Consider the following 55,914-nt stretch of genomic DNA (forward strand, 5'->3'; position numbering starts at 1 on the left):
ACGCTGGCGGCCCTGCTCGTCGCCGTCCCGCTCGGCGCGGCCCTGCTGGCCGCCCTGGTGACCCGTTCGAAGGGGGCGGTGGCCCGGCGGGCGGCGATCTGACGTCGTTCGCGGGGCGGCCCGACGCCTCCGCGGGGCGACCTGACGCCTTTCCGTGGCCTGACCGTGCCCGGGGAAGAGGGTGGATCACCCTCCTCCCCGGGCACACCTGGTGGTGAAGCATGTGTGCGAGAGAATGGCGGCATGGAGATGCCGAGGAATGACAGGTCGCCGGAGAGCCCGCAGGTCCTCATCATGGGACAGGACGGGATGACTTTCGGCGGCGCCCAGGGCGACGACGAACCCCGCGAGGTCCCGGTGACGGAAATGGTCGAGCAGCCTGCGAAGGTCATGCGGATCGGCAGCATGATCAAGCAGCTTCTGGAGGAAGTTCGGGCGGCACCTCTCGACGAGGCCAGCCGGGTCCGGCTCAAGGAGATCCACGCCAGCTCGGTGAAGGAGCTGGAGGACGGTCTCGCGCCGGAGCTGGTCGAGGAGCTGGAGCGGCTCTCGCTCCCGTTCACCGACGAGGCCATCCCCTCCGAGGCGGAACTGCGCATCGCGCAGGCCCAGTTGGTGGGGTGGCTGGAGGGCCTCTTCCACGGCATCCAGACGGCGCTCTTCGCCCAGCAGATGGCGGCCCGCGCCCAACTGGAGCAGATGCGGCGGGCCTTGCCGCCCGGCGCCTCGCACGACGATGACGACGAGGACGGCGGCCGGGGCCACGGGCGGGCGGTCGGCTCGGGGCCGTATCTGTAGCGCTTGCGGTAGTTGTACTCGTAGTCGTACGGGGAAGGGCCCGGCGCGCATCGTGCGTGCCGGGCCCTTCCGCGTACCTGCCGGGTTCCTTACGGGCGTCTTTACGGGGCCAGCAGGAGGATCTTGCCGACGTGGGCGCCGGACTCCAGGACGCGGTGGGCCTCGGCCGCCTCCGGCATCGGGAGCGTCCGGTCGACGACCGGGCGGACGGTCCCGCCCTCGACCAGCGGCCAGACGTGCTCACGCACGGCCGCGACGATCGACGCCTTCTCCTGGAGCGGGCGGGCCCGCAGCGTCGTCGCCATCACGGCCGCCCGCTTGGCGAGCAGCGCCCCGAGGTTCAGCTCGGCCTTGACGCCGCCCTGGAGCCCGATGACGACCAGGCGGCCGCTCACGGCGAGGGCCTGGATGTTCCGGTCCAGGTACTTGGCGCCCATGATGTCGAGGATGACGTCCGCGCCCGCCCCGTCGGTCGCCTGGTGGAGCTCCTCGACGAAGTCCTGGGTGCGGTAGTCGATCAGGATGTCCGCGCCGAGCTCGGCGCAGCGGGCCAGCTTCTCCGGGCTTCCGGCGGTGACGGCGACCTTCGCGCCGACCGCCTTGGCCAGCTGGATCGCCATCGTGCCGATGCCGCTGGCCCCGCCGTGCACGAGCAGCGTCTCGCCGGGGCGCAGGTGGGCGATCATGAAGACGTTGGACCAGACCGTGCAGGCGACCTCGGGGAGCGCGGCGGCCGTCGCCAGGTCGACGCCTTTCGGGACCGGCAGCAGCTGCCCGGCCGGGACGACGACCCGCTGGGCGTAGCCGCCGCCGACGAGCAGCGCGCAGACCTCGTCGCCGACGGACCAGCCGGAGACCCCGGGGCCGAGGGCGGTGATCCGGCCCGCGCACTCCAGGCCGGGGTAGGGCGAGGTGCCGGGCGGCGGGTTGTAGAAGCCCTGCCGCTGGAGGACGTCGGCGCGGTTGACCGCGCTCGCCACCACCTCGACGAGGACCTCGCCCTCGCCGGGCACGGGATCGGGTACGTCGGCCCAGACGAGGGCTTCGGGGCCACCGGGTTCCGGAATCGTGATCGCATGCATGGCGGCGAGGCTACTCCCGCTCCTCGGGCGCGCCCCGGGTCCGTCGCCCGGCGCGCTCCCGGTGGGTCCTCCGGCGTGCCGCCGGTCAGTCCTCCGGCGGTGTGGTGAGGGGGGTGACGGGGGCGGCCCGGACGATGGTGATGACGCGGTCCGTGAGCTGGAGCGGGCTGGCCGCCGGGTCGTCGTAGCCGAGCAGCCGGTGGCCGCGCAGCACGCTCACCACCAGGTCGTCGGTCTCCCGGACGCTCCGGCCCGCCTCCGCCTTGGTCACCGGGCGCTCGACCAGGTCGAGGCCGGAGCCCTGCTGGATCAGGTCCTCCATGACCGTGCCCGCGCTGGGGCTGAGCACGGAGAGGCCGAGCAGCCGGCCGGCGGCGGAGGCGCTGGTGATGACCGCGTCGGCGCCGGACTGGCGGAGCAGCGGCGCGTTCTCCTCCTCCCGGACGGCGGCGACGATCTTCGCGCCCTTGTTGAGCTGGCGGGCGGTCAGGGTGACCAGGACGGCCGTGTCGTCGCGCTGGGTGGCGATGACGATCTGGCGGGCCCGCTGGACCTCGGCGCGGAGCAGGACGTCGCTGCGCGTGCCGTCGCCGACGACTCCGACGAAGCCATCGAGGTTCGCCGCCTCGATGACCTTGCCGGAGGGATCGACGATGACGATCTGCTCCTTGCGGAGGCCGGTGGCGCAGAGGGTCTGGATCGCGGACCGCCCCTTGGTGCCGAAGCCGACGATCACGGTGTGGTCGCGCAAGTTGGACCTCCAGTGCTTCAGCCGGAACTCCTCCCGGGTCCGCTCCGTGAGGACCTCAAGGGTGGTGCCGACCAGGATGATCAGGAACAGCACGCGCAGGGGCGTGATCACCAGGATGTTGACGAGTCGCGCGGAGTCGCTGTACGGGACGATGTCGCCGTATCCGGTGGTGGAGAGGGTGACGGTCGCGTAGTAGGCGCAGTCGAGGAAGTCGACGGTCTCGTTGGCGTTGTCGTGGTAGCCCTCGCGGTCGACGTAGACGATCAGGATCGTCAGGAACAGGACCCCGAGGGCCATGAGGATGCGACGGCCGACCTGGCGGAGCGGGTCCACGGTCCGCCGGGGGAGCGCGATCCGCGAACCGGTGACCTTCTCGTCGGCATGGCGGGCCATGACATCACGGCTGGGAAGTTTCACGTGAAACATGCTCCTTGAGCGGACGCCGAGGGCGACACGGGGGTCGTCGGCCGGGCCTGCGTCGGCTGGGCCTGCGTCGGCCAGGGGAGGGCCAGGAGCTCCAGCCGGCGGCCGGGCTCGGCTCCCCCGGGCGGGACGACGGCCATCCCGTCGGCGGCGGCGATGCCCCGCAGCATGGCCGGCCCGTTGTAGTGCAGCGGCACGACGAGGCCGTCCCGGTGGACGACGGGGACGAGCCGGGTGTCGTGCGGATGGCCCTGGACACCGTCACGGAGGGGGGCCTCTGTGGCTTCGGTGGCCTCTGTGGCTTCGGTGGCTGGGGTGGTGGCCTCGGTGCTGAGCGCGGCCAGGAGGGGCGCGGCGAGGGTGAGGAGGCCGGAGACGGCGGCGAGGGGGTTGCCCGGCAGTCCCACGAGGTGGCGTCCGGCGTCCAGGCGGGCGAGCAGCATGGGGTGGCCGGGGCGGACCTTCACCCCGTCGACCAGGAGCGTGGCGCCGGCCTTGTCGAGGACCCGGTGGACGTGGTCCACGGGCCCGGCGGCGGTGCCTCCGGTGGTGACGACGAGTTCGGCGGCGGATGTGGTGACGGCGTCGTACAGGGCCTCGGCGTCGTCGCCGATCCGGCGGATCGCCAGGACCTCGGCGCCGAGCGCCGCCAGCCAGGGCCCGAGCATCGGGCCGAGCGCGTCCCGGATCAGCCCCTCACGGGGGAGCCCGGCCGTCAGGAGCTCGTCGCCGAGGACGAGGACCTCCACCCGGGGGCGGGGCAGCACGGCGGGCTCGTCGTATCCGGCGGCGGCGGCGAGACCGAGCACGGCCGGACTGACGAAGGACCCGGCGGGCAGCAGCTCGTCGCCGGTACGGCACTCCTGGCCCCGGGGCCGGATGTCCTGCCCCGGCACGACCTCACGGAGCGGATGCAGCAGAACCGTTCCGGCCAGGGCCTCGCCGGTGGAGGGCGTGGGCGCGGTGCCGGAGGGCTCCGTGCGGGAGTGCTCGGTGCGGATCACGGCGGTGGCGCCGGCGGGGACGCGGGCGCCGGTGGCGATCCGTACCGCCTCGCCGTTCGCGAGGGCGGCGGCCCCGGCGTGACCGGCGAGGACGGCCTCCTCGCGCACCGTCCAGGGGCCCGGCCCCGCGACCGCCCAGCCGTCCATGGCCGAGCTGTCGAAGGAGGGCAGGTCGGTGAGGGCCCGCAGCGGTTCGGCGAGGGTGCGGCCGAGGGCCTGCCCGAGCGGTACGCGGACGGGCGGGCGGTCGGTGGCCGCGCGGGCCTCGGCTCCGGCGCGCGCCGCACGCGCGCGTGCCTCGGGCCAGGGAGTGGCGCGGTGATGCCCGTGCCCCCGCCCGGACCCGACATCGGGGACAGGGGCGGGGGCGGGTTGTCCGGGGGTCATCCGGCCTCGTCCTGTTCGGCCGCCCAGCGCAGGGCGAGGTCGGCGGCCTTGCGGGCGGCCTCGGCGACCGCCTCGGCCGGGGCCGTGCCGTCCTCGGCGGCCTTCGCGGCCGCGTAGCCGACGAGGAAGGTCGTCAGGGGCGCGGCGGGGCGGGCGACGCCGTGGGCGGCGTCCCGGGCCAGGTCGAGCAGGACGCCGGTGTCGACGTCCAGGTCGAGGCCCAGTTCGGTCTTGACTGCGGTGATCCATTCGTCCAGCACGGCTCCATGGTCCCTGATCCGGGCCCGGGCCGTGGCGATGTCCTCCCAGGTGTCGCAGTCGAAGGAGGCCGAAGGCTCGTCCGGCCCGATCGGGACCCGGACGATCCGGAGCCCGCCGGTGAGACGCCGCAGGGGGAGGTGGTCGAGGCCGTGGTGCGCGTCCCGCAGCGCGTCGAGCTCGCGGCGCAGGGGCGCCGTGCGGTAGACGGCGACGAGCGGCTGGTCGCGCCCGCCCTCGTCGGTGAGCAGCGCCGCCCCGGCCTCCGGATCCGCGTCGAGCGCGGCGAGGAGCCGCAGGACGGTCGGCTCGCCGAGAAACGGCAGATCGGCGGAGAGGACGAGCAGGACCTCGGGGTCGGGGAGGTCGGCCGTCTCGGCGTCGGAGGACCGGAGCGCGGCGGTTTCGGCGTCGGAGACCCGGAGCGCGGCGGCTCCGGCGTCGAGCGCGGCCACCGGGCCCGTGCCGATCCGCTCCTCGCGGGTCCAGCGGACGGGCCGGACGGTCGGGCGCGGGTCGCCGACGACCACGGTCCGGTGCGCCCCGGCACAGGCGGCAAGCACCCGGTCGAGCAGCGCCCGGCCCCCGACCCGTACCCCTGGCTTGTCCACACCCCCGAGGCGCCGCGCGGCACCCCCGGCGAGCACGACGACGTCATATGCGGTGGTCACCCCAGCAGTATGGTCCGCCCACCGCCACCCACGAACCGCCCGCCGGGACCGAGGTAGGTCCCTCGGGCGGACACGACCGCCCGAGGGTACGGCTCCGAGCGCGCCGGGCCCGGAGCCGTACGGGCGAACCGCGCCGGTCAGACCGTGCGGAGTAGGACCGCGGGCTGATTCGACGGGGCCGAGGTCGGTCCCTCGGGCGGACACGGCCGTCCGCGGGTACGGCTCCGAGCGCGCCGGGCCCGGAGCCGTACGGGCGAACCCGGCGCGTGCGTCGAATGCGGCGCGCGCCGGTCAGACCGTGCGGAGCAGGACCGCGAGCTGATTCGACGGGGCCGAGGCCGGTCCCTCGGGCGGGCACGGCCGTCCGAGGGTACGGCTCCGAGCGCGCCGGGCCCGGAGCTGTACGGGCGAACCCGGCGCGTGCGTCGGATGCGGCGCGTGCCGGTCAGACCGTGCGGAGCAGGACCGCGGGCTGTTCGACGCAGTCCGCGACGTACCGCAGGAAGCCGCCCGCCGTGCCGCCGTCGCAGACGCGGTGGTCGAAGGTGAGCGAGAGCTGCACCACCTGACGGACGGCCAGTTCGCCCTGGTGGACCCAGGGCTTGGGGATGATCCGGCCGACGCCGAGCATCGCCGCCTCGGGGTGGTTGACGATCGGCGTGGAGCCGTCCACCCCGAACACCCCGTAGTTGTTGAGGGTGAAGGTGCCGCCGGTCAGGTCGGCCGGGGTGAGGGTGCCCTGCCGGGCCGACTCGGTGAGCCGGGCGAACTCCTCGGTCAGCGACTCCGCGGTGCGGGTCCCGGCGTCCCGGACCACGGGGACGACGAGCCCGCGCGGGGTCTGGGCGGCGAAGCCGAGGTGCACCGAGGGCAGCCGGACGATCTCGCGGGCGGCCGTGTCCACGGTGGAGTTCAGCTCGGGGAAGCGGGCCAGGGCGTGGGCGCAGATCCGGGCGAGGAGCGCGAGGAGCGAGATCTTCGGCCCACCCGCCGCGTTCATCGCCGCCCGCGCGGCCATGAGTTCGGTGGCGTCGGCGTCCACCCAGCAGGTCGCGTCGGGGATCTCGGTACGACTCCGGGAGAGCTTGTCGGCGACGGCGCCGCGCAGCCCACGCAGCGGAATCCGCTCGCCGGCGGTCGCGGCGGACGCGGCCGGGACGGCCGGGGCGACGGGCGCCGCAGGCGCGGGCGCCTCGCGGGCCGTGAGGGCCCGCTCGACGTCGGCGCGCAGGATCAGGCCCTCGGGTCCCGAGCCGCGCACCTCCCGCAGGTCGAGGCCCCGGTCGCGGGCCAGCTTCCGCACGAGCGGGGAGATGACCGGGACCGGCCCTTCGGGCCCGGCTGCGGGGGCCGCAGGGGCGGTCACCCGGGCCGTCGGGGCGGGACCGGCCGTCGCGTTCGGCGTGGGGTTCGCGACGGCCGGGGTCTGGGGGCGGATCCGGCGCCGCCGGGCGGCGGGGCCCGCCGTGCCGTAGCCGACGAGCACGTTCCCCGAGTACTCCGACGAGACGGCGGACTCGGCGGAGGCGGAGGAGGCGGAAGCCTGTGGCTCCGCCACGGGGGCGGGCGCGGCGGGCGTCCCGGCCCCGGCCCCGGCCCCGGCCTCGGCGGAGGCGCCGACGGCGACCGTCAGGAGCGGCGCGCCGACCGGCAGTTCGGTGCCCTCCTCGCCGAAGCGGGCGGTGACCACGCCCCCGTACGGGCAGGGCACCTCGACCATCGCCTTGGCGGTCTCGACCTCGACGACCGGCTGGTCGATCGCGACGACGTCGCCGACGGCCACCAGCCAGCGGACGATCTCGGCCTCGGTGAGTCCCTCACCGAGGTCGGGGAGCTTGAACTCCAGGACCTGTGCCATCAGTTCCCCGCCTCCCACTGGAGCCGCGCGACCGCGTCCAGGACCCGGTCGACACCGGGCAGGTGGTGCCGCTCCAGCATCGGCGGCGGGTAGGGGAGGTCGAAGCCCGCGACCCGCAGCACCGGGGCCTCCAGGTGGTGGAAGCAGCGCTCGGTGACCCGGGCGGCGATCTCCGCGCCGGGACCGGCGAAGCCGCCGGACTCGTGGACCACGACCGCGCGGCCGGTGCGCCGCACCGACGCGGCGACGGTCTCGTCGTCGAAGGGCACGAGCGAGCGGAGGTCGACGACCTCCAGGTCCCAGCCCTCGGCGGTGGCGGCCTCGGCCGCCTCCAGGCAGACCGGCAGCGAGGGGCCGTAGGTGATCAGGGTGGCGCTGGTGCCGGGGCGGCGGACCACGGCCTTGCCGAGGGGCTCCACGCGCGCGGGTGCCTCGGGCGACCAGTCGGACTTCGACCAGTAGAGCCGCTTGGGCTCCAGGAAGACGACCGGGTCGTCGGAGGCGATGGCCGCCCGCAGCAGCCCGTAGGCGTCCTCGACGGTCGCCGGGGTGACCACGTGCAGGCCGGGGGTGGCCATGTAGTAGATCTCGGAGGAGTCGCTGTGGTGCTCGACGCCGCCGATCCCGCCGCCGTACGGCACCCGGATGACCATCGGCATCGGCATCGCGCCGCGCGTCCGGTTCCGCATCTTCGCCACGTGCGAGACGAGCTGCTCGAACGCCGGGTAGGCGAACGCGTCGAACTGCATCTCCACCACCGGCCGAAGGCCGTACATGGCCATGCCGACGGCGGCGCCGAGGATGCCCGCCTCGGCCAGCGGCGTGTCCGTGCAGCGGTCCTCGCCGAACTCCTTGGCGAGCCCGTCGGTGACCCGGAAGACCCCGCCGAGGGTGCCGACGTCCTCGCCCATCACGTGGACGGTCGGGTCCTCGGCCATCGCGTCGCGCATGGCGCGCTGGAGCGCCTGCGCCATGGTGGCCGGCTTGGCCCGGCCCGCCGCCCTGGCGGCCGTCGCGCCGGTCGTCGCCGTCGTCATCGGTTCTCGCCCTCCGCTTCGAGTTCGGCCCGCAGCTGCGCCGCCTGCTCGCGCAGCTGCGCGGTCTGCTCGGCGTAGACGTGGGTGAAGAGGTCCATCGGGTCGAGAACCGGGTCCGCGTTCATCCGCTCGCGCAGCTCCGCCGCCATCGTCTCGGCGGCCTCGGCCGCCGCGCGGCGGTCCTCCTCGTCGAGCAGTCCGCGCGCGGTCAGCTCGCGCTCCAGGAGGAGCACCGGGTCGTGCGCCCGCCAGGTCTCGACCTCGCCGGCCGCGCGGTAGCGGGTGGCGTCGTCGGCGTTGGTGTGGGCGTCGATCCGGTAGGTGATCGCCTCCACGAGGGTCGGGCCGCCGCCGCGACGCGCGCGTGCCACGGCCTCGCCGAGCACCTGGTGCACCGCGACGGCGTCGTTGCCGTCGACCAGGCGGCCCGGCATGCCGTACCCGACGGCCTTGTGGGCGAGCGAGGGGGCGGCGGTCTGCTTGGCGAGCGGCACGGAGATCGCGAAGCCGTTGTTCTGCACGAAGAAGACCACCGGCGCCTGCCAGACGGCGGCGAAGTTCAGCGCCTCGTGGAAGTCGCCCTCGCTGGTGCCGCCGTCGCCGACCATGGCGAGCGCGACGACGTCGTCGCCCTTCAGGCGGGCCGCGTGGGCGAGGCCCACGGCGTGCGGCAGCTGGGTGGCGAGCGGGGTGCACAGGGGCGCGATGCGGTGCTCGCGCGGGTCGTAACCGGTGTGCCAGTCGCCCCGCAGCAGGGTCAGCGCCTGCACGGGGTCGAGGCCGCGGGCGACGGCCGCGAGGGTGTCCCGGTACGACGGGAAGAGCCAGTCCCGCTCCTCCAGGACCAGGGCGGCGGCGATCTCGCACGCCTCCTGCCCGGTGGTGGACGGGTAGACCGCGAGCCGGCCCTGCTTGGTCAGGGCGGTCGCCTGGGCGTTGTACCGGCGGCCGCGGACCAGCTCCGCGTAGAGCCGGCGCAGCAGCGCGGGGTCGGCGTCGGCCACGGCGTCCGTGCCGAGCACGCGCAGCGGCTCGGCGTCGGGCAGCAGCGGGGCGGGATCGGTCCGCGGCCGCCAGGCGGGCGGCGGGGTGGGCCGGTAGGCCGTCTCGGCGAGCGGCTCCTGGACTGTCGAACTGCGCTGTTGCAACGAGTCCACCTCCTCGTGGGAGCGGGCATAAGACCCGAAGGCGGGTGGCGCGAGTGTGGCGCGCCTCACCTACCGATTGTTCGGTCGTGGAGGCATTTTGGCTACAGGCACCTCCAGCCTGTGGACAAACGGTTCTCCACAGCCTGGGATAGAGGCAGGTCGTCCACCGGAGAGAGGCGGGGGGACATGGCGGATGAACAAATGGCCGTCGCCCGGGGCGGAGCCCCGGACGAAGCGGCGGCGGACGGGGTGGGCGAGGTGCTGAGCGCTCCCTCGGACACGCCGGCGCACGCCGTCCCGGCACGGCCGCTGGACGCGATAGACCGGGACATCCTGCGACTGCTCCAGACGGACGGCCGCGCCTCGGTGCGGTCGGTCGCCGAGCGGGTGCACGTCTCCCGGGCCAACGCGTACGCCCGGATCAACCGGCTCATCGACGACGGCGTGATCCGCGGCTTCAGCGCCCGGGTCAACCACGAGCGGGCGGGGCACGGCGCCTCCGCCTACATCACGCTCAAGATCGTGCAGAACTCCTGGCGCACGGTCCGCGAACAGCTCAAGGCGCTCCCGGGCGCCGCGCACATCGCGCTGGTCAGCGGGGACTTCGACGTGCTGCTGCTCGTCCACACCCCGGACAACAGGACCCTGCGCGAGCTGGTCCTCACCCGCCTCCAGGCGATCCCCGAGGTGCTCTCCACCCGCACCCTCCTCGTCTTCGATGAGATGGACCTGAACGCCGACCCGAGGCCCTGACGGCCCCGGAGACACGAAAGAGGGCCCGGAGGCGCGGAAGAGGGCCCGGACACGGAAGAGGGCCCCGGGAAGCCCCCGGGGCCCTCTCGCACGCCTCACAGGGCCCCAGCGGGCCCTCACGGGGCCCTCAGTGGGCCTTCCGCAGCCCGTCGAAGGCCAGATGGACGACGGTCTCGGCGATCTGGTCGCGCTCCGCCTGGTCCGGATGCGGCCGGTACCACTCCACCAGCGAGTTGATCATGCCGAAGAGCAGCCTGGTCGCGAGCCGGACGTCCACGTCGGACCGCAGATCGCCGTCGGCCGCCGCCGCCCCGAGCAGCTCGGCCACCCGGTGGTCGAACTCCCGGCGCCGCTCCATCGCCCACCGCTCGGTCGCGGTGTTGCCCCGCACCCGCAGCAGCAGCGTCACGTACGGCAGCTCCGCTATCAGCACCTCGACGGTCCGCCGGGTCACGTACTCGATCCGCTCCACCGCCCGGCCGCGTACCGCTCCCGGCTCCTCCAGGATCACGAAGAGCCCGTCCAGCGCCCGGCTGACCGCCCGCCGCAGCAGCTCCTCCTTGCCCGCCACGTGGTGGTAGATCGAGGACTTGGAGATCCCGGCCGCCTTGGACAGGTGCTCCATGGAGGTGCCGTCGTATCCCCGCTCGTTGAACACCTTCACCGCTACCGAGAGCAGCGTCTCGGGGGTGTACGTGTCGCGTCGGGCCGTCGTCATCGGGCCTCCTCGGCTTCCTCGGTGTATCCGCGGCGCACCAGGCCGACGGCCGGCGCGTACCGGCCCGTCGGATAGCGGTCGTGCAACTGCCCCAGCAGGGCGCACACGCGCCGGTGGCCCAGTTTCCGCGCCCACTCCATCGGTCCGACGGGGTAGTTCACACCCAGGCGCATGGCCGTGTCGATGTCCTCGGCGGTGGCGACGCCCCGGTCGACCGCGTCGGCCGCGAGATCCACCAGCATCGCGACCGTCCGGCCCACGATCATGCCGGGCACGTCGCCGATCACGGAGACCTGCTTGCCGATCGCCTGGAAGAGGCCCACGGCCTCGGCGAGGGAGTCCGGGGCGGTCCCCTCCCGGGCCGACAGGACGATCCGGCCCGCCGTCGCGTAGTCCAGGGCGTAGTCGAAGTAGACGATCTCCTCCTGGTGGTACTCGAAGGAGCTCTCGCCGTCCACCATGCTGAGCTTCACGCCGCCGGGCAGCTCGACGAAGCCGTCGCCGCGCTTGCGCCGGACGGCGATCCCCGCCGCCTCGAAGAGCTCCACCAGCGGCTGGGCGGGCCCCAGGTCGCCGCGGACGGTGATCCGCTCCGGCGCCTTCTCCGGCGGCGCGGTGTGCGGCTCGGGCCGCTCGGCGCCCTCCGCGTACGAGAACCAGCCGTGGCCCGTCTTGCGGCCCAGCCGCCGCGACTCCACGAGCCGGCGCTGCGCCAGCGACGGCGTGAACTTCGGGTCCTGGAAGAAGGACTCCCACACGGAGCGGGTCACGGCCTCGTTGACGTCCTGCCCGATCAGGTCGGTCAGCTCGAAGGGGCCCATCCGGAAGCCGCCGCACTCGCGCAGCACCGCGTCGATGGTCGCCGGGTCGGCGCCGCCCTCCTCGAAGACGCGGAACGCCTCGGCGTAGAAGGGCCGGGCGATCCGGTTCACGATGAAGCCGGGGGTGTCGGCGCAGCGCACCGGCGTCTTGCCCCACGCCTTCACCGTCTCGTACGCGCGCGTGGCGGCGGTCTCGTCGCTGGCGAAGCCGCGGACGACCTCGACGAGGGGGAGCAGCGGCGCCGGGTTGAAGAAGTGCAGGCCGACGAAGCGGCCGGGCAGCCGCAGCCCTCCGGCGATGGCGGTGACGGAGAGGGAGGAGGTGTTGGTGGCGAGGAGGCAGTCGTCCCCGACGACCTCCTCCAGGTCGGCGAAGAGGCGCTGCTTGACCGCCAGGTCCTCGACGATCGCCTCGACGACGAGGGCCGCGTCGGCGAGCTCGGCGAGGTCCTCGGCCGCGCGCAACCGCCCGGCGGCGGCCTCGCGGTCGGCGGCGTCCATCCGGCCCTTCTCGACGAGCCGGTCCAGGCGGGCGCCGATCGCGGCGACGGCCTCGGCGGCCCGGCCGGGGGCGCTGTCGTGGAGCCGTACGGGATGGCCGGCGACCAGCGCCACCTGCGCGATCCCCTGGCCCATGGTGCCGGTGCCGACGACGGCGACCGTCCGGCCCCGCTCGATCGCCTCGCCCGCGGCGCTTGTGTCGTCCATGGTGGCGCTCCCCCTGACGGTCCCGTTGGCCTGCGCGGCGGCGCTCGTGTCGGCGCCTGCGTCAGCGCTCGTGTCAGCGCTCGTGTCGGCGCTCATAGGAGTGATCCTCCCCGATGGGTTTTCCACAGGATCGACGGACCCCCCTTGTCCCGACCGATCGTTCGGTTACTCTAACTCCGTACGCGTCTCCCTGCCCAGCTCGACGAGGAGTTGGTCCATCCATGGCCACCGCCCAGCCGACCACCGACGTTCTGGCCGAGAAGCACCGGTCCACGCTCGATCAGGCCCTCGCCACCATCCGCACCCGCGCCTACTGGTCGCCGTATCCGGAGCATCCGAAGGCATACGGGGCGGAGGGCTCGCTGGACGCCGAGGCCGGTCTCGCCGCCCACGCGGCGGTGCTGAACGGCCGCTTCGACCTCGACCAGCCGGGCACCGACGGCTGGACCGGCGGCGAGGTCTCGCCGTACGGCCCCGCGCTGGGGATCGAGTACCCGCACGCGGACGTCGACGTCCTGCTGCCCGCCATGCGCGCCGGCCTGCCCGCCTGGCGCGACGCGGGCCCGGAGGCGCGCGCCCTGGTCTGTCTGGAGATCCTGGCCCGGATCTCGGCCCGCACCCACGAGTTCGCCCACGCGGTCATGCACACCAGCGGCCAGGCGTTCATGATGGCGTTCCAGGCCGGCGGCCCGCACGCGCAGGACCGCGGCCTGGAGGCCGTGGCGTACGCGTACGAGGAGCAGACCCGTACGCCCTCCGGCCGGGCCGCGTGGTCCAAGCCGCAGGGCAAGCGGGACCCGCTGGAGCTGAGCAAGGAGTTCACGCCCGTCGGCCGCGGCGTCGCCCTGGTCATCGGCTGCAACACCTTCCCGACGTGGAACGGCTACCCGGGCCTGTTCGCCTCCCTCGCGACGGGCAACGCGGTCCTGGTGAAGCCCCACCCGCGCGCGGTCCTCCCGCTGGCGCTGACCGTGCGGGTCGCCCGCGAGGTCCTCGCCGAGTCCGGCTTCGACCCGAACCTGGTGGCGCTGGCCACCGAGCGTCCGGGCGAGGGCATCGCCAAGACCCTGGCGGTCCGCCCGGAGATCCGGATCATCGACTACACCGGCTCGACCGAGTTCGGCGACTGGCTGGAGGCCAACGCCCGCCAGGCGCAGGTCTACACGGAGAAGGCCGGCGTCAACACGGTGCTGATCGACTCCACCGGCGACTACAAGGGGATGCTGTCCAACCTGGCGTTCTCGCTGTCGCTCTACAGCGGCCAGATGTGCACCACCCCGCAGAACCTGCTGATCCCCCGCGACGGCATCAGCACCGACCAGGGTCCGAAGTCCTACGACGAGGTGGTGGCCGACCTGGCCGCCGCGGTCGGCGGTCTCCTCGGCGACGACGCCCGGGCCAACGCCCTGCTCGGCGCCCTGGTGAACCCGGACGTGAAGGCCCGCCTGGAGGCGGCTGCCGGACTGGGCGAGGTGGCCCTGGCCTCCCGCGAGGTCGCCCACCCGGACTTCCCCGAGGCGGTCGTCCGCACCCCGGTCATGGTCAAGCTGGACGGCTCCAAGCCGGACGCGGAGGCGGCGTACCTCTCCGAGTGCTTCGGCCCGGTCTCCTTCGCCGTCTCGGTGGACTCCACCGCCGACGGCCTGGAGCTGCTGCGGCGCACCATCCGCGACAAGGGCGCGATGACGGTCGGCGCGTACACGACCTCCGCCGACACCGAGCGGGCCGTCGAGGAGGTCTGCCTGGAGGAGTCCGCGCAGCTCTCGCTCAACCTGACGGGCGGGGTGTACGTGAACCAGACGGCGGCCTTCTCCGACTTCCACGGCTCGGGCGGCAACCCGGCGGCGAACGCGGCGCTGTGCGACGGCGCCTTCGTCTCCCACCGCTTCCGCGTGGTCGAGGTGCGCCGCCAGGCGTGACCGCCCGCCGGCGGGGGCCCTCCGGGGCCTCCGCCGGTCCTAGGCGGGGTCGATCTCCGCGTAACGCTGCACCCACGCGTGCATGGCGATCGCGGCGGCGGCCCCGGCGTTGATCGACCGGGTGGAGCCGAACTGAGCGATCGAGCAGACCGTCCGCACATGGCGGCGGGCCTCCTCCGTCAGCCCGGGCCCCTCCTGCCCGAAGAGCAGCACGCAGCGGCGGGGCAGCACGGTCCGCTCCAGCGGCACCGAGCCCGGCAGGTTGTCGATGCCGATGATCGGCAGGTCCTCGGCCGCCGCCCACGCGGTGAGCGCCTCGGTGTCGGGGTGGTGCCGCACGTGCTGGTACCGGTCGGTGACCATGGCGCCGCGCCGGTTCCAGCGGCGCCGCCCCACGATGTGCACCTCCTTGGCCAGGAAGGCGTTGGCGGTCCGCACCACGGACCCGATGTTGAAGTCGTGGCCCCAGTTCTCCACGGCCACGTGGAAGTCGTGCCGGCGGGTGTCCAGGTCGGCGACGATCGCCTCCCGCGTCCAGTACCGGTACTCGTCGACGACGTTGCGCCGGTCGCCCTCGGCCAGCAGTTCGCGGTCGTAGCGCGGGTCCTCGGGCCACGGCCCGGGGTGCGGGCCGACGCCGACCTCGGGGCCGTAGCCCTCGTCGTACTGGAGCGGCTCGGCCCCGGCCGGGACGGGGTGTTCTTCGGTGGTGCTCACCCGACGAGGGTACGGGGAGCGGTCTCCTCGGCCGGCCGCTGCGGGGGCAGCTCCGCGGCGGCGGGCTTCCGCCGCAGCAGCAGGTCCCGGCCCCGGGCCGCGCGCGCGCCGAGCCACACCAGGAAGACCGTCGGCAGGAAGACGGCGTCGGCGGCGATCATCGCCATCGAGAAGGCCGGCAGGCCGAGCAGCAGCGCGATGCCCGCGTGCTCCAGCATCATCGCGACGAGCAGGACGTTCTTCACCTTGCGGTTGAACAGCGTGAACGGGAAGGCGACCTGCACGATCACCGTGCCGTAGCTGAGCAGCATGACCATGATCCCGCTGGAGGCGAGGAGCTCGGAGAGCGCCGGCCAGGGCGTGAAGTAGTCCAGGTGCAGCGGGTAGAAGAGCGCGGTGCCGTCCTGCCAGCGCGAGCCCTGGATCTTGTACCAGCCGGCGGTGGCGTAGATCAGACAGACCTCGGCCATGAGGACCAGGAGCGCCGCGTTGTGGACGAGGTTCGCGAGCACGTCCAGGAGGACGCGGGGCTCGCCGGGCGCGTACTGCTCGACCAGCCACCACAGGCCCTGTCCGAGCCAGAGCACCCACAGGAGCACGTAGATCCACCACTCGCCGGTGAGCGGGCTGAACCAGGTCGCGGCGACCAGGAACCCGCCGAGGACGACCCAGAGGACCGGTCCCGTGAGGGCAACCCTCCCGGTGGCCTCCTCGCCCTGGGCCGCCCTTCGGGCGGCCCTCCGGGCGTCCAGCGACCACACCTGGCCGCAGCGGACCAGCGTGAGGTAGATCGAGACGAGGTGGACGACGTTGTCGCCGCCGTCGCCGAGGAAGACGGACCGGTTCTGCAACGACAGCGCGCCGACCATGAAGACCACCGAGACGGCCCGGGTGTGCCAGCCGAGCAGCAGCAGCACCGCGGCCACCACCGCGATCCCGTAGACCACCTCGAACCAGAGCCGCCCGTCGGACCACATCAGGACCGTGAAGGCGCGGTTGTCGGCGATCAGCCGGCGGGCCAGCTCGAACGACCAGGGGCCGTCGGGGCCGTACATCTCGTGCCGGTGCGGGAACTCCCGCACCAGGAAGAACAGCCAGGTCAGCGAGAAGCCGATCCGGACGATCGCGGTCTGGTACGGGCCCAGCGCGCGCGAGGTGACGGTCTGCGCCGCCCGGGCCAGCTTGCGGTCGAGGGGCACGCGCGCCGGAGCCGCGGCCGGTGCGTGGCTGGGGGCGGTCATCGGCTGGTCTCCGTACGGCTGCGGTCGGCGTCGGTGATCTCCCACCAGGGCATGTCGCGGCTGGAGGGCTCGGTGGAGCGCTTCTCGGTGCTCCAGTGCGGGGCGGGCACCGGCCGCACGGTGCGGCGGAGCTGGATCCGCTCCACCTTCCCGCCGACGTCCGCGCGCGCGCCGGGCCCCTCGATGCGGAGCAGCACGATGCGGCGCATGTACGCCTCCGAGAGCCTGCCCCGCATGCCCTTGGGGCGGCCCTCGTCGTCGTGCGCGTTGCCGTACCAGTCGATCGCCCGGCGCAGCAGGTTCTGCTCGGTGTGGCTGGGGAAGACGCTGCCGCGGATGTCCTCGACGTCCTGGGCGGTCAGGTCGATCCAGCCGGTGGTGCGGCTGCCGCCGGCGGGGTCGGCGACCTGGGCGCGGACCTGGACCGAGACGTTCTGCTGGAGCGGGTTGGGCGCGAAGAGCTTCCAGTTCTGCTCGAACTCGGGGTAGATCCAGTCGTCGACGGCCTGCCCGTGCTGCTTGGTGACCGTGTTCGAGGGCGCCACGTGCAGGAAGACCATGGCCAGGTGCAGGCAGGCGAGGACCGCCACGGCGGCGAGCGTCACGGCCGCCACCACCTGGTACGGCATGGACAGCGCCAGGATCCCCCCGGTCGGCCGCCGCTCCCCGCTGCCGTCGATGTGCGCGCTCATCCCACCCCGATCCCGGGCTTCCCGACCCGATCCCGTCCCACCGGTGACCCGCTCGTTGCGCCCCGGACGGAGCAGGCGGTTATCCACAGGGTTGACACCATACGGGCCGCCGACCCACCATTGAAGTCATTCAACCGAACGATCGGTCGGTAGGGGGTCCGATGACCGCAGGGACGGCAGGGACGGCAGTGACCGCGGAAGCGCCCGGCAGGGACGCCGCGGAAGCGGCGGCACAGGCCGCCCGCGAGGCGGTGTTCGACACCGCGGTCGCCGCCGACGAGCGCATCGAGCCGCGCGACTGGATGCCGGAGGCGTACCGCGCCTCCCTCGTCCGCCAGATCGCGCAGCACGCCCACTCCGAGATCATCGGCATGCAGCCCGAGGCCAACTGGATCACCCGCGCGCCCTCGCTGCGCCGCAAGGCCATCCTCATGGCCAAGGTCCAGGACGAGGCCGGCCACGGCCTGTACCTCTACAGCGCCGCCGAGACCCTCGGCGTCAGCCGCGACGAGCTCCTCGACAAGCTCCACACCGGCCGCCAGAAGTACTCCTCGATCTTCAACTACCCCACCCTCACCTGGGCCGACGTCGGCGCCATCGGCTGGCTCGTGGACGGCGCCGCCATCACCAACCAGGTCCCCCTCTGCCGCTGCTCCTACGGCCCGTACGCCCGGGCGATGGTCCGCGTCTGCAAGGAGGAGTCCTTCCACCAGCGCCAGGGGTACGAAGCCCTGCTCGCCCTCTCCCGCGGCACCGAGGCCCAGCACGCCATGGCCCAGGACGCGGTGGACCGCTGGTGGTGGCCGTCCCTGATGATGTTCGGCCCGCCCGACGACGAGTCGACCCACACCGCGCAGGCGATGGCCTGGAAGATCAAGCGCCACTCCAACGACGAACTGCGCCAGCGCTTCGTCGACATCGCCGTCCCGCAGGCCGAGGCCCTCGGCCTCACCCTCCCCGACCCCGACCTGAAGTGGAACGAGGAGCGCGGGCACCACGACTTCGGCCCCATCGACTGGGCCGAGTTCTGGGACGTGCTGAAGGGCAACGGCCCCTGCAACGACCAGCGGATCACCAAGCGCCGCCAGGCCCACGAGGACGGCGCCTGGGTCAGAGAGGCCGCCGCGGCCTACGCGCGCAAGCACACCGGACAGCCCGGGGAGGCACAGGCATGAGCAGCGACAGTTGGCCCCTGTGGGAGGTGTTCGTGCGCTCTCGCCGAGGGCTCTCCCACACCCACGCCGGCAGCCTCCACGCCCCCGACGCGGAGATGGCCCTGCGCAACGCGCGTGACCTCTACACCCGCCGGATGGAAGGCGTCTCCCTCTGGGTCGTCCCCTCCACCGCCATCACCGCCTCCTCCCCGGACGAGAAGGACCCCTTCTTCGAACCGGCCGCCGACAAGCCCTACCGGCACCCGACCTTCTACGAGATCCCGGAGGGGGTGAAGCACCTGTGACCACCACCGACACCACCCCCGTCACCGCCGCGGCCCTCGCCCCCGCCACCGCCGCGGCCCTCGCCCTCGGCGACGACGCCCTCGTCCTCGCCCAGCGCCTGGGGGAGTGGGCGGGCAACGCCCCCGTCCTGGAGGAGGAGGTCGCCCTCGCCAACATCGCGCTCGACCTCCTCGGCCAGGCCCGCGTCCTCCTCTCCCTCGCCGGCGACGAGGACGAGCTCGCCTTCCTCCGCGAGGAGCGCGCCTTCCGCAACGTCCAGTTGGTCGAGCAGCCCAACGGCGACTTCGCCCACACCATCGCCCGCCAGCTGTACTTCTCCACCTACCAGCGGCTCCTCTACGCGGCCCTGGCCACCGGCGACAGCCCCCTGGCCGGACTCGCCGCCAAGGCCGTCAAGGAAGTCGCCTACCACCAGGACCACGCCGAGCACTGGACCCTCCGCCTCGGCGACGGCACCGACGAGAGCCACCGCCGCATGCAGACGGCCTGCGACGCCCTCTGGCGCTACACCGGCGAACTCTTCCAGCCCCTCGACGGCCTCGGCCTCGACACCACCGTCCTCGAAGCGCCGTGGCTGGACTCCGTCACCGCCGTCCTCACCCGCGCCGGCCTCACGGTCCCCACCGGCTCCCGCACCGGCGCCTGGCGCGCCGGAGCCGGCCGCCAGGGCCTCCACACCGAGCACTTCGGCCGGATGCTCGCCGAGATGCAGCACCTCCACCGCAGCCACCCGGGGGCGACATGGTGACCACCGCCCCCACCCCGCTCGAAGAGGAACTGGCCCGGATCGCCGGCGCCGTCCTCGACCCCGAGCTGCCCGTCCTCACCCTCGCCGAACTCGGCGTGCTGCGCGGCGTCCACCTCACCGGCCCCGGCCGCGTCGAGGTCGCCCTCACCCCCACCTACACCGGCTGCCCCGCCGTGGAGACGATGTCCACCGACATCGAGCACGCCCTCCACGCGCACGGCATCCCCGACGTCACCGTCGTCACCGTCCTCGCCCCCGCCTGGTCCACCGACGACATCAGCGAGGAAGGCCGCCGCAAACTCACCGAGTTCGGCATCGCCCCGCCCCGCCCCCAGGGCCCCGCCGGCGGACCCGTCGCCCTCACCCTGGCCATCCGCTGCCCCCACTGCGGCTCCACGGACACCGAACTCCTCAGCCGCTTCTCCTCCACCGCCTGCAAGGCCCTGCGCCGCTGCACCGCCTGCCGCGAACCCTTCGACCACTTCAAGGAGCTGTAGATGTTCCATCCGCTCCCGGTGAGCCAGGTCGAGCGGCTCACCGACGACTCCGTGGCCGTCACCTTCGCGGTCCCCGACGCCCTCCGCGAGACCTTCCGCCACCGCCCCGGACAGCACCTCGCCCTGCGCCGCAGCGACGAGACCGGCCAGGAGATCCGCCGCACCTACTCGATCTGCTCCGCCGCCGCCCCGGCCGGCGAGCGGCCCGAACTGCGCGTCGGCATCCGCCTCGTCGACGGCGGCGCCTTCTCCACCTGGGCCCTCAAGGAACTCACCCCCGGCCACACCGTCGACGTCATGGCCCCCACCGGCCGCTTCGTCCTCGACCCGCGCCCCGGCCACTTCGCCGCCGTCGCCGGCGGCAGCGGCATCACCCCGGTGCTGTCCATGGCCGCCACCCTCCTCGCCCGCGAACCCGAGGCCCGGTTCTGCCTGATCCGCAGCGACCGCACCGCCGCCTCCACGATGTTCCTCGACGAGGTCGCCGACCTGAAGGACCGGTACCCCGAGCGCTTCCAGCTCGTCACCGTCCTCTCCCGCGAGGAGCAGCAGGCCGGCCTCCCCTCCGGCCGCCTCGACCAGGAGCGGCTCACCGCCCTCCTGCCCGCCCTCCTCCCGGTCGGCGCCATCGACGGCTGGTTCCTCTGCGGCCCCTTCGGCCTCGTCCAGGGTGCCGAGCGGGCCCTGCGCGGCCTCGGCGTCGACCGCGCCCGCGTGCACCAGGAGATCTTCCACGTCGACGACGGCTCGGGCCCCGCCCCCGTCCCCACCGCCGACACCCCCGCCCACGCCACGCTCACGGCCACCCTCCACGGCCGCTCCGGCACCTGGCCCGTCGAGCGCGGCGAATCCCTCCTCGACACCGTCCTGCGCGCCCGCGCAGACGCCCCGTACGCCTGCAAGGGCGGAGTCTGCGGCACCTGCCGCGCCTTCCTCGTCGGCGGCGAGGTCCGCATGGACCGCAACTTCGCCCTCGAACCGGAGGAGACCGACGCCGGCTACGTCCTGGCCTGCCAGTCCCACCCGGCCACGCCCGACGTGGAGCTGGACTTCGACCGCTGAGCCCATTCCCTTCCGCTAGAACCTGTTCTATCTTGACGGCCCGTCAGCAGACTGTCTCCTGACGGGCCGCCGGAAGAGCAACGGACAGCGACGGAAGGACAGGGCCATGGACTTCACGTTCACCGAGGAGCAGCAGGCGGCCGCGGAGACGGCCCGTACCGTCTTCGCCGACGTCGCACCCGACGCCGTACCCAGCCCCGCCCTCACCCCGACCGCCGTCGCCGACGACCTCGACCGCCCCCTGTGGCGACGCCTGGCCGCCACCGACCTCCTCGGACTCCTCGTCGCCCCGGAGCACGGCGGCACCGGGCTCGACCCCGTCGCCCTCTGCCTCGTCCTGCGCGAGTCCGCCCGCGTCCTGGCCCGCGTCCCCCTCCTGGAGACCACCGCCGTCGCCCACGTCCTCCAGCACCACGCCCCGGCCGACACCGCGGCCGCACTCCTGCCCGAGGTCGGTGCCGGCCGGCTCGTCCTCACCGCCGCCGCCCACGGCACCACCGGCCACGAACCCGCCGAGCGGGCCGTCACCGCCCGCCACGACGGCACGCACTGGATCCTCGACGGCACCACCGATCACGTCCCGTGGGCCCACCACGCCGACCTGATCGCCGTCCCCGCCCACACCGCCGACGACCGCACGGTCCTCGCGCTGCTCCCCCGCGACCACGAAGGAATCGCCCTCGACGCCCAGTACGGCACCCACGGCGAGCGCCTCGCCCGACTACGGCTCGACGCCGTCCGCCTCCCCGCCGACCGCGTCCTGGACTCCGCCGACGCCTGGCCGGCGCTGCGCGCCCTGCTCACCACGGGCACCTGCGCGCTCGCCCTCGGCCTCGGCGAGCAGGTCCTCACGATGACCAGCCAGTACACCGGGAAGCGGGAACAGTTCGGCCACCCCGTGGCCACCTTCCAGGCCGTCGCCGTCCAGGCCGCCGACCGCTACATCGACCTGCGGGCGATGGAGGCCACCCTGTGGCAGGCCGCCTGGCGCGTCTCGACCGCCGACGACGCGCCCCTGCCCGCCGAGGCGGACCTCGCCGTCGCCAAGATCTGGGCGTCGGAGGGCGTACGCAGGGTCGTCCAGACCGCCCAGCACCTGCACGGCGGCTTCGGCGCCGACACCGACTACCCGCTGCACCGCTACCACGCCTGGGCGAAGTACCTCGAACTCTCCCTGGGCCCGGCCGCCGCCCACGAGGAGACCCTGGGCGACCTCATCGCCGCCCACCCCCTGCGCTGACCCGACCGGTACGGCTCAGGCGACGAACCCGGGACCGCCGTCCGCGACCACGGGACGCCCGGCGCCTTCCCAGGCCACCATGCCGCCGTCCACGTTCACCGCGTCATAGCCCTGCTGCACCAGGTACTGCGTGACCTGCGCCGACCGGCCGCCCACCCGGCACATCACATAGGCGCGGCCGCGCTCGGCGAGCACCTCGCCGACCTCGGCGAACCGCGCCACGAAGTCGCTCATCGGCACGTGCACCGCACCCTCGACCCGCCCGGCCGCCCACTCGTCGTCCTCCCGCACGTCGAGCACCAGGGCATCGGCGGGAACGGACGCTGCGGGCACCGACGGCAGCGGGGCGAAACTCATGGGACCGACCTTCTCTCCTGTACGGCGGAACCGCCTCGACCTGGGAAAACCTACTGCACCAGCGTGGCCAGCTCGGCCTCTCGCTCGGACACCTGGCCGCGCAACTGCTCGGCGATCTCCTCCAGCAGCCGGTCCGGGTCCTCCGGCGCCAGCCGCAGCATCGAACCGATGGCACTGTCCTCCAGCTCCCGCGCCAGCACCGACAGCAGGTCCTTGCGCTGCGACAGCCACTCCAGCCGCGCGTACAGCTCCTCGCTCTCGCTGAGCCGCTCCTCGGCCGGCGCCGGACCCGCCGCCCACTCCTCGGCGAGCTCCCGCAGCAGCGCCTCGTCCCCACGGGCGTAGGCGGCGTTCACGCGCGTGATGAACTCCTCCCGCCGCGCCCGCTCGTCCTCCTCCCGCGCCAGGTCGGGATGGGCCTTGCGGGCCAGCTCGCGGTAGAGACGGCGCACCTCCTCGCTGGGCCGCACCCGCTGCGGCGGCCGCACCGGCCGCTCGGTCAGCATCGCGGCCGCCTCCGGAGAGAGCCCGTCGGAATCGATCCAGCCGTCGAAGAGCGCGTCGACCCCCGGCAGCGGCAACACCGCGGCCCGCGCCTCCCGCGCCCGCCGCAGATCCTCCGGGTCACCGCTCTTCTCGGCCAGCGCCTCCGCGATCGAAGCGTCCAGCTCGTCGAGCCGCGCGTACATCGGACCCAGCTTCTGGTGATGCAGCCGCGAGAAGTTCTCCACCTCGACCCGGAAGGTCTCCACGGCGATCTCGAACTCGATCAGCGCCTGCTCGGCCACCCGAACAGCCCGCTCCAACCGAGCCTCCGGCCGCTCCCCCCGCCCCAGATCCTGGCCCTGGCCCTCGCCCGGCGCCTGGCCCTGGCCCTGCTCCTGATCCTGGTGCTGGTCCGGAACCTGGTGCTGGTCCTCGCTCTGGCCCTGGTCCTCGCTCACGTAACCGCCCGCCCACGTCTTCGTTCCGGCCCGACCCCTCAAGCCTAGGTCCTCACCGGGGGCCCCTCCCCCCCTCCCTCCCCTCCCCCTCCCCCCCCTTTTTCGTCTGTGCCGTGCCCGCACACCAGCCAGACCTCAGACCCCCAGCTCCGCCGCCATCCGTCCGGTGCGGATCGCCGTGAGCAGGTCGGCGTGGTCCTCGGTGGTGCGGTCGGCGTAGGTGACCGCGAAGGCGGCGATGGCCTCGTCGAGCTCCTCGTTCTTGCCGCAGTAGCCGGCTATCAGGCGCGGGTCGGCGCTGTGGGCGTGGGCGCGGGCGAGGAGCGCGCCGGTCATGCGGCCGTAGTCGTCGAGCTGGTCGGCGGTGAGCGCGCCGGGGTCGACGCTGCCCTTGCGGTTGCGGAACTGGCGCACCTGGAAGGGGCGCCCGTCGACGGTGGTCCAGCCGAGCAGGATGTCGCTGACGACCTGCATGCGCTTCTGGCCGAGGACGACGCGCCGGCCCTCGTGGCCGGGGTCGGGGACGGTGAACCCGGCGGCGGGCAGGTGGGGCAGGAGCACGGACGGCCGGGCTTCCTTCACCTGGAGGACGAGCGGGTCGCCCCGGTGGTCGAGGAGCAGGACGACATAGGAGCGGGTGCCGACACTGCCGGTGCCGACAACCCGGAAGGCGACGTCGTGGACGGCGTACCGGGCGAGGAGCGGCAGGCGGTCCTCGGAGACGGTCTCCAGGTATTCGCCGAGGGCGGTGGTGACGGCCGCGGCCTCGGCGTCGGGCACCCGGCGCAGGACCGGCGGCGCATCGACGAAGCGGCGTCCGCCGCCGTCCGTCTCGGCGACCGCCTCGGTGGAGCGGGCGGCGAACCGGGCGCTGGTGTTGTTGCGGGCCTTGGCGGAGACGCGTTCCAGGGTGCCGAGGAGGTCGCGGGCGTCGGTGTGGGAGACGAGTTCCTCGTCGGGTATCGCGTTCCAGGCATCGAGTGCGGGGAGCCGGGCGAGGAGGCGCATGGTGCGCCGGTAGGCGCCGGCGGTGTCGAACGCGGCGGCCCGGCAGGTGTCCTCGTCGGCGCCGACGACGCGGCCGGCGAGGACGAGGGAGGTGGCGAGCCGCTTGAGGTCCCATTCCCAGGGGCCGACGGCGGTCTCGTCGAAGTCGTTGAGGTCCATCACAAGCCGGCCGCGGGCGTCGCCGTAGAGGCCGAAGTTGGCGGCGTGGGCGTCGCCGCAGAGCTGGGCGGCGATGCCGGTGACGGGGGTGCCGACGAGGTCGTGGGCCATGAGGCCGGCGGAGCCGCGCAGGAAGGCGAAGGGGTTGGCGGCCATGCGGCCGACGCGGATGGGGGTGAGCTCGGGGACCCGGCCGCGGCTGGACTCCTCGACGGCGCGGACCGCGTCGGGGCGTCCGGCGGGGAGGGTGAGCCCGGCGTGGGAGGAGCGGGGGACGGCGGCGCGCAGCTGCTTGCCGCGCGTCCTGGGGGAGTCCTCCGTGGCACCACGCCGTACGAATCCGGGCACGTGCGGGATGCGCTCCCCGTCCGTTCCTCCACGCTGTCCGGGCACGACGGCCTGGATCTCGTCCATGGGACGACCTCCCCCGATGACTGGTCGGACGGCTGGTCCGACGACTTCCGGCCCTGACGCTACAGCCGGTCTTGATCAGCCGTCTCCCCCTGTGGACAACGACCTGTGGACAACCACCGGCCCCCTGGTCAGACGCGCCGGACGGCCGGACGGGTCAGACAGCCGACGGGGTCAGACGGCCACGGCCTCCTCCATCTCCTCCTCCCTGTCCGTCCTCGCCCCCTCGCGGGTGGGCGGCGGTACGGGCGCCGCGGCGAGGACGTGCCGCAGGGCGCCGGCTGTGGGGTTCGGTCCTGTGGACAGGTGACTTCCGAAGACAGGTGGTTGGCTTTTACAACCAAAGAACCGTTGTACTATACAACCGAAAGCCCGTACGGGGCGAGCGCGGCAAGGGAGCCCATATGTCCGACGCCGGCACCGGGACGCCGCGCGAGGCGTCCGTGGACGTCATCCAGCGCGAGCTGACGGCCTTCGCCCGCCGGGCCCGCGCGACCGCGGCCCGGGTCCACCCGGAGATCCCGCTCGTCTCGTACACGCTCCTCGCCCACATCGAGGAACGGCGCGGCTGCCGCGCCACGGATCTCGCGGCGCACTACCTGCTGGACAAGTTGACCGTCAGCCGCCAGCTGGCGGGCCTGGAGAAGCTGGGCCTGGTGGAGCGCCGGCCCGCCCCCGAGGACCACCGGGTGCAGGTGCTGCATCCGACGGAGGCAGGTCTCACGGTGCTCGCCACCGCCCAGGCCAACCGCCTCGCCGCCTATCAGGAGCGCCTGAAGGACTGGTCGGGCGAGGACCTGTCCTGCTTCGCCGACTACCTCCTCCGCTACAACGCCGCAGGCCCCGCCGGCCTCCCCGACCCCAGCTGACCCCTACCTCAGCCGCCCACCGCCTCCGCCCGCCACCGCTACAGCCCCGCGTCGCGGGCGAGCAGGGCCGCCTGGACCCGGTTCTCGCACTGCAACTTGGCGAGGATCCGGCTGACGTAGGTCTTCACGGTCGCCTCGCTCATGTGCAGCCTGCGGCCCGCGTCGGCGTTGGAGAGGCCCTCGCCGAGGACCGCGAGGACCTCGCGCTCCTTCTCGCCGAGCGCGGCGACACGCCCGCGGGCCTCTTCGGCGCGGGCGGTCTCGCGGCCGGAGGCGAGCCGTTCGACGACGTGCCGGGTCGCCGCGGGCGACAGGTAGGCGTCGCCCGCGGCGGCGGCCCGGACGGCTCCGATCAGCTCGGCGGGGGCGGTGTCCTTCAGCAGGAAGCCGGCGCTGCCGTGCTCCAGCGCCCGCAGCACGTTCTCCCGCTCACCGAAGGTGGTCAGCACGATCACCCGTGCCGCCGGTGCGGCCCTGCGCAGCTCCGGGAGGGCGGAGAGCCCGTCGAGTACGGGCATCTGGATGTCGAGCAGCACGACGTCGGCGGCGTGCGCGCGGGCGGCGTCGACAGCCTCGCGGCCGTTCGCCGCCTCCGCCACCACATGGATGTCGGGATCGGAGTTGAGGATCATCCGGATGCCCGCCCTGATCAGCGGCTCGTCGTCGGCGACCACGACCTTGACGGTCCGTCCGGACCGCCCCGTCCGCTCTGACAGCACTGCGCCTCCTCGACGCGCTCGGTACAGGTCGCCGTGGCGCTACTGCCTCACGACGTACGACTTCTTCTCGATCAGCTTGCCGTCCTTGAAGCAGAACCGGAAAACGGGGTCCGCGTCGAAGTCGTCGCCCATCTCGGTGGAGAGCACGAGGAGGCAGTCGGCGCCCTCGGGTCTGGCCGGGCCTCCCTTGTCCTTGACGCCCATGAGGGAGAGGGAGTCGGCGTCGGGGAGCGAGGCCCTGACGTCGGCCTCGGGCGTGCCGATCCCGATCGACTCGTACTTGGCGGGCGTGACCATGTCGTCCTGGACGGATCCGACGAAGTAGTAGAGGCCGAAGCCGGCCGCGACGAGGAGGACGACGAGCGCGGCGAAGGCGATGCCGCAGCCGAGCGCCACCGATGCTCCGGTGCTCCGGGTCTTGCCTCCGTGCAGTGCCATCGCCAACTCCCGTTCCGTGAAGGACCAGTCGGGCTCTCCGACCGGTACGGAACGACTGTCTCCGCCGAAGGGCTTCGTCGACTGCTGCCGGAAGTCGTCGGCCGCGTCGACCAAAGGCGCTGATTCGCCGGTGGGCGCGGAGCCGTACGGCAGCATCCCGGCGACCCGGAAGCCTCCGCCGTCGGCGGGGCCCGCGTGGCACATGCCGCCGACGAGCCGGGCCCGCTCGACGAGCCCGGCCAGGCCCTGTCCGCCGCTGACGACGCCCTTCGCAGGGCCGCCGGTCGGCTCCTCGTTGAAGATCTCGACGACGAACGTGTCGGGCTCGTAGCGCAGTTCGACGCTGATCGGGGCGCCGGGGGCGTACTTGTAGGCGTTGGTGAGCGCCTCCTGCGCCATGCGGTACGCGGCGTGCCCGGCGGCCGGCTCCAGGGGCCGCTCGTCGCCGATCCGCCGCAGTGCGACGCGGGTACCGGCGGCGCGGGCGGAGGCGACCAGCCCTTCGATGCCGGCGATCCCCCGGGCGGCCCGCCCGCTCTCGTCGCCGGCGGCGACCGGCCCGGTGTCCGGGTCGGGTGCCTCGGTGCCGTCCCGGAGTATGCCGACGACCTCCCGCAGTTCGTGCATGGCGGTCACGGACGCGTTCCGCAGCACGCCGACGACCTCGCGCTGCCGCTCGTTCAGCTCGCGGTCGACCTCCAGCGCGCCGGTGTGCACGGCGATCAGCGCGAGTTGGTGGCCGAGGCTGTCGTGCATGTCCTGGGCGATGCGCTGCCGCTCCCGCAGCCGGGCGTTCCGGCCGATCATCGCCCGCTCGCGCACCAGCCGACCGTTGCGCTCCTGGAGCGCGTGGAGGAGGGTGCGGCGCTGGGCCCAGTACCGGTGCGCGAGCCCCGGCGCGAGGGTGGTGCCCAGGTAGTAGAGGGTCGCCATGAGGGCGATGACGAGCAGCCGCTGCTTGTCCCAGGAGACGATCAGGGTGGCGCCGACGTTGAGGACGTAGGCGGCGATGTACGCGTGCAGGGCGCGGCCCACGCCGAGGATGTGGCCGCCGGCGGACCAGCCGAGGACGAGCAGCAGCGGGCCGAGGCCGGGGACGGCGGGGGCGAGCGCGGCGGTGACGACGAGCACGCTGGCGGGGAACCGGCGGCGCAGCAGCGCCAGTACGGCCGCGGCGACGGCGACCGCGATGAGCTGCCATCCTTCGCCGCCGAGCAGCTCCTCCGTACCGGCGGCGAGCAGCGCGACGACGGCGGTGAGGGCGGCCTCCCCGACCGTCCTGCGCCGCGACCATTCCCCCGCGGGCACGAGCCATCTCCACGCGGCGGCCGCCCGGGTCCCGATCCCTCGCCCGGCCTCCGCCTTCGCCGTCGTTCCCACCCTCGTCGCTTCCACGCTCGCACCCTAGGCAGCGGCACGACCTCCCGGCGTCCCTCTTTCGTCGCGGCCGGGAACGACGAAAGAGGGACGGTCAGGAGGACGAAGGGTCAGGAGGACGAAGGGTCAGATCGGGAAGCGCCAGGAGTGGGAAGCGTCACACGTCCGGACAACGCGGAAGCCCCGTAGGTCTGAGACCTACGGGGCTTCCGACTCGTGCGCGAGGGGGGAGTTGAACCCCCACGCCCTTTCGGGCACTGGAACCTGAATCCAGCGCGTCTGCCTATTCCGCCACCCGCGCATTGGGTGATCTCCGGGTCTCTCACCTTTCGGTGCGAGCGCCTGGCGACATCTGAAGATTAGCACGTCGGAGACGGTGGATTCACATCCGTTATTTCGCCCCCCGACGGGCGGAACAGAGGGAGAGGAGAGGGGCCGCCCGAGAGACTCCCTCCTCTCCTCTCCACCCTCCCCCTCGACCCCTCGCCCCCTCACCCCTCGCCCCTCCCCCCCCTCTCCGCATCTCCGGAGAGAAGAGGAGAGGAAGAGAGGGGAGCGGAGGGCCCCGGAGGGGAACAGAGAAGGAGAAGGGAGAAGTAAGGAGAAGAAGGAGAGAAGGGACACAGGGGAGAGAGGGGAGAGATGGGAGAGACAGGGGAGAAGCGGGAGGTTGCGGCGTCGGCCGCCCCGCCCGACGCGCTCGCTCCCGCACTCCGCCCCTCCTGAAGGACAGCCTCGTGCGGGACACTGTCCACAGGCCCCCTCTACGATCCCTGGGGGGAGGGCCTGTGAGAGGTGACACTCGTCCACAGGGCAGAGAAGGGGAACCAGCCGATTTCCCGACGCGTGGATACGATCAGTAAGCAGTACCAGGACGGCAACGACGGAGGAGGTGCCCCATGGGAGTCCTGAAGCGTTTCGAGCAGCGTCTCGAAGGTCTGGTCAACGGCACCTTCGCCAAGGTGTTCAAGTCCGAGGTCCAGCCGGTCGAGATCGCCGGCGCGCTCCAGCGCGAGTGCGACAACAACGCGCAGATCTGGAACCGCGAGCGGACTGTCGTCCCCAACGACTTCATCGTGGAGCTCAGCGCGCCCGACTACGAGCGCCTGAGCCCCTACTCGGGCCAGCTGGGCGACGAGCTCGCCGGGCTGGTGCGGGACTACGCCAAGCAGCAGCGGTACACCTTCATGGGCCCGATCAAGGTCCACCTGGAGAAGGCCGACGACCTCGACACCGGTCTGTACCGGGTGCGCAGCCGTACGCTCGCGTCGAGCACGTCCCAGCCGCAGCCGCACGCGGGGCACCAGCCGCAGCAGCAGCCCCACCAGCAGCAGGGGCAGGGCGGCGGCTACGGGTACCCGCAGGGGCCCCCGGCCGGCGCTCCTCCCATGCCCTCCTCGCCGCCTCCCGGCGGTGCGGGCCACCGGCCGGCCGCCGGCGGCGGCCGTCCCGCGGCGCCCGGCGGTACCCAGGTGCGCCGCTGGATCGAGATCAACGGCAACCGCCACCAGATCTCCCGCCCGACCCTGGTCCTCGGCCGCAGCACCGACGCGGACGTGAGGATCGACGATCCCGGCGTGTCCCGCCGGCACTGCGAGATCCGGACCGGAACGCCCTCGACGATCCAGGATCTCGGATCCACCAACGGCATCGTGGTGGACGGGCAGCACACCACCCGCGCTACGCTCCGCGACGGCTCGCGGATCGTCGTGGGCAGCACCACCATCGTTTACCGGCAAGCCGAAGGGTGAAGCGGGGGCAATGTCAGAGCTGACCCTGACGGTCATGCGGTTGGGTTTCCTGGCCGTTCTGTGGCTGTTCGTCATCGTGGCCGTCCAGGTCATCCGTAGCGACCTGTTCGGTACGCGGGTGACCCAGCGCGGTTCGCGCCGCCAGGAGGCGCGTCCCCAGCAGAGCGGGCGCCAGGCCGCTCCGCCGCAGCAGCGCGGCCAGCAGCCGCCGCAGTCCGGCGGTGGCGGCCGGTCGCGGCGCGGCGCCCCGACGAAGCTGGTCGTCTCCGAGGGCACCCTCACCGGCACCACCGTCGCCCTCCAGGGTCAGACGATCACCCTGGGGCGGGCGCACGACTCGACGATCGTGCTGGACGACGACTACGCGTCCAGCCGGCACGCCCGGATCTACCCCGACCGGGACGGCCAGTGGATCGTCGAGGACCTCGGGTCCACGAACGGCACGTACCTCGACCGGACCCGCCTCACCACCGCGACGCCGATTCCGCTCGGGGCGCCGATCCGCATCGGCAAGACCGTCATCGAGCTGCGGAAGTAGTACGACAATGAGCGAGCTGACCGGAGCGACCGGAGGGTGGGCAGTGTGGGTCGAGACCGGCTGTACCCCGATGCAGCGGCGACAGGGCAGGTGGGCATGAGTCTGTCCCTGCGATTCGCCGCGGGCTCGCACAAGGGCATGATCCGCGAGGGGAACGAGGACTCCGGCTACGCCGGTCCCCGGCTCCTCGCGATCGCCGACGGCATGGGCGGCCAGGCCGCCGGCGAGGTCGCCTCCTCCGAGGTGATCTCGACGCTCGTCGTCCTCGACGACGACATCCCGGGCTCCGACATCCTCACCTCGCTCGGTACGGCGGTGCAGCGCGCCAACGACCAGCTCCGGATGATGGTCGAGGAGGACCCGCAGCTGGAGGGCATGGGCACCACGCTCACCGCCCTGCTGTGGACCGGGCAGCGGCTCGGCCTCGTCCATGTCGGCGACTCGCGCGCGTACCTGCTGCGCGACGGCATCCTCACCCAGATCACCCAGGACCACACCTGGGTCCAGCGGCTCGTCGACGAGGGCCGGATCACCGAGGAGGAGGCCACCACCCACCCGCAGCGCTCGCTCCTGATGCGCGCGCTCGGCAGCGGTGACCACGTCGAGCCCGACCTCTCCATCCGTGAGGTCCGCGCCGGCGACCGGTACCTGATCTGCTCCGACGGCCTGTCCGGCGTGGTCTCGCACCAGACCCTCGAGGACACCCTCGCCAGCTACCAGGGCCCGCAGGAGACCGTGCAGGAGCTGATCCAGCTCGCGCTGCGCGGCGGCGGCCCCGACAACATCACGGTGATCGTCGCCGACGTCCTCGACGTCGACGGCGGCGACACCCTCGCCGGCCACCTCAGCGACACCCCGGTCGTCGTCGGCGCGGTCGCCGAGAACCAGCAGCAGCTGAACGACGGCGGCGCGATGCAGACCCCGGCCGGCCGCGCCTCCGGGCTCGGCCGCCCCGCCCCGCACCACCAGCCGCCCGCCGGCGGCTTCGGCCCGCCCGGCAGCGGCGACGACCACGGCTACGGCTCCATGCCGCCGCACGGCTCGTTCGACGCGTACACGGACGACGACTTCGTGAAGCCGCGGAAGCGGCGGCGGTGGATCGGGCGCACCCTGATCCTCGTCCTCGCGCTCGGCGTCCTCGCCGGCGGCGCGTACGGCGGCTGGCGCTGGACCCAGACCCAGTACTTCGTGGGCTCCAAGGACGAGCACGTGGCGCTCTACCGGGGCATCAGCCAGGACCTCGCGTGGGTGACGCTCTCGGAGGTCGAGAAGGACCACCCCGAGATCGAACTCAAGTACCTCCCCGCCTACCAGCGGAAGCAGGTCGAGGACACCATCGCAGGCGGCAGCCTCGCCAAGGCCCAGACGAAGATCTCCGAGCTCGCCGTGCAGGCGTCCGCCTGCAAGAAGACCGAAGAGCGCCGCGTGGCCAAGGAGAAGGCCGACAAGGAGAAGGCCGCCGCCGAGGCGGCCGAGAAGCCGGCCGACGGAGCCGACGCCAAGCCCGAATCCAAGCCCACCACAGCCGCTCCGACCCCGGGTCCCACCCTCACCGCGGAGGAGCAGAAGCTGGCCTCGAACTGCGGCAAGCAGTAAGCACCCGTAGGGGGCCTTTCACCACCATGAGCGTTGTCACCAACACGACCACCATCGGCGCGATCGAGGCGCCGAGCCGCCGCAACACCGAGCTGGCGCTGCTCGCCTTCGCCGTAGCGATCCCGGTGTTCGCGTACCTCAACGTGGGCCTGGCCATCGACGGCGAGGTCCCGTCGGGCATGCTCGGTTACGGGCTCGGCCTCGCGCTCCTCGCGACCGTCGCCCACCTCGTCGTACGCAAGTGGGCCCCGTACGCGGACCCGCTGCTGCTCCCGCTGGCGACCCTGCTCAACGGCATGGGCCTGGTGCTGATCTGGCGACTGGACCAGTCGCCGCGGCTGATCGCCCAGTCGATGAACCGATACGGCTCCTTCAGCCCCGACGCGCCCAGCCAGATGATGTACTCGGCGATCGGCATCGCCATGTTCGTCGGCGTGCTGCTGCTGCTCAAGGATCACCGGGTCCTCCAGCGCTACACGTACATCTCCATGGTCGCCGCGCTCGTGCTGCTGCTGCTTCCGCTCGTCCCCGGCCTCGGTGCCGACGTCTTCGGCGCCAAGATCTGGATCCGCATCGGCGGCTTCTCGATCCAGCCCGGCGAGTTCGCCAAGCTCGTCCTCGCCGTGTTCTTCTCCGGCTACCTGATGGTGAAGCGGGACGCGCTGGCGCTGGCCAGCCGCCGCTTCATGGGGCTCTACCTGCCCCGCGGCCGCGACCTCGGCCCGATCCTGACGATCTGGGCGGTCAGCCTCCTCATCCTGGTCTTCGAGAACGACCTCGGTACCTCGCTGCTGTTCTTCGGCATGTTCGTGATCATGCTGTACGTGGCGACCGAGCGGACCAGCTGGATCGTGATGGGTCTGCTGATGGCCGTCGCCGGCGCGGTGGTCGTCGGCTCCACGGCGGGCCACGTGAAGTCGCGTGTGGCGGCCTGGCTCGACCCCTTCGGCTGCCTGGAGACGGCCACCGACCAGAACATGCTGAACGCCTGTGACCAGATGACACAGGTACTCATGTCGTTCGGGTCGGGCGGCATCCTCGGCACCGGCCTCGGCCAGGGCAACTCGGACCTGATCCAGTTCGCCGCCAACTCCGACTTCATTTTCGCCACCGTCGGCGAGGAGCTCGGCCTGGCCGGCGTCATGGTCTTCCTGCTGCTGTACGGCCTGATCATCGAGCGCGGCATCCGTACCTCGCTCGCCGCCCGCGACCCCTTCGGCAAGCTGCTCGCGATGGGCCTCTCCGGCGCCTTCGCACTACAGATCTTCGTCGTGGCCGGCGGTGTGATGGGCCTCATCCCGCTCACCGGTATGACGATGCCGTTCCTCGCGTACGGTGGTTCGTCCGTGATCGCCAACTGGGCCCTGATCGGCATCCTGATCCGGATCAGCGACACCGCGCGCCGCCCCGCGCCCGCCCCCGCCCCGAACCCCGATGCCGAGATGACCCAGGTGGTCCGTCCGTGAACAAGCCGCTGCGCCGGGTCGCGATCTTCTGCGGCCTGCTCGTCCTCGCCCTGCTCCTGCGCGACAACTGGCTCCAGTTCGTCCGCGCCGACGAGCTGAACGCGCACCCGAAGAACCGGCGCATCCAGATCGAGCGCTACTCGAACGAGCGCGGCAACATCATCGTCGACGGCCAGCCGATCACCGGCTCCGTCGACTCGGGTGACAAGTTCTACAAGTTCAAGCGAACCTACGTGGACGGCCCGATGTGGTCGCCCGTCACCGGCTTCGCCTCGCAGGCGTACGACGCCAACCAGATCGAGAAGATCGAGGACGGCATCCTCACCGGCAACGACGACCGGCTCTTCTTCGACCGCACCCTCGCCATGTTCACCGGCGAGCAGAAGAAGGGCGGCGACGTCGTCACCACCCTCAACGGCGCCGCGCAGAAGGCCGCCTTCAAGGGCCTGGGCGACAACACCGGCGCCGTCGTCGCCATCGAGCCGTCGACCGGCAAGATCCTGGCGCTCGCGTCCACCCCCTCGTACGACCCCTCAGCCTTCGCCGGTTACTCGGGCAAGGACGAGAAGGCGTGGGTGGCTCTGCGTGACAACAAGAGCAAGCCGATGCAGAACCGCGCGATCCGCGAGATCTACCCGCCCGGCTCCGTCTTCAAGGTCGTGACCGCCGCCGCCGCGCTGGAGTCCGGCAAGATCAAGGACATCGACGCGGCGACCGACACCCCCGAGGGCTGGAAGATCCCGCTCTCCACGAGGCCGATGAAGAACCACTCGGGCGGCTGTGCCAACGCCAGCCTCAACGAGGCGCTGCGGATCTCCTGCAACTCGGTCTTCGCCAAACTCGGTGACGACGTCGGCCGCGACAAGATGGTCGAGACGGCCGAGAAGTTCGGCTTCAACGCCGAGCAGTTCACCCCGGTCCGCTCCGCCGCCTCGGTCTACGACAAGCAGGCCGACCGCGGTGGCAACGCGCTCTCCTCGATCGGTCAGTTCAACACCGCGACCACCCCGCTCCAGATGGCGATGGTCACGGCGGCGATCGCGAACGACGGCAAGCTCATGAAGCCGTACATGATCGACCAGCTGCGCGCGCCGAACCTGGACGTGATCAAGCAGAACGAGCCGGAGGAGATGAGCCAGCCGGTCTCGCCGGAGAACGCCCAGAAGCTCCAGCAGATGATGGAGAACGTCGTCTCCAACGGCACCGGCGGCAACGCCGACCTGAACATGGACGGCGTGAAGGTCGGCGGCAAGACCGGCACCGCACAGCACGGCGAGAAGAACGCGAAGCGTCCCTACGCCTGGTTCATCTCGTACGCCAAGACCGACAACGGCTCCCCGGTCGCCGTAGCCGTGATCGTCGAGGACGCCGCGGGCATCGGCCGTGAGGACATCAGTGGTGGCGGTCTCGCCGCGCCGATCGCGAAGGCGGTCATGAAGGCGGTTCTGAAGAGCCGCGGCTGATCTTGCGAAGGGCCGGTGCCTGCCAGGTACCGGTCAGGTATCAGCTGCCCTCCGCGCGCGGTACGGCTCTTCCGGGCCGGTACCGTATGCGCGGACAGCACACACCGCCGGACCACCCATGGGTGCGGTCGGGACAGACGGAGAGGGCTGGATTAGCTATGGAAGAGCCGCGTCGCCTCGGCGGCCGGTACGAGCTGGGCTCGGTGCTCGGCCGTGGTGGCATGGCCGAGGTGTACCTCGCCCAGGACACCCGGCTCGGCCGCACCGTCGCCGTGAAGACGCTGCGGGCCGACCTGGCCCGTGACCCGTCCTTCCAGGCCCGGTTCCGCCGCGAGGCACAGTCCGCCGCCTCCCTGAACCACCCGGCGATCGTCGCCGTCTACGACACCGGCGAGGACTACGTCGACGGGGTCTCCATCCCGTACATCGTGATGGAGTACGTCGACGGGTCGACGCTGCGCGAGCTGCTGCACTCCGGCCGCAAGCTGCTGCCCGAGCGCACCCTGGAGATGACCGTAGGCATCCTCCAGGCCCTGGAGTACTCGCACCGCGCCGGCATCGTGCACCGCGACATCAAGCCGGCGAACGTGATGCTGACCCGCACCGGCCAGGTCAAGGTCATGGACTTCGGCATCGCGCGCGCCATGGGCGACGCGGGCATGACCATGACGCAGACCGCCGCGGTCATCGGCACCGCCCAGTACCTCTCGCCGGAGCAGGCCAAGGGCGAGCAGGTCGACGCCCGTTCCGACCTGTACTCCACCGGCTGCCTGCTCTACGAACTGCTCACCGTCCGGCCGCCGTTCATCGGCGACTCCCCCGTGGCCGTCGCCTACCAGCACGTCCGGGAAGAGCCGCAGCAGCCGAGCAACTTCGACGCCGAGATCACGCCCGAGATGGACGCCATCGTCCTGAAGGCGCTGGTCAAGGACCCCGACTACCGCTACCAGTCCGCCGACGAGATGCGCGCGGACATCGAGGCGTGCCTCGACGGGCAGCCGGTCGCGGCCGCCGCCGCGATGGGGATGGCGGGCGCCCAGGCGTACAACGGCTACGGCTACCCGCCGGAGGACCAGCCGACCACGGCGCTGCGCCAGGCCGACCCGGTCGGCCAGACCTCGATGATGCCGCCGGTCCCGCCGGACGGCGGGGGCTACGGCGGGTACGACGGGTATGACGACCGTCCGGACCGCCGCCGCGGTGGCCAGAAGAAGTCGAACGCCTCGACGATCCTGCTGGCGCTCTGCGGTGTCCTGGTGCTGGTCGGCGCGATCTTCATCGCCCGGTACCTCATGGACACCACCGACACCCCGCAGCAGACGACGGTGCCGCAGTTCGTCGGCCAGAAGCTGGCCGACGCCCAGCGCGACGCCGTCAACGCCCAGGTGACGGTGCAGGAGGCGGGCAAGGAGCGCTGCGATCAGCCCGCGGGCTCGATCTGCCGCCAGAACCCGGTCTCCGACAACATCCAGAAGATGGACGTCAACGGCACGATCCAGGTGTGGGTCTCCGAAGGCGCCCCGCTCGTGGAGGTCCCGGACGTCCAGGAGCAGTCGCTGGAGCGGGCCAAGCAGTCCCTGGAGAGCAAGGGCTTCAAGGTCAAGGTCGAGGAGGAGGAGTCCGACGACGACCCGGGCACCGTCCTGCGGCAGAACCCGCAGAACGGCACCAAGGCCGAGAAGAACTCCGAGGTGACCCTCACCGTCGCCAAGAAGAAGCTGACGAACCTGCCCGAGGTGACCAGCCGCGACATCAGCCTGGCGCTCCAGCAGCTGAACGGCCTCCAGTTCACCAACGTGAAGCAGGAAGAGGTCGACAGCGACCAGCCCAAGGGCACGGTCGTCGAGCAGAACCCTCCGGGCAACACCAACCAGACGCTGGACGTCGAGATCACCCTGAAGGTCTCGAAGGGCCCGGCGGTGCCGCAGATCACGATCCCCGCGGACATCGTGGGCAAGCCGCTCAAGGAGGTCCGGGACCTGCTCCAGGGCCAGGGCGTGACCGTCGTGGTCATCGGTGTCGACAAGGACGACGCCCGGATCGCGCAGTCGAACCCGCCGGCGGGCCAGCCCGTCAAGCAGGGCGAGACCGTCACCCTGTTCACCGTGGACGGCGGTGGCGGCGACAACGGCGGCCAGCCGCCCACCGGTGACAACAACGGCGACAACAACGGCAACGGCAACGGCGGCGAGAGCAACATCGGCGGCTGGTTCGACTAACCGCCACCGCCCCGCCCCGCCTCGCGCAAGGGGAGAGCCCCGGAGCCTTCACAGGCTCCGGGGCTCTCCCCTTTTCCCCCCTCGGTTCAGCGGAGTTCGGCCGGCGGGGTGCGGTTCGCGTCGACCTTCTCGGTGCGGGCCAGTTCGCCCCAGACGATGTAGCGGTAGTCCGAGGTGTACATGGGGGTGCAGGTGGTGAGGGTGATGTACCGGCCGGCCTCGGTCCTGCCGGACTCCTCGGGGACCGGCTGGAGGACGTTCACGTTGTACTTCGTGGTCTCCGGCAGGGTCTTGTAGACCTTGTAGACGTACCAGGTGTCCTTGGACTCGAAGACGATCGGATCGCCGTTCTTCAACTTGTGGATGTTGTGGAACTTGGCTCCGTGACCGTCCCGGTGGGCGGCGAGCGTGAAGTTGCCCTGCTTGTCCTGCGGGAGGGCCGACTTGACGGGTTCCGTGTAGTAGCCGGCGACGCCGTTGTTGAGTATGTCGCTGTCGGTGCCCCGCTTCACGAGGATCTCCTCGCCGCCGAAGGCGGGGACGTGGAGGAAGCCGAGCCCGCCCTTGGTGTCGAGGGCGCCGGGGCCCGGGTCGGCCCACTCGCCGCGGACCTGGGCGCCTTCCTTGTCGGCGGCCCGGTCGGCGAGGACGTTCGTCCACCACAGCGAGTAGGCGACGAAGAGTCCGAGCACGAGGCCGGCTGTGATGAGGAGTTCACCGAAGACGCTGATGAGCCCGGCGATCCGGTTGCGCGCGCGTGACACTGAGTCGGCCCTCGTCCCTTCTGGAGGTGTGGGGTCTCAGCCTACGAGCGCGGTCGGCTTTCCCTTGCTGCGCGGCCGCTCCTCGACCAGCTTTCCCCACACGATCATGCGGTAGGTGCTGGTGAACTCGGGCGTGCAGGTGGTCAGCGTGATGTAGCGGCCGGGCTCCGTGAAGCCGGAGCCCTTCGGGATCGGGTCGATCACGGAGATGTTCGAGGGCGCGGTCTGCGGCAGGATGCTCGCCATCTCGTAGGTGTAATAGGCGTCCTGGGTCTCGACCACGATCGGGTCGCCGGGCTGGAGCCGGTTGATGTACCGGAAGGGCTCGCCGTGGGTGTTGCGGTGGCCGGCGACCGCGAAGTTGCCCTGCTTGTCCGAGGGCATGGCGGTCTTGAGCCTGCCCGCGCCGTAGTGGCCGACCATGCCCTTGTCGAGGACCTTCGGCTTGCTGATGCCCTCGGCGACGGGGACGACGACGTCGAGCTTGGGGATGTACATGATGGCGAAGCCCTCGCCGGGGGCGAAGACGTCCGGCTTGCTCTCGCCCTTGGCCCAGGTGTCCTCGATCCGCTCCTTGGCCTGGTTGGTCTCCTGCCCGGCGAGGACGTTGGTCCACCACAGCTGGTAGGCGACGAAGAGGAGCATGACGACGCCGAGGGTGATGAACAGCTCGCCGACGACGACGCCGACGCTGTCCTTGGCGGCCTTGGCCTCCCGGGCGGCGCGGCGGGCCTCGACCCGCGAGAGCGGCCGCTCGGCGGCGGCGCCGCCCGGCTCGCCGTCGGTCTCGGGGGCCGGTCCGGCGGCGCGGCGGCCCTTGCCGCGGCCCTGCTTGGCGGCGGCCCGGCGCCGCTCGGCCCGTCCCGGCCCGGGAAGGGGCTCCACGGGCCTCGGGGCCGCCTCGGCGACCTCGGGCAGCTCCCGGGTCTCATCGGCCCCGTACGGCTCGCGTACGGGCGCGTACGCGGCCTCCTGAGACGCTACACGCGGCGCCTCGTATGTGTACGCGGGCCCGTTCCCGGCTACGGGCTGACTCCCGTACGCGGGCTCGGGCTCGGGCGCGGTCTGGTACGGATACGGGTACGGGCCCTGGTGCTCGTAGCCGTACGGGCTCTGCTCGTACGGCTGGGGTCCCTGCCCCTCGGGTATCGGCTCGGCGCCGGGCTGCTCGGAGGCCCGGAACCACGGCGAGCCCGTGGTCACGCGACGGCCTTGCCCACCACCGGCGCGAGCCCCGCCGACCGGTCGACCGCTCCCTCGTCTCCGCACTGCACGAGCCAGTTGGCGAGCATCCGGTGGCCGTGCTCGGTGAGCACCGACTCGGGGTGGAACTGGACACCCTCGACCGGCAGGTCCCGGTGGCGGAGGCCCATGATGATGCCGTCCTCGGTCCGCGCGGTCACTTCGAGCTCGGCGGGCAGGACGGTCGGCTCGGCGGCGAGCGAGTGGTAGCGGGTGGCCGTGAACGGCGAGGGGAGGCCGGTGAAGACGCCCTGGCCCTCGTGAACGACGGGCGAGGTCTTGCCGTGCAGCAGCTCGGGGGCGCGGTTGACCACACCGCCGTACGCCACGGCCATCGACTGCATGCCGAGGCAGACGCCGAAGATCGGCACACCGGTGGCGGCACAGTGGCGCACCATCTCGATGCAGACGCCGGCGCCCTCGGGGCCGCCGGGGCCCGGCGACAGCAGGACGCCGTCGAAGCCGTCCTGGGCGTGGCTCAGTTCCACCTCGTCGTTGCGGAGCACTTCGCACTCGGCACCGAGCTGGTAGAGGTACTGCACGAGGTTGAAGACGAAGCTGTCGTAGTTGTCGACGACGAGAATGCGCGCGTTCACTGGCCGTCCACCGTCACATCGTTGAACGGAAGCAGAGGCTCCGCCCAGGGGAACACGTACTGGAAGAGGACATAGACGGTCCCGAGGACCAGTGCGAGGGAGATCAGCGCCCGCACGAACGCGTTGCCCGGCAGATGCCGCCAGATCCAGCCGTACACGTCGTCGCCCCTTCCGTTCGTTACGGGCACCAGAGTACGGGTCGGGGGCCCCGTCGGGGGGAAGCTGTCCGAAGCCTGTGGACAACTGTCCGTGAACGACCCCGGGGACGGCCGCGCGGACGGCTACGCGGCGGGCTTGGCGTGGTGGAGGTCGACCGCTCCGGTGTAGCCGGGCAGCGTCACGTTCTTGTGGTCGTCGACCTTCCAGCCGAGCCCGTACGCCTTGACGTACAGCTGGTAGTTCTGGAGCGCCGGGGAGTCCGCGAGGGCCTTGTCGAGCTTCCCCCGGTCACCGACGGCGGTGATCTTGTACGGGGGCGAGTAGACGCGGCCCTGGAGGATCAGGGTGTTGCCGACGCAGCGGACCGCGCTGGTGGAGATGAGCCGCTGGTCCATGACGCGGATGCCTTCGGCGCCGCCCTCCCAGAGGGCGTTGACGACGGCCTGGAGGTCCTGCTGGTGGATGACCAGGTCGTTGGCCTGCGGCTCGGGGTAGCCGGGGGCGGCCTGGGCGTCCGGCGGGGCGTCGTCGAGCGTGACGGTGAGCCCGGTGCCGGAGATCTCGGTGGTGCCGGCGGCGGTCTCCAGGGCCTTGAGGCGGCGGTCCTCGGCGGCCGTCGAGCCGTCGTCGCGGGCGGCGAGCGTGTCGACCTCGCCGCGCAGGGCGGCGGTGGACTCGTCGAGGCCGGCGTTCTTGTGGCTGCGTTCCTCGATGAGGTCGGAGAGCCGCAGCAGGGACGCGTCCGTGCGGATGTTCGTACCCTTGGCGGTGTTGAAGCTGGTGACGAAGAGAAGTCCGGCGAGGGCGAAGACGGCAAGGGTGAGGAGCCGGACGGGGCGCCATCGGGTGGCGCGACCCTGCCCGGCGGGGGGTTCGCCCGGAGTACCGGCGGAATTGCTCAACGTACCCTGATCCCCTTCTGCGCCGCGGAAGCACTACGCTAACGGACGCCCGGGGGGCGCAGTCGACCTGCTACGTCACATCCCGGCGACAGCCACAGTTCCCTGCGCGGTCACGCAGCGCATCGACAGGAGAGTCCCTCGTGCCGAAGTCACGGATCCGCAAGAAGGCCGACTACACGCCCCCGCCGGCGAAGCAGGCCGCCAACATCAAACTGACGAACCGCAGCTGGGTCGCCCCGGTGATGCTGGCCCTGTTCGCCATCGGTCTGGTGTGGATCGTGGTCTTCTACGTCACCGACGGTTCGCTTCCGATCGAGTCGATCCGGAACTGGAACATCGTGGTCGGCTTCGGTTTCATCGCCGCCGGCTTCGGTGTCTCCACGCAGTGGAAGTGAGCGCCTTAGCGGCGCTTAGCGGGTCCGCCCGTCTGCCGTCAAGCTCACCCCAGAGTTTATCCACAGCGTTGTGCACAGCACTGGATAACTTACGAAGATCTGTGGATAACTCACACCGAGTTGACGCCGGTACGACCGCGAACGACTGTCCACAAGAGACCGAAGCCCCCTACCTCTCGGGAGAAATCCCAGGTCAGAGGTAGGGGGCTCCGTCGTACCCACCGTGGTGGGGAGAACTCGCCACGCACTGTGGATAACTCTGGGGAAAGCTCACATCCCCAGCTCGTCCACAGCCTCCCGCGCTCAGGTGAGCGTCAGCGTCCGGGCCACCGCGACGCCCGTGTCGATCAGCAGCAGCAGTCCACAGGCGCCGTACTGGATCAGCTCCCGGCGGGTCCGGGGCGCCTGCACGAGCGCGTACGTCACCAGCACGCCGGCCACCAGTCCACCGACGTGTGCCTCCCAGGAGATCCCCGGACGGGTGAACGTCATCAGCAGGGACAGGGCCACGAAGAGGACCACCGGCCGCATGTCGTGCCGCCGCCTGCGGGCCAGCACCACCCAGGCTCCGATGAGGCCGTAGACGACGCCAGAGGCGCCCAGCGAGGGCTGGTTCGGGGTGGCGACCGCATAGGCCAGGACCGAGCCGGACAGGCCGGAGAGCAGGCACAGCAGGGCGTACCGGGACCGGCCCAGCTCGGGCTCGACGATCCCGCCGATCACCCACAGGCCCAGCAGGTTGAAGAGGATGTGCCACGGCTCCTGGTGCAGGACCGTGGAGGTGAGCAGGCGGTACCACTCGCCGTCCGCGACCCCGACGACCTCGCCGAGCATCGGGTTGTACGCGTACCCGATCAGCACGAACTCGTCGACGAACCGGTCGCCGCCGATCAGCACGAAGACGTAGACCAGCACGTTGATCCCGATGAGGATCTTGGTGATCAGCCGGTCGTCGGTCCTGACCCGGCCGCCCGCGAGCGTCCTGGCCTGGTTGGCGCCGGCCGCGTGCCCGGTGCCCGAGCCGCTGCGGACGCAGTCGGGGCACTGGAAGCCGACGGAGGCGGAGATCATGCACTCCGGGCAGATGGGCTTCTCGCAGCGCGTGCAGCGGATGCCCGTCTCGGTGCCGGGATGGCGGTAGCAGTGCGGCAGTCCGGACTGCGCGTCCATGGGCGGGGTCCCGTCCTTCCCGGTCAGCGCTGCTCGATCACCACGGACTCGACCACGACGTCCGTCAGCGGCCGCTGGGTCTGCGCGTCGGTGGCGACCGCCGCGATGGCGTCCACGACAGCGCGGCTCTTCAGGTCCGCCACCTCGCCGAAGATGGTGTGCTTGCGGTTCAGCCAGGTCGCGGGGCCGACCGTGATGAAGAACTGGGAGCCGTTGGTGCCCGGCCCCGCGTTGGCCATCGCCAGCAGGTACGGCCGGTCGAACCACAGCTCGGGGTGGAACTCGTCGGCGAACTCGTACCCGGGGCCGCCCGTGCCGGTCCCCAGCGGGTCGCCGCCCTGGATCATGAAGCCGCCGATGACCCGGTGGAAGACCGTGCCGTCGTAGAGGGGGTCGGTGGAGACCTGGCCGGTGGCCGGGTGGGTCCACTCCCGCTCGCCCGAGGCGAGCTCGACGAAGTTCCGCACCGTCTTCGGCGCGTGGAACGGCATCAGGCGCACCTCGATGTCGCCCGCGCTGGTCTTGAGGATCGCGTACGGCATGGCCACGGTCCGCCTTCCCTCCCTGGTCGTGCGTCACACCGCGGAACGGATCGCCTCACGCGTCCGCGGCTCTGGCGAGTCGATCCTCGCATGCCCGTCGCGGCCCGCCCGCATCCCCCGCATGCCCCGGATGCCAGCCCCGCATGCCGGACTTCGCTCCGGCAGGCATGATGCCGAAAAGGATGGAAAGGTGAAAAACCGACATCGCTCGCCACCGAGGAGGAGGAACCCGTGACTCGCATGGACAGCGTGCGCGCCGCTACGGATTCGGCGAAGGAAAGCGTCCTGCACGCCGCGGACGTGGTGGCGCCGTACGCCGGCACGGCCAAGGACCAGGCCGCGCACTATGCGCAGGAGGCGCGGGTGCGGCTCGCACCCAGGGTGTCGAGCGCAGCTCGGCAGGCACGCGCGCAGGCGCGTGTGCAGTACGCCGCGCATGTGGCGCCGCACGTGCCGCCGCGGGTCGACGACGCCGCGCATCGCGCCGCGGCTCGGACCCGCTCGGTCGCCCATCAGGTGGCCGACTACACCGTTCCGCGTGTCGAGCACGCGGTCGCCGCGACCGGTCCCGTCCTGGAGGAGGCCGGGTCGCGTTCCACTGCCGCCTGGGCCGCGCTGCGCGGTCAGGTGACGCCGGACGACGTCCGGAAGATCGTGAGGAAGCAGGAGCGCCGGGCCAGGGCCGGGCGTCTCGTCAAGGGGCTCGCCGTGCTCGGCGTGCTGGTCGGCGGCGCTTTCGCCGCCTGGAAGTGGTGGGACAAGCAGGCCAACCCCGACTGGCTGGTCGAGCCGCCCGCTCCCACGGAGATGGACGAGGGCTCGGGCATGCCGTCCGCGTCGGAGGTCTTCACTGGCGCGGAGGCCGAGGCCGGTACGAGCGTGGTCGCGGAGTCCGGGGGCGACGTGGAGGTCGAGACCGGGACCGTGTCCGGGATCGAGGCGGAGACGGAGACCGAGTCCACGGAGCCCGACGAGCGCCGCTGATCTGGGGCCGTTCCGATCGTTCCGGGCGGGCTGGGGTGCCGGGAGGGAATGCTCTCCCCGCACCCTAGGCGGCCGTCGCGAGCGCCAGCCGCGTCAGCGCGGCGGGGTCGCTCGCGAGCGGCGCGGTGGCGCGGAGCGTGCGTGCGGCGGGCGCGGAGCCGTGCGCCTCGGCGCCGATGCGCTGCTTGATCGTGGGCGGCAGCGAGCCGCGCCGGACCGGCACCCAGGGTTCCGCCTGCCTCTGTGCCACGACGGTCGCGGCGCGCTCCGCGGCCACCGGGGCGGCGGGGGCGGCCGGCTCCTCGGGCTGGGTCACCGGGACCTGGCCGTGGGCGGCGGCGGGGGCCGCGAGGCCGACGGAGGCGAGCAGGGCGAAGAGGACGGAGATGAAGGCGGTCCAGAACTGCTTGACCTTGGCGGTGGCCATGGCCCCTCACTTTCGTGTGCGTGGCGTTCTACGGGGTCGTACGCGTCGTACGGAGAAAGGCGCGCTTCCCGAACGGTTCATTTCGGGTTGCGTGCTTTCCATACCTTTCTCATGATCTGTACGGGCCCCCGGATCCGGCGGAGCGACGCCGCCGCCGCGCAGTTCTTCCGATGAACACCACCCGTCCGGATCAATACCGCCCATTCCGGACCCGTTCCGCCCCCTCCGAACCTCTCTTCGGTGATCCACGTCACATCCCCGCCCTGTCACGTCACAGGCGACGACCCCGCGGTGTCTTGAGGTCGAACCCCTGAAGACGGAGGAGACACCATGGGCGGGAACACCGAAGTGGTCGTGATCGGCGGCGGATACGCCGGTGTCATGGCGGCCGACCGACTCACCCAGCGCGCCGACGTGACCGTGACGGTCGTCAACCCCCGTCCGTCGTTCGTCCCCCGGCTCCGCCTCCACCAGCTGGTCGGCGGCAGCCACTCCGCCGTCGTCCCGTACGAGGAGGTCCTGGCGGAGCGCGTCCGGCTGGTCGTCGACTCCGTGGCCCGGATCGACGCCCACGCGCGCGTGGTGACCCTGGAGTCGGGTGCCACGCTCGACTACGACCACCTGATCTACGCCGTCGGCAGCACCGGCGCCCGGCCGGCCGTCCCCGGCGTCGCCGAGCACGCCCACCACGTCGCCGAACTGGAATCCGCCGAGCGGCTGCGGGCGGCCGTCACGGCCCTGCCCGCCGGGGTCCCGGTCACCGTCGTCGGCGCCGGCCCGACCGGCATCGAGACCGCCGCCGAACTCGCCGAGGGCGGCCGCCCGGTGACGCTGGTCTGCGGCGGGGTCCTCGGCCCCTACCTGCACCCCGCGGCGCGGCGCTCGGCCGCCCGGCGGTTCGCCGCCCTCGGCGTCACCGTACTCGACGGCCCCGGCACCAAGGTCACGGAGATGACGGCGGAGGCCGTCCGCCTCGCCGACGGGCGCACGGTGACCGGCGGGCTCGCCGTCTGGACCGCCGGTTTCGACGTCCCCGACCTGGCCGTCCGCAGCGGGCTGAGCACCGACGCCGCCGGGCGCCTGCTCACCGACGAGACCCTCACCAGCGTCGACGACGAGCGGATCGTCGCGGCCGGGGACTGCGCGGCCCCCTCCGACCTGCCCTTCCGGATGAGCGCCTACGTCGCCGGCTGCCTCGGCGCGCACGCCGCCGACACGGTGCTGGCCCGCATCGCGGGCACCCGCCCCGAGCCCGTCGACCTGGCGTTCCACGCGATGTGCCTCAGCTTCGGGCGTCGAACGGCGATCTTCCAGATCGCCCACAAGGACGACCGGGCGATGAGAATCTACGTCGGCGGGCGGGCGGGGGCGAAGCTCAAGGAACTCGGCTGCGCGCTCAGCGTCAAGCACCTGACCGAGGAAGCCCGCAAGCCCGGTGCGCACTCCTGGCCCAAGGACGGCAAGCACCGGCCGCAGCGGCTGCGGGAGCGCGCGGTCCGCACCACGGACACCCCCGAGCACGCGGTCTGACCGCCGGTCCGGACACACCGAACCACGGGGAGACGGAAGCATGATCAGCGAGCACACCACGGACCCGGCGACCGAGACCTTCGTCGCCCACCGCAACCTGCTCTTCACGGTGGCCTACGAGATGCTCGGCTCGGCCGCCGACGCCGAGGACGTCCTCCAGGAGACCTGGCTCCGCTGGACCGGCGTCGACCTGGCGCAGGTCCGCGACCAGCGGGCGTACCTCGTGCGCATCACCACCCGCCAGGCCCTCAACCGGCTGCGCACCGTGCAGCGCCGCCGGGAGGCGTACGTCGGGCAGTGGCTGCCCGAACCGCTGCTCACCGCGCCGGACGTGGCCGAGGACGTCGAGCTCACCGAGTCCGTGTCCATGGCGATGATGCTGGTCCTGGAGACCCTCACCCCGACCGAGCGGGCCGTCTTCGTCCTGCGCGAGGTCTTCGAGGTGGGGTACGACGAGATCGCGGCGGCCGTCGACAAGACCCCGGCCGCCGTCCGCCAGATCGCCCACCGCGCCCGCCGGCACGTCGACGCCCGGCGCCCCCGCACCACGGTCTCGGCCCGCGAGGCGCGGGCGGCCGTGGAGTCCTTCCGGCAGGCGCTGGAGACCCGCGACCCGCAGGACTTCCTGAACCTGCTCGCCCCCGACGTCGTGCTCGTCAGCGACGGCGGCGGCATCAAGCGGGCCGCGCTCCGCCCGGTCGTCGGCGCCGAGAAGGTGACCCGCTTCTACCTGGGCGGTTCCCTCAAGGCCGAAGCCGTGGTCACCACCGAACTCACCGTCGTCAACGGCGCCCCGGCGCTCGCCGTGCACCTCGACGGCGAGCTGGACGGCGTGATGGCGATGCGGGTCGAGGGCGGCCGGATCAGCGGCCTCTACTACGTCCGCAACCCCGAGAAGCTCACCCACGTCATGGCCGAGACCTCCCTCACCCTCCGCTGACACCCACCCACCACGGAAAAGGACCCCGACATGTCCGGACGGACCACGGCGACCGCCACGCGCGCCGGCACCGGCTTCCACAGGACCGTCAGAGCCGCGGTCGCCCTCCAGACCCTGGCCCTCTTCTTCCAGGCGGGCACCTCCGGCGCCCTGCTCGTCTCCTCCCAGGGCGCGATGCTCCACGACGTCGGCTCCCGGGTGATGTACGGCGCCTCGATGCTGTACGTGGTGGCCGCGATCGTGGCCTGGCGCCCGGGCGGCGGCAGCCCCCGGCCGATCCTGTACGCCTCCGGCCTGCTGGCCCTCGCCACCGTCCAGGTCATCCTGGGCATAGCCCACCTGCCCGAGTTCCACGTGCCCCTGGGCATCGCCATGGTCGTCCTGAGCACCCTGGACCTGGCCCGCGTCCTGACCGTCTCCGCCGGCCCCCGCACGCGCGGGGAGGTCCCCCGGACCACCTGACCCCGGCCCGAACGGCGAGAAGCCCCTCCGTCCTGCGTTCCCGCAGGTCGGAGGGGCTTCTTCGTCCGGTGGAGCCTAGGGGAGTCGAACCCCTGACATCTGCCATGCAAAGACAGCGCTCTACCAACTGAGCTAAGGCCCCGGAACGAGGACAGCGTACCGGTTCTCCCCCCGTCTCGGGCAAAAGGTGGGGTCTCCCGATGAACGACCACGCTCCGTAAGATGCTGACCGAGGTTCGCAGTGGCGAACCCCAGGGATGGGGAGAAGTGATGGACGCAGCGCAGCAGGAAGCCACGGCAAGAGCCAGAGAGCTTCAGCGCAGTTGGTACGGGGAGCCGCTGGGGGCGCTCTTCCGTCGGCTGATCGACGATCTCGGGCTCAATCAGGCCAGGCTGGCCGCCGTGCTCGGGCTCTCCGCGCCCATGCTCTCCCAGCTCATGAGCGGCCAGCGCGCCAAGATCGGCAACCCGGCCGTGGTCCAGCGCGTCCAGGCCCTCCAGGAGCTCGCCGTGCAGGTCGCGGACGGCAGCGTCAGCGCCGCCGAGGCCACCGACCGCATGGACGAGATCAAGAAGTCCCAGGGCGGCTCCGTCCTGACCGGCACCAGCGGCCAGACCACCAACGGATCCGGCGCCCCGACCGTGCGCCGCGTGGTCCGCGAGATCCAGTCGCTGTTGCGCTCCGTGGCCGCCGCGGGGGACATCATCGACGCCGCGGATTCCCTCGCCCCGGCCCACCCGGAACTGGCAGAGTTCCTCCGGGTGTACGGCGCCGGGCGCACCGCCGACGCGGTCGCCCACTACGAGTCGCACCAGAACTGACACGGGCACGCACGGCTGACTGACTGACGACTGACGACGGACGGGGAGCGGGCGCAGCGCGATGGGTGAGGTCTTCGCCGGCAGGTACGAGCTGATCGATCCGATCGGGCGGGGCGGGGCCGGCGCGGTCTGGCGCGCCTGGGACCACCGCCGCCGCCGCTATGTGGCGGCGAAGGTGCTCCAGCAGAGCGACGCCCACACGCTGCTCCGCTTCGTCCGGGAACAGGCGCTGCGGATCGACCACCCGCACGTCCTCGCCCCGGCCAGCTGGGCCGCCGACGACGACAAGGTCCTCTTCACGATGGACCTGATCTCCGGCGGCTCGCTCGCCCATGTCATCGGCGACTACGGCCCGCTCCCGCCCCGCTATGTCTGCGCCCTCCTCGACCAACTGCTCTCGGGCCTGGCGACGGTGCACGCGGAGGGCGTCGTCCACCGGGACATCAAGCCGGCCAACATCCTGATGGAGGCCACCGGGACGGGCCGTCCGCACCTGCGCCTGTCGGACTTCGGCATCTCGATGCGCAAGGGCGAACCCCGGCTCACCGAGACCAACTACGTGGTGGGCACGCCCGGTTACTTCGCTCCCGAGCAACTCCTCGGCGCCGAGCCCGACTTCACGGCGGACCTGTACGCCGTCGGGCTGGTCGCGCTCTATCTGCTGCACGGCACCCGGCCGGACTCCCAGGCCCTCATGGAGCACTTCCTGAACCACGGCACCCCGCCGGCGCCCGCGAGCGTCCCGGAGCCGCTGTGGCAGGTCTTGGCCGGGCTGCTCCAGCCCGACCCGCAGGCCCGCTTCCGGACGGCCACGGGCGCGCGGAAGGCGCTGAGCGCCGCCGTGGAGATGCTGCCCGAGCCGGAGGGCGGCGAGGAGCCGGTGGAGATCTTCGACCAACTCGGCCCGCTGCCGGCCGGCTTCGGCCCCGAGGGCCCGCTCGCCCGCCCGCTCCAGGACACCCCGCCGCCGCTCCAGGACACCCCGCCGACCGCCCCGCCGGTCCCGGTCGCCGCGGCCGCAGCCGTACCGCCGGTCCCGGTCGCCGCGGCCGCAGCCGTACCGCCGATCGCCGTACCGCCCATGCCCGTACCGGCTCCGCGGACGTACGGCGAGCCGTACCAGGAGCCGTACCAGCAGCCGCAGCAGAACCCGTACCAGCAGCAGTACCAGCCCGTGCCCTCGGCCTCCGAGACGGGCAGCTTCCATCTGCCCCCGCCGGTCGTCACCCACCCCGTTCCCCCCTTCGATCCCTCCGCTCCACACACCCCTACGAATCCATACACCGCTCAGCCCCACCAGGTTCCCGCCCCCATCCCTGAGCCGACCCTGACGAGGACCCCCGAACGCCGTCCGGGACCGCCCCCGAAGGTGGCGGTCCCGGTGCTGCTGCTCGCGCTGGTGTCCCTCGCGGTCGGCTTCTGGGCCCTGACGCAGATCTGAGCCGGTCCTGAGAGGCCCAGAAAGGGCCCTGAGGAGCCCCAGAAAGCCCTGAGGGGGGTCCTGGCGGTTCCTGGAGGCTCCGGCCCTTCCTCTAGCGCCCTGCCCCCGCCGCCGCCGCGCGGCGGGCCAGCAGGGTCCAGGCGCCGAGGCCGACGAGCAGGACGGTGCCGAGGCCGAGGCCGCCCGCGGCGAGGGCCACCATCGTGGTGTCGGTCGCGGACTCCGCCTCCGTGGCACCGCTGGCCGCGGCCTCCTGGTCGTCGGCCGTCACCTGGAAGATGCCCGGGTCGCCCGCGTACCCGGGGCCCTCCTGCTTCTCGCCGGTCACGTCGACCCGCAGGATCAGCGGCAGGGCCTGGTCCCCGTACTCCTCGGCGATCTCCGGGCTGAGCGTGGCAGTGAGGTAGTACCAGCCGGCGAACCCCATGCCCCTGGTGGCGGTCTCGTACGAGAAGCGGTTCCTGTGGTCGACGGGCCGCCGCGGGTCGAGGGCGGCCGTCGCGGGCTTGCCGCTGTAGCTGACCGTCTGGAGGTCGACGTAGCCGCGCGCCGGGTTGTCGAGCCCGAGCGCGAGCGCGTTGCTGACGAGGTCGTCGCCGGCGGAGCTGCTGCCCAGCTCGGCGCTGGCGAACAGCTGCTGCCCCCAGTCGACCGGCACCCGCCAGAAGAGCGTCTGGCCGGGCCGGATGTTCGCCCGCCACTCGCCCTTCTCCAGGGAGACGGCCTTGTGGAAGCCGTCCCCTCCCTGGCGGTCCCGTGACGCGCGGGCGATCGGCGCGGGCGTCCCCGAGGGCCAGGACTCGGGCAGCTTGTCCGGCCCGTTCTTCTTCAGCAGCGGCTCGGTGACGTGCTGGATCTCCAGCTCCCAGTCGTCCGGGCTGGAGGCGGCGTCCGATTCCCGCTCGACGAGCACGTAGTACGCACCGGACTTCTGGCAGCTGGACTCGTCCGGGTGGACGATCCGGCGCGCGTACCCGGCCAGCGGGCGGACGTACTCGCCGGCCGCGAAGTTGACCTCCTGGTAGCCGCACTCGGCGCCGGAACCGTCCTGGATCGCGATCCGGAACCCGTCGCCGTACGCGGCCTTCCCGCCCGGCTTCGGGACGGCGACGGCGGAGACGTACGCGTTCTTCTCCGTGTCCAGGTTGAGCCGGTAGTAGACCTTGCCGTCCTTCTTGAGGGTGTCCCGGTAGGTCCTGCCCGGCTCCATCGGCTCGGCGTCGGCGCTGGAGCCGGCGCCCTCGATCCGCTGCGCCGAGGGCTCGAAGGCGTACGCGGGCAGGGGAGCGCCCTCGGCCGCCCACGCGGGCGCCACGGGCAGCGCGGTGAGCGTGCCCACCGCGGCGGCGGCCGTGAGGAGCGCCCCGGCCTTCCGCGCCCCGGACGCCGTCCTCCACCGCCGCGCGGTCCCGTCCCCGGCCGTGGCCCCCGCCTGCGTGCTCACGCGCTTCTCCTCGTCGTGTCCGTCACCGCGCCCCGCCACCGACCGCCGGAGCCGTCGTGCCGCCCCATCCTGCCCGGCTCCCGCCCTCGCTGTCCGCCCCCGGGTACGCCGCCGCACGCCACTTTGCCAAAGCAAGCAATCAATTCACGCTAGCGAACCCGAAGACGCCGGGAAAAGCAGAGATCCCGGCCGCGCGATGCGCGGCCGGGATCTCGACTTCAGTTGGGTGGGTCTCAGACACCGGAACCGGACGGCACGGAGTCGGTCGCCTCCGTCCACAGGTCCTGCTCGGCGCGATCCGCCTGGATCTGGCGGTACACGAGGAGCCCGCCGATGGCGGCCAGTGCGACCAGGAGCAGCTTCTTCACCGCGCGACCTCGTCTTTCGTTGACGTAGGAGACTTCTGACGCCCACTCTACACATCGACCGATACCGATCGGTGACCTATGCGAGCGCCAAACCTCACACAACGAAATCGGCCCGGACGGGGGAACCCGTCCGGGCCGATCTCTTCTGTGGGGCTAACAGGATTTGAACCTGTGGCCTCATCCTTATCAGGGATGCGCTCTAACCAACTGAGCTATAGCCCCGCCGCGCTTTGCGGTGTGTGTCCCGCGCGCTGACTCCTGAACATTAGCGCACGTGGGGGCCAGTCCCAAAATCGCCCGGGCCGGAGGCCCTGACGGCTGCCGTGACACCGGCCCCCACGCGGACTACTCGTCCTCGGCCAGCGTCAGCTCGACGCCGCCGACGAAGCCGGCGGACAGGTTGTAGATGAACGCGCCGAGGGTCGCCAGGGCCGTCATCAGCACCACGTCGATCACCGCGATCACCGAGGTGAACATCAGAACCCTCGGCAGCGACAGGAAGGACTGGAGGTCGAAGCCGTTGGACTCGTTCGAGCCCGTCGCCTCGCTGATCGTCCCGCCGACCGTCGAGAAGACGCCCATGGCGTCCATGACCATCCACAGCACGGCCGCCGCGACGACCGTGCAGATGCCCAGCGCGATGGAGAGCAGGAAGCTCACCTTCATGACCGACCACGGGTCGGCCTTCGCCACCCGCAGCCGCGCCTTGCGGGTGCGGGGCGTCGTGCGCGCACCCGTCCGCGGCCGGCGCACGGCGCCGGCGTTGCCCCGCGCCTGGCCGCCCGGCGCCGGAGCGCCGTACGCCTGCGGCGGGTGGTACGGGCCGCCCTGCTGCTGAGCGCCCTGGCGCTCACTCGGCAGCGCCCCGCTGTACGCCTCGTAGGGGGGCTGCTGCCCCCGCGTGTCCGTCACCGCACCCCCCTGGGAGTCCGTGGCCGAGCCACGGGCGCCGTACGCTCCAGCACCTGCAGAAGCTCCGGCAGCCGCCGATCCGGCGCCCGTGGCTCCACTCACGCTCTACTCCTCGTGATCCCCGGTCGCAGGCTCCGTGCCCTCGACCGATGCCTCGGCCTCGGGTGCCTCGATGGCACCCTCGGCGTCGTCGACCTCTTCGTCCTCGCCGCCGGCCTCGGCGTTCCGTGCGATGCCGACGACGGCATCGCGCTTGCCCAGGTTGATCAGCTGGACGCCCATGGTGTCACGGCCGGTCTCCCTGACTTCGTTGACTCGCGTACGAATCACACCGCCGGACAGCGTGATGGCGAGGATCTCGTCCGTCTCCTCGACCACCAGCGCGCCCACGAGCGAGCCGCGGTCCTCCACGATCTTGGCGGCCTTGATGCCGAGGCCGCCACGGCCCTGGACGCGGTACTCGTCGACGGGGGTGCGCTTGGCGTACCCGCCGTCCGTCGCGGTGAAGACGAACGTACCGGGCCGGACGACATTCATCGAGAGCAGTTCGTCGTCCGCGCGGAAACTCATGCCCTTCACACCCGAAGTGGCGCGTCCCATCGGGCGCAGCGCGTCGTCCGTGGCGGTGAACCGGATCGACTGCGCCTTCTTGGAGATGAGCAGCAGGTCGTCCTCGGCGGAGGCCAGCTCGGCGCCGATCAGCTCGTCGTCGCCGCCGTCCTCCCGCTCGCGCAGGTTGATGGCGATGACGCCGCCCGAACGGGGGGAGTCGTAGTCCTTCAGCGCGGTCTTCTTCACCAGGCCGGAGCGGGTGGCGAGGACCAGGTAGGGCGCGGCCTCGTAGTCGCGGATCGCGAGGATCTGGGCGATCTGCTCGTCCGGCTGGAAGGCCAGCAGGTTGGCCACGTGCTGGCCGCGCGCGTCCCGGCCGGCGTCCGGCAGCTCGTACGCCTTGGCCCGGTAGACCCGGCCCTTGTTGGTGAAGAAGAGCAGCCAGTGGTGGGTGGTGGAGACGAAGAAGTGGTCGACGATGTCGTCCTGCTTCAGCTTGGTGCCCCGCACGCCCTTGCCGCCGCGCTTCTGCGAGCGGTAATCCTCGGTCTTGGTGCGCTTCACATAGCCGCCGCGGGAGATCGTGACGACGATGTCCTCCTCGGCGATGAGGTCCTCGATGGACATGTCACCGTCGAAGGGCACCAGCTTGGAGCGGCGGTCGTCGCCGAACTTGTCGACGATCGCGGCCAGTTCCTCGCTGACGATGGCCCGCTGCTTCTCGGGCGAGGCGAGGATCGAGTTGTACTCGTTGATCTTCGCCTGGAGCTCGTCGTGCTCGGCGATGATCTTCTGGCGCTCCAGGGCGGCGAGCCGGCGGAGCTGCATCTCCAGGATCGCGTTGGCCTGGATCTCGTCGATCTGGAGGAGACCCATCAGGCCCTCGCGGGCGACCTCGACCGTGTCGCTGCGCCGGATGAGGGCGATGACCTCGTCGATCGCGTCGAGCGCCTTGAGGAGGCCGCGCAGGATGTGGGCGCGCTCCTCGGCCTTGCGCAGCCGGAACTTGGTCCGGCGGACGATGACCTCGATCTGGTGCGTCACCCAGTGGCGGATGAACGCGTCCAGGGAGAGAGTGCGCGGCACGCCGTCGACGAGCGCCAGCATGTTGGCGCCGAAGTTCGTCTGGAGGTCGGTGTGCTTGTAGAGGTTGTTGAGGACGACCTTGGCGACGGCGTCCCGCTTGAGCACGATGACCAGGCGCTGGCCGGTCCGGGACGAGGTCTCGTCGCGGACGTCGGCGATGCCGCCGATCTTGCCGTCCTTCACCAGGTCGGCGATCTTCTGCGCGAGGTTGTCCGGGTTGACCTGGTAGGGCAGCTCGGTGACCACCAGACACTGGCGGTTCTGGATCTCCTCGACCTCGACGACCGCGCGCATGGTGATGGAGCCGCGCCCGGTGCGGTACGCCTCCTCGATGCCCTTGCGGCCGACGACGAGCGCGCCGGTGGGGAAGTCGGGGCCCTTGATCCGCTCGACGAGCGCGTCGAGGAGCTCCTCGTGGCTGGCCTCGGGGTGGGCCAGGTACCACTGGGCGCCCTCGGCGACCTCGCGGAGGTTGTGCGGCGGGATGTTGGTGGCCATGCCGACCGCGATGCCGGCGGAGCCGTTGACCAGCAGGTTCGGGAACCGGGCCGGGAGGACCGTCGGCTCCTGGTTGCGGCCGTCGTAGTTGTCCTGGAAGTCGACGGTCTCCTCGTCGATGTCCCGGACCATCTCCATCGACAGCGGCGCCATCTTGCACTCGGTGTAGCGCATGGCGGCGGCCGGGTCGTTGCCCGGGGAGCCGAAGTTGCCGTTGGAGTCGACGAGCGGCATCCGCATCGACCAGTGCTGGGCGAGGCGGACGAGCGCGTCGTAGATGGAGGTGTCGCCGTGCGGGTGGTACGTACCCATGACGTCACCGACGACGCGGGCGCACTTGTAGAAGCCCTTCTCGGGCCGGTAGCCGCCGTCGTACATCGCGTACAGCACGCGCCGGTGGACGGGCTTGAGGCCGTCACGCACGTCGGGCAGCGCGCGGGACACGATGACGGACATCGCGTAGTCGAGGTACGAGCGCTGCATCTCGGTCTCGAGCCCGACGGGCTCGATCCGCAGCTGCGGTCCCTCTTCTTCTTCGGTGGTCACAGGGGGGTTCTCGTCGGCCATTGCTGGTCGTCAGTCCTTTCGTACGGTCAGCGGGGACCGACTCAGATGTCGAGGAAGCGAACGTCCTTGGCGTTGCGCTGGATGAAGGAGCGCCGTGCCTCGACGTCCTCGCCCATCAGCACCGAGAAGAGGTCGTCGGCCTGCGCGGCGTCGTCCAGGGTGACCTGGCCGAGGACGCGGTGCTCGATGTCCATGGTGGTGATGCGCAGCTCCTCGGCGTTCATCTCGCCGAGACCCTTGAAGCGCTGGATCGAGTCGTCCCTGATCCGCTTGCCGGCCTGCTTGCCGTGCTCGACGAGGGCGTCGCGCTCGCGGTCCGAGTAGGCGTACTCGAAGTCCTCACGACCCCACTTGATCTTGTAGAGCGGCGGGCGGGAGAGGTACACGTGCCCGTGCTCGATCAGCGGCCGCATGAAGCGGAAGAGGAAGGTGAGCAGCAGGGTGTTGATGTGCTGGCCGTCGACGTCGGCGTCCGCCATCAGGATGATCTTGTGATAGCGGAGCTTCTCGATGTCGAAGTCCTCGTGGACCCCGGTGCCGAAGGCCGAGATCAGCGCCTGGACCTCGGTGTTCTGGAGGATCTTGTCGATCCGGGCCTTCTCGACGTTCAGGATCTTGCCGCGGATGGGCAGGATGGCCTGGTACATCGGGTTGCGGCCGGACTTCGCGGAGCCGCCGGCGGAGTCACCCTCGACGATGAAGATCTCGCACTTCGTCGGGTCGTTCGACTGGCAGTCCGAGAGCTTGCCGGGGAGCGACGCCGACTCCAGGAGGCCCTTGCGGCGGGTGAGGTCGCGGGCCTT

General features: G+C 72.0%; 54 protein-coding genes and 3 tRNA genes (2 of these 57 only partly in view). 24 read left to right on the forward strand and 33 right to left on the reverse strand.

All coding sequences use genetic code 11. The features are described from left to right. Together ACFXMG_RS23605 and ACFXMG_RS23610 are read left to right on the forward strand one after the other, a co-directional pair. A protein-coding gene (locus ACFXMG_RS23605; RefSeq protein WP_383814455.1) for an FtsX-like permease family protein crosses the window boundary here: on the forward strand, positions 1–102 show its end. 2,760 nt of this gene lie to the left of the window's left edge; 102 of the gene's 2,862 nt are visible here — the last part of the coding sequence; its start codon lies beyond the left edge, outside the window; its stop codon occupies positions 100–102. 141 nt (positions 103–243) lie between these two features. Then, positions 244–798: a bacterial proteasome activator family protein gene (locus tag ACFXMG_RS23610; RefSeq protein WP_383814453.1), complete on the forward strand. Its 555-nt coding sequence runs from the start codon at positions 244–246 to the stop codon at positions 796–798. 101 nt (positions 799–899) lie between these two features. On the opposite strand, the gene ACFXMG_RS23615 is transcribed toward ACFXMG_RS23610, so the two are convergent. From ACFXMG_RS23615 to pdhA, 7 genes are all read right to left on the reverse strand, one after another. After that, entirely contained in the window at positions 900–1,880 is a 981-nt protein-coding gene (locus ACFXMG_RS23615) for an NAD(P)H-quinone oxidoreductase (RefSeq protein WP_383814451.1), read from the reverse strand. Between the two features lie 85 nt (positions 1,881–1,965). Beyond that, the gene (locus ACFXMG_RS23620; RefSeq protein WP_383814450.1) at positions 1,966–3,057 is read right to left on the reverse strand and encodes a potassium channel family protein; all 1,092 of its coding nucleotides are present in this window, start codon (positions 3,055–3,057) and stop codon (positions 1,966–1,968) included. Next, a complete protein-coding gene (locus ACFXMG_RS23625; RefSeq protein ID WP_383814448.1) occupies positions 3,045–4,445 on the reverse strand; it encodes a molybdopterin molybdotransferase MoeA in 1,401 nt (466 codons plus the stop codon). The genes ACFXMG_RS23620 and ACFXMG_RS23625 overlap by 13 nt, the downstream gene beginning before the upstream one ends. Continuing rightward, entirely contained in the window at positions 4,442–5,374 is a 933-nt protein-coding gene (locus ACFXMG_RS23630) for a DUF6457 domain-containing protein (RefSeq protein WP_383814446.1), read from the reverse strand. Before ACFXMG_RS23630 ends, ACFXMG_RS23625 begins: the two co-directional genes overlap by 4 nt. A 445-nt stretch (positions 5,375–5,819) precedes the next feature. Next, a complete protein-coding gene (locus tag ACFXMG_RS23635) occupies positions 5,820–7,232 on the reverse strand; it encodes a dihydrolipoamide acetyltransferase family protein (RefSeq protein WP_383814445.1) in 1,413 nt (470 codons plus the stop codon). Then, positions 7,232–8,269, reverse strand: a complete 1,038-nt coding sequence (locus ACFXMG_RS23640; protein WP_383814443.1) for an alpha-ketoacid dehydrogenase subunit beta — start codon at positions 8,267–8,269, stop codon at positions 7,232–7,234. The genes ACFXMG_RS23635 and ACFXMG_RS23640 overlap by 1 nt, the downstream gene beginning before the upstream one ends. Beyond that, positions 8,266–9,417, reverse strand: a complete 1,152-nt coding sequence (gene pdhA / locus ACFXMG_RS23645; protein ID WP_383814441.1) for a pyruvate dehydrogenase (acetyl-transferring) E1 component subunit alpha — start codon at positions 9,415–9,417, stop codon at positions 8,266–8,268. Before pdhA ends, ACFXMG_RS23640 begins: the two co-directional genes overlap by 4 nt. 186 nt (positions 9,418–9,603) lie before the next feature. Between pdhA and ACFXMG_RS23650 the strand changes: the two genes are divergently transcribed. After that, complete coding sequence (locus ACFXMG_RS23650) at positions 9,604–10,170, forward strand: Lrp/AsnC family transcriptional regulator (protein WP_383814439.1); 567 nt, start codon at positions 9,604–9,606, stop codon at positions 10,168–10,170. A gap of 127 nt (positions 10,171–10,297) precedes the next feature. Here the strand turns inward: ACFXMG_RS23650 and ACFXMG_RS23655 are convergent, their stop codons facing one another. Both ACFXMG_RS23655 and ACFXMG_RS23660 read right to left on the reverse strand, forming a co-directional pair. Then, positions 10,298–10,888: a TetR/AcrR family transcriptional regulator gene (locus ACFXMG_RS23655; protein ID WP_383814437.1), complete on the reverse strand. Its 591-nt coding sequence runs from the start codon at positions 10,886–10,888 to the stop codon at positions 10,298–10,300. Continuing rightward, entirely contained in the window at positions 10,885–12,417 is a 1,533-nt protein-coding gene (locus ACFXMG_RS23660; RefSeq protein WP_383814435.1) for a 3-hydroxyacyl-CoA dehydrogenase, read from the reverse strand. Before ACFXMG_RS23660 ends, ACFXMG_RS23655 begins: the two co-directional genes overlap by 4 nt. A 221-nt stretch (positions 12,418–12,638) precedes the next feature. On the opposite strand from ACFXMG_RS23660, the gene paaN reads away from it, so the two are divergent. After that, entirely contained in the window at positions 12,639–14,336 is a 1,698-nt protein-coding gene (gene paaN, locus ACFXMG_RS23665; protein ID WP_383814433.1) for a phenylacetic acid degradation protein PaaN, read from the forward strand. Between the two features lie 39 nt (positions 14,337–14,375). Here the strand turns inward: paaN and ACFXMG_RS23670 are convergent, their stop codons facing one another. Genes ACFXMG_RS23670 through ACFXMG_RS23680 form a run of 3 tightly spaced genes read right to left on the reverse strand, consistent with a single transcriptional unit; the run spans position 14,376 to position 16,986 of the window. Then, positions 14,376–15,053 carry a TrmH family RNA methyltransferase gene (locus tag ACFXMG_RS23670; RefSeq protein ID WP_383814431.1) on the reverse strand — a complete coding sequence of 226 codons (678 nt, stop codon included), beginning with the start codon at positions 15,051–15,053 and terminating at the stop codon, positions 14,376–14,378. Further along, positions 15,050–16,294: an HTTM domain-containing protein gene (locus ACFXMG_RS23675; protein ID WP_383814430.1), complete on the reverse strand. Its 1,245-nt coding sequence runs from the start codon at positions 16,292–16,294 to the stop codon at positions 15,050–15,052. The genes ACFXMG_RS23670 and ACFXMG_RS23675 overlap by 4 nt, the downstream gene beginning before the upstream one ends. Further along, positions 16,291–16,986 carry a DUF5819 family protein gene (locus ACFXMG_RS23680; protein ID WP_383814428.1) on the reverse strand — a complete coding sequence of 232 codons (696 nt, stop codon included), beginning with the start codon at positions 16,984–16,986 and terminating at the stop codon, positions 16,291–16,293. Before ACFXMG_RS23680 ends, ACFXMG_RS23675 begins: the two co-directional genes overlap by 4 nt. A gap of 161 nt (positions 16,987–17,147) precedes the next feature. Between ACFXMG_RS23680 and paaA the strand changes: the two genes are divergently transcribed. The 6 genes from paaA to ACFXMG_RS23710 all read left to right on the forward strand — a co-directional run bounded on the left by paaA (position 17,148) and on the right by ACFXMG_RS23710 (position 21,993). Continuing rightward, positions 17,148–18,161, forward strand: coding sequence for a 1,2-phenylacetyl-CoA epoxidase subunit PaaA (paaA, locus tag ACFXMG_RS23685; RefSeq protein WP_383814426.1), 1,014 nt, complete (start codon positions 17,148–17,150; stop codon positions 18,159–18,161). Beyond that, positions 18,158–18,445: a 1,2-phenylacetyl-CoA epoxidase subunit PaaB gene (paaB, locus tag ACFXMG_RS23690; protein ID WP_383814424.1), complete on the forward strand. Its 288-nt coding sequence runs from the start codon at positions 18,158–18,160 to the stop codon at positions 18,443–18,445. Before paaA ends, paaB begins: the two co-directional genes overlap by 4 nt. Next, positions 18,442–19,194, forward strand: coding sequence for a 1,2-phenylacetyl-CoA epoxidase subunit PaaC (gene paaC, locus ACFXMG_RS23695; protein WP_383814422.1), 753 nt, complete (start codon positions 18,442–18,444; stop codon positions 19,192–19,194). Before paaB ends, paaC begins: the two co-directional genes overlap by 4 nt. Next, positions 19,188–19,691 carry a 1,2-phenylacetyl-CoA epoxidase subunit PaaD gene (gene paaD / locus ACFXMG_RS23700; RefSeq protein WP_383814420.1) on the forward strand — a complete coding sequence of 168 codons (504 nt, stop codon included), beginning with the start codon at positions 19,188–19,190 and terminating at the stop codon, positions 19,689–19,691. Before paaC ends, paaD begins: the two co-directional genes overlap by 7 nt. After that, the gene (locus tag ACFXMG_RS23705) at positions 19,692–20,753 is read left to right on the forward strand and encodes a 2Fe-2S iron-sulfur cluster-binding protein (RefSeq protein WP_383814418.1); all 1,062 of its coding nucleotides are present in this window, start codon (positions 19,692–19,694) and stop codon (positions 20,751–20,753) included. 106 nt (positions 20,754–20,859) lie between these two features. Next, complete coding sequence (locus tag ACFXMG_RS23710) at positions 20,860–21,993, forward strand: acyl-CoA dehydrogenase family protein (RefSeq protein WP_383814416.1); 1,134 nt, start codon at positions 20,860–20,862, stop codon at positions 21,991–21,993. A gap of 15 nt (positions 21,994–22,008) precedes the next feature. On the opposite strand, the gene ACFXMG_RS23715 is transcribed toward ACFXMG_RS23710, so the two are convergent. From ACFXMG_RS23715 to ACFXMG_RS23725, 3 genes are all read right to left on the reverse strand, one after another. Further along, the gene (locus ACFXMG_RS23715; protein ID WP_189944798.1) at positions 22,009–22,350 is read right to left on the reverse strand and encodes a rhodanese-like domain-containing protein; all 342 of its coding nucleotides are present in this window, start codon (positions 22,348–22,350) and stop codon (positions 22,009–22,011) included. Between the two features lie 50 nt (positions 22,351–22,400). Then, positions 22,401–23,186: a hypothetical protein gene (locus ACFXMG_RS23720; RefSeq protein ID WP_383814560.1), complete on the reverse strand. Its 786-nt coding sequence runs from the start codon at positions 23,184–23,186 to the stop codon at positions 22,401–22,403. A 243-nt stretch (positions 23,187–23,429) separates the two neighbouring features. Next, on the reverse strand, positions 23,430–24,875 hold the full coding sequence (locus tag ACFXMG_RS23725; RefSeq protein WP_383814413.1) for a DUF2252 domain-containing protein: 1,446 nt from the start codon (positions 24,873–24,875) through the stop codon (positions 23,430–23,432). Between the two features lie 401 nt (positions 24,876–25,276). Between ACFXMG_RS23725 and ACFXMG_RS23730 the strand changes: the two genes are divergently transcribed. Next, positions 25,277–25,741 (forward strand): MarR family winged helix-turn-helix transcriptional regulator, encoded by a 465-nt coding sequence (locus tag ACFXMG_RS23730; protein WP_383814412.1) that lies wholly within the window; start codon positions 25,277–25,279, stop codon positions 25,739–25,741. Between the two features lie 38 nt (positions 25,742–25,779). On the opposite strand, the gene ACFXMG_RS23735 is transcribed toward ACFXMG_RS23730, so the two are convergent. The 3 genes from ACFXMG_RS23735 to ACFXMG_RS23745 form a co-directional block, all read right to left on the reverse strand. Continuing rightward, positions 25,780–26,460 (reverse strand): response regulator, encoded by a 681-nt coding sequence (locus ACFXMG_RS23735; protein ID WP_384338773.1) that lies wholly within the window; start codon positions 26,458–26,460, stop codon positions 25,780–25,782. A 39-nt stretch (positions 26,461–26,499) separates the two neighbouring features. Continuing rightward, a complete protein-coding gene (locus ACFXMG_RS23740) occupies positions 26,500–28,206 on the reverse strand; it encodes a sensor histidine kinase (RefSeq protein ID WP_383814409.1) in 1,707 nt (568 codons plus the stop codon). 286 nt (positions 28,207–28,492) lie between these two features. Then, positions 28,493–28,576 (reverse strand) — tRNA-Leu (locus ACFXMG_RS23745). 598 nt (positions 28,577–29,174) lie between these two features. On the opposite strand from ACFXMG_RS23745, the gene ACFXMG_RS23750 reads away from it, so the two are divergent. The 6 genes from ACFXMG_RS23750 to pknB all read left to right on the forward strand — a co-directional run bounded on the left by ACFXMG_RS23750 (position 29,175) and on the right by pknB (position 37,308). Next, positions 29,175–30,026 carry an FhaA domain-containing protein gene (locus tag ACFXMG_RS23750; protein WP_383814407.1) on the forward strand — a complete coding sequence of 284 codons (852 nt, stop codon included), beginning with the start codon at positions 29,175–29,177 and terminating at the stop codon, positions 30,024–30,026. 10 nt (positions 30,027–30,036) lie between these two features. Beyond that, the gene (locus ACFXMG_RS23755) at positions 30,037–30,564 is read left to right on the forward strand and encodes an FHA domain-containing protein (protein WP_383814405.1); all 528 of its coding nucleotides are present in this window, start codon (positions 30,037–30,039) and stop codon (positions 30,562–30,564) included. Positions 30,565–30,660: 96 nt separating this feature from the next. Beyond that, positions 30,661–32,160, forward strand: a complete 1,500-nt coding sequence (locus ACFXMG_RS23760) for a Stp1/IreP family PP2C-type Ser/Thr phosphatase (protein ID WP_383814403.1) — start codon at positions 30,661–30,663, stop codon at positions 32,158–32,160. Between the two features lie 26 nt (positions 32,161–32,186). Then, the gene (locus tag ACFXMG_RS23765) at positions 32,187–33,626 is read left to right on the forward strand and encodes an FtsW/RodA/SpoVE family cell cycle protein (RefSeq protein WP_383814401.1); all 1,440 of its coding nucleotides are present in this window, start codon (positions 32,187–32,189) and stop codon (positions 33,624–33,626) included. Continuing rightward, positions 33,623–35,089 carry a peptidoglycan D,D-transpeptidase FtsI family protein gene (locus tag ACFXMG_RS23770; RefSeq protein WP_383814399.1) on the forward strand — a complete coding sequence of 489 codons (1,467 nt, stop codon included), beginning with the start codon at positions 33,623–33,625 and terminating at the stop codon, positions 35,087–35,089. The genes ACFXMG_RS23765 and ACFXMG_RS23770 overlap by 4 nt, the downstream gene beginning before the upstream one ends. A 158-nt stretch (positions 35,090–35,247) precedes the next feature. Further along, positions 35,248–37,308, forward strand: coding sequence for a Stk1 family PASTA domain-containing Ser/Thr kinase (pknB, locus tag ACFXMG_RS23775; RefSeq protein WP_383814397.1), 2,061 nt, complete (start codon positions 35,248–35,250; stop codon positions 37,306–37,308). Positions 37,309–37,394: 86 nt separating this feature from the next. Here pknB and ACFXMG_RS23780 read toward each other — a convergent pair whose 3' ends face one another. The 5 genes from ACFXMG_RS23780 to ACFXMG_RS23800 form a co-directional block, all read right to left on the reverse strand. Continuing rightward, a complete protein-coding gene (locus ACFXMG_RS23780; protein ID WP_383814395.1) occupies positions 37,395–38,072 on the reverse strand; it encodes a class E sortase in 678 nt (225 codons plus the stop codon). Positions 38,073–38,108: 36 nt separating this feature from the next. Continuing rightward, positions 38,109–39,275, reverse strand: coding sequence for a class E sortase (locus tag ACFXMG_RS23785; protein WP_383814393.1), 1,167 nt, complete (start codon positions 39,273–39,275; stop codon positions 38,109–38,111). Next, positions 39,272–39,910, reverse strand: coding sequence for an aminodeoxychorismate/anthranilate synthase component II (locus tag ACFXMG_RS23790; RefSeq protein ID WP_383814391.1), 639 nt, complete (start codon positions 39,908–39,910; stop codon positions 39,272–39,274). Before ACFXMG_RS23790 ends, ACFXMG_RS23785 begins: the two co-directional genes overlap by 4 nt. After that, complete coding sequence (locus ACFXMG_RS23795; RefSeq protein ID WP_383814558.1) at positions 39,907–40,101, reverse strand: hypothetical protein; 195 nt, start codon at positions 40,099–40,101, stop codon at positions 39,907–39,909. The genes ACFXMG_RS23790 and ACFXMG_RS23795 overlap by 4 nt, the downstream gene beginning before the upstream one ends. 90 nt (positions 40,102–40,191) lie before the next feature. Beyond that, entirely contained in the window at positions 40,192–40,971 is a 780-nt protein-coding gene (locus ACFXMG_RS23800; RefSeq protein ID WP_383814389.1) for a DUF881 domain-containing protein, read from the reverse strand. A gap of 140 nt (positions 40,972–41,111) precedes the next feature. On the opposite strand from ACFXMG_RS23800, the gene crgA reads away from it, so the two are divergent. Continuing rightward, entirely contained in the window at positions 41,112–41,366 is a 255-nt protein-coding gene (gene crgA / locus ACFXMG_RS23805) for a cell division protein CrgA (RefSeq protein ID WP_030493743.1), read from the forward strand. 303 nt (positions 41,367–41,669) lie between these two features. Here crgA and ACFXMG_RS23810 read toward each other — a convergent pair whose 3' ends face one another. After that, on the reverse strand, positions 41,670–42,536 hold the full coding sequence (locus ACFXMG_RS23810) for a rhomboid family intramembrane serine protease (protein WP_383814387.1): 867 nt from the start codon (positions 42,534–42,536) through the stop codon (positions 41,670–41,672). 23 nt (positions 42,537–42,559) lie between these two features. Continuing rightward, complete coding sequence (locus tag ACFXMG_RS23815; protein WP_383814556.1) at positions 42,560–43,078, reverse strand: peptidylprolyl isomerase; 519 nt, start codon at positions 43,076–43,078, stop codon at positions 42,560–42,562. A 231-nt stretch (positions 43,079–43,309) separates the two neighbouring features. Between ACFXMG_RS23815 and ACFXMG_RS23820 the strand changes: the two genes are divergently transcribed. Beyond that, positions 43,310–44,062, forward strand: a complete 753-nt coding sequence (locus tag ACFXMG_RS23820; RefSeq protein WP_383814385.1) for a DUF5324 family protein — start codon at positions 43,310–43,312, stop codon at positions 44,060–44,062. Positions 44,063–44,126: 64 nt separating this feature from the next. On the opposite strand, the gene ACFXMG_RS23825 is transcribed toward ACFXMG_RS23820, so the two are convergent. Continuing rightward, positions 44,127–44,489, reverse strand: coding sequence for a DUF6344 domain-containing protein (locus ACFXMG_RS23825; protein WP_383814383.1), 363 nt, complete (start codon positions 44,487–44,489; stop codon positions 44,127–44,129). Between the two features lie 330 nt (positions 44,490–44,819). On the opposite strand from ACFXMG_RS23825, the gene ACFXMG_RS23830 reads away from it, so the two are divergent. From ACFXMG_RS23830 to ACFXMG_RS23840, 3 genes are read left to right on the forward strand one after another with little or no spacing between them, the layout of a single operon-like run. Beyond that, positions 44,820–46,019, forward strand: coding sequence for an NAD(P)/FAD-dependent oxidoreductase (locus ACFXMG_RS23830; RefSeq protein ID WP_383814382.1), 1,200 nt, complete (start codon positions 44,820–44,822; stop codon positions 46,017–46,019). Positions 46,020–46,062: 43 nt separating this feature from the next. Continuing rightward, complete coding sequence (locus ACFXMG_RS23835; RefSeq protein ID WP_383814554.1) at positions 46,063–46,959, forward strand: RNA polymerase sigma-70 factor; 897 nt, start codon at positions 46,063–46,065, stop codon at positions 46,957–46,959. 30 nt (positions 46,960–46,989) lie between these two features. Next, on the forward strand, positions 46,990–47,421 hold the full coding sequence (locus tag ACFXMG_RS23840) for a hypothetical protein (protein WP_383814380.1): 432 nt from the start codon (positions 46,990–46,992) through the stop codon (positions 47,419–47,421). Between the two features lie 69 nt (positions 47,422–47,490). Here the strand turns inward: ACFXMG_RS23840 and ACFXMG_RS23845 are convergent. After that, a tRNA-Ala gene (locus ACFXMG_RS23845) sits at positions 47,491–47,563 on the reverse strand. A 128-nt stretch (positions 47,564–47,691) separates the two neighbouring features. Here ACFXMG_RS23845 and ACFXMG_RS23850 point away from each other — a divergent pair. Beyond that, a complete protein-coding gene (locus ACFXMG_RS23850) occupies positions 47,692–48,243 on the forward strand; it encodes a DNA-binding protein (protein WP_351105805.1) in 552 nt (183 codons plus the stop codon). A 61-nt stretch (positions 48,244–48,304) separates the two neighbouring features. Beyond that, complete coding sequence (locus ACFXMG_RS23855; RefSeq protein WP_383814378.1) at positions 48,305–49,684, forward strand: serine/threonine-protein kinase; 1,380 nt, start codon at positions 48,305–48,307, stop codon at positions 49,682–49,684. Positions 49,685–49,775: 91 nt separating this feature from the next. Here ACFXMG_RS23855 and ACFXMG_RS23860 read toward each other — a convergent pair whose 3' ends face one another. The 6 genes from ACFXMG_RS23860 to gyrB form a co-directional block, all read right to left on the reverse strand. Beyond that, complete coding sequence (locus tag ACFXMG_RS23860) at positions 49,776–51,128, reverse strand: hypothetical protein (protein WP_383814376.1); 1,353 nt, start codon at positions 51,126–51,128, stop codon at positions 49,776–49,778. A gap of 233 nt (positions 51,129–51,361) precedes the next feature. Beyond that, entirely contained in the window at positions 51,362–51,496 is a 135-nt protein-coding gene (locus ACFXMG_RS23865) for a DLW-39 family protein (protein WP_208809277.1), read from the reverse strand. 148 nt (positions 51,497–51,644) lie between these two features. Beyond that, positions 51,645–51,718: transfer RNA gene (locus ACFXMG_RS23870), tRNA-Ile, on the reverse strand. A gap of 123 nt (positions 51,719–51,841) precedes the next feature. Next, positions 51,842–52,408 (reverse strand): DUF3566 domain-containing protein, encoded by a 567-nt coding sequence (locus ACFXMG_RS23875; protein ID WP_383814374.1) that lies wholly within the window; start codon positions 52,406–52,408, stop codon positions 51,842–51,844. Positions 52,409–52,513: 105 nt separating this feature from the next. Beyond that, the gene (gene gyrA / locus ACFXMG_RS23880; protein ID WP_383814372.1) at positions 52,514–55,111 is read right to left on the reverse strand and encodes a DNA gyrase subunit A; all 2,598 of its coding nucleotides are present in this window, start codon (positions 55,109–55,111) and stop codon (positions 52,514–52,516) included. Between the two features lie 41 nt (positions 55,112–55,152). Continuing rightward, positions 55,153–55,914, reverse strand: the 3' end of a protein-coding gene (gene gyrB / locus ACFXMG_RS23885; RefSeq protein ID WP_383814370.1) for a DNA topoisomerase (ATP-hydrolyzing) subunit B. Its footprint extends 1,269 nt past the window's final position; the window shows 762 of its 2,031 coding nt (coding positions 1,270–2,031); its start codon lies off the right edge, out of view — the gene reads right to left on this strand; it ends in the stop codon at positions 55,153–55,155.

It is taken from the genome of Streptomyces sp. NPDC059201, assembly GCF_042754585.1.
Classification (GTDB): Bacteria; Actinomycetota; Actinomycetes; order Streptomycetales; family Streptomycetaceae; genus Streptomyces.

Excerpts from the sequence above, each read along its gene's own strand:
- ACFXMG_RS23850 (WP_351105805.1), top strand. The coding sequence starts at position 47,692 with ATGGACGCAGCGCAGCAGGAAGCCACGGCAAGAGCCAGAGAGCTTCAG.
- ACFXMG_RS23755 (WP_383814405.1), top strand. The coding sequence starts at position 30,037 with ATGTCAGAGCTGACCCTGACGGTCATGCGGTTGGGTTTCCTGGCCGTT.
- ACFXMG_RS23640 (WP_383814443.1), bottom strand. The coding sequence starts at position 8,269 with ATGACGACGGCGACGACCGGCGCGACGGCCGCCAGGGCGGCGGGCCGG.
- paaA (WP_383814426.1), top strand. The coding sequence starts at position 17,148 with ATGACCGCAGGGACGGCAGGGACGGCAGTGACCGCGGAAGCGCCCGGC.
- ACFXMG_RS23660 (WP_383814435.1), bottom strand. The coding sequence starts at position 12,417 with ATGGACGACACAAGCGCCGCGGGCGAGGCGATCGAGCGGGGCCGGACG.
- ACFXMG_RS23730 (WP_383814412.1), top strand. The coding sequence starts at position 25,277 with ATGTCCGACGCCGGCACCGGGACGCCGCGCGAGGCGTCCGTGGACGTC.
- ACFXMG_RS23765 (WP_383814401.1), top strand. The coding sequence starts at position 32,187 with ATGAGCGTTGTCACCAACACGACCACCATCGGCGCGATCGAGGCGCCG.
- ACFXMG_RS23710 (WP_383814416.1), top strand. The coding sequence starts at position 20,860 with ATGGACTTCACGTTCACCGAGGAGCAGCAGGCGGCCGCGGAGACGGCC.
- ACFXMG_RS23615 (WP_383814451.1), bottom strand. The coding sequence starts at position 1,880 with ATGCATGCGATCACGATTCCGGAACCCGGTGGCCCCGAAGCCCTCGTC.
- ACFXMG_RS23715 (WP_189944798.1), bottom strand. The coding sequence starts at position 22,350 with ATGAGTTTCGCCCCGCTGCCGTCGGTGCCCGCAGCGTCCGTTCCCGCC.
- paaN (WP_383814433.1), top strand. The coding sequence starts at position 12,639 with ATGGCCACCGCCCAGCCGACCACCGACGTTCTGGCCGAGAAGCACCGG.
- paaB (WP_383814424.1), top strand. The coding sequence starts at position 18,158 with ATGAGCAGCGACAGTTGGCCCCTGTGGGAGGTGTTCGTGCGCTCTCGC.
- ACFXMG_RS23620 (WP_383814450.1), bottom strand. The coding sequence starts at position 3,057 with ATGTTTCACGTGAAACTTCCCAGCCGTGATGTCATGGCCCGCCATGCC.
- ACFXMG_RS23705 (WP_383814418.1), top strand. The coding sequence starts at position 19,692 with ATGTTCCATCCGCTCCCGGTGAGCCAGGTCGAGCGGCTCACCGACGAC.
- ACFXMG_RS23830 (WP_383814382.1), top strand. The coding sequence starts at position 44,820 with ATGGGCGGGAACACCGAAGTGGTCGTGATCGGCGGCGGATACGCCGGT.
- ACFXMG_RS23725 (WP_383814413.1), bottom strand. The coding sequence starts at position 24,875 with ATGGACGAGATCCAGGCCGTCGTGCCCGGACAGCGTGGAGGAACGGAC.
- ACFXMG_RS23855 (WP_383814378.1), top strand. The coding sequence starts at position 48,305 with ATGGGTGAGGTCTTCGCCGGCAGGTACGAGCTGATCGATCCGATCGGG.
- ACFXMG_RS23825 (WP_383814383.1), bottom strand. The coding sequence starts at position 44,489 with ATGGCCACCGCCAAGGTCAAGCAGTTCTGGACCGCCTTCATCTCCGTC.
- ACFXMG_RS23655 (WP_383814437.1), bottom strand. The coding sequence starts at position 10,888 with ATGACGACGGCCCGACGCGACACGTACACCCCCGAGACGCTGCTCTCG.
- ACFXMG_RS23815 (WP_383814556.1), bottom strand. The coding sequence starts at position 43,078 with ATGCCGTACGCGATCCTCAAGACCAGCGCGGGCGACATCGAGGTGCGC.
- ACFXMG_RS23810 (WP_383814387.1), bottom strand. The coding sequence starts at position 42,536 with ATGGACGCGCAGTCCGGACTGCCGCACTGCTACCGCCATCCCGGCACC.
- ACFXMG_RS23635 (WP_383814445.1), bottom strand. The coding sequence starts at position 7,232 with ATGGCACAGGTCCTGGAGTTCAAGCTCCCCGACCTCGGTGAGGGACTC.
- ACFXMG_RS23760 (WP_383814403.1), top strand. The coding sequence starts at position 30,661 with ATGAGTCTGTCCCTGCGATTCGCCGCGGGCTCGCACAAGGGCATGATC.
- ACFXMG_RS23750 (WP_383814407.1), top strand. The coding sequence starts at position 29,175 with ATGGGAGTCCTGAAGCGTTTCGAGCAGCGTCTCGAAGGTCTGGTCAAC.
- ACFXMG_RS23650 (WP_383814439.1), top strand. The coding sequence starts at position 9,604 with ATGGCGGATGAACAAATGGCCGTCGCCCGGGGCGGAGCCCCGGACGAA.
- gyrA (WP_383814372.1), bottom strand. The coding sequence starts at position 55,111 with ATGGCCGACGAGAACCCCCCTGTGACCACCGAAGAAGAAGAGGGACCG.
- pknB (WP_383814397.1), top strand. The coding sequence starts at position 35,248 with ATGGAAGAGCCGCGTCGCCTCGGCGGCCGGTACGAGCTGGGCTCGGTG.
- paaD (WP_383814420.1), top strand. The coding sequence starts at position 19,188 with ATGGTGACCACCGCCCCCACCCCGCTCGAAGAGGAACTGGCCCGGATC.
- ACFXMG_RS23840 (WP_383814380.1), top strand. The coding sequence starts at position 46,990 with ATGTCCGGACGGACCACGGCGACCGCCACGCGCGCCGGCACCGGCTTC.
- ACFXMG_RS23625 (WP_383814448.1), bottom strand. The coding sequence starts at position 4,445 with ATGACCCCCGGACAACCCGCCCCCGCCCCTGTCCCCGATGTCGGGTCC.
- ACFXMG_RS23675 (WP_383814430.1), bottom strand. The coding sequence starts at position 16,294 with ATGACCGCCCCCAGCCACGCACCGGCCGCGGCTCCGGCGCGCGTGCCC.
- ACFXMG_RS23610 (WP_383814453.1), top strand. The coding sequence starts at position 244 with ATGGAGATGCCGAGGAATGACAGGTCGCCGGAGAGCCCGCAGGTCCTC.
- ACFXMG_RS23680 (WP_383814428.1), bottom strand. The coding sequence starts at position 16,986 with ATGAGCGCGCACATCGACGGCAGCGGGGAGCGGCGGCCGACCGGGGGG.